The organism is Chryseobacterium defluvii (genome assembly GCF_014204415.1).
Lineage (GTDB): Bacteria > Bacteroidota > Bacteroidia > Flavobacteriales > Weeksellaceae > Chryseobacterium > Chryseobacterium defluvii_A.
Genome location: NZ_JACHLE010000005.1, coordinates 231,831 through 288,785, shown reverse-complemented (window position 1 = coordinate 288,785; position 56,955 = coordinate 231,831). Strand labels below are relative to the sequence as shown.

59 protein-coding genes and 19 tRNA genes (2 of these 78 running past the window's edge) are annotated in these 56,955 nt (G+C 37.6%); 62 read left to right on the top strand and 16 right to left on the bottom strand.

Annotation, left to right across the window (positions count from 1 at the left end; all coding sequences use genetic code 11):
• The 9 genes from HNP38_RS15995 to HNP38_RS15955 form a co-directional block, all read left to right on the top strand.
• On the top strand, positions 1-990 hold the 3' portion of the coding sequence (locus HNP38_RS15995) for an SDR family oxidoreductase (protein WP_184191325.1). 375 nt of this gene lie to the left of the window's left edge; only the last 990 of its 1,365 coding nucleotides appear in the window; its start codon lies beyond the left edge, outside the window; its stop codon occupies positions 988-990.
• 65 nt (positions 991-1,055) lie between these two features.
• A tRNA-OTHER gene (locus HNP38_RS15990) sits at positions 1,056-1,129 on the top strand.
• 5 nt (positions 1,130-1,134) lie between these two features.
• Positions 1,135-1,206, top strand: a tRNA-Ala gene (locus HNP38_RS15985).
• A gap of 44 nt (positions 1,207-1,250) precedes the next feature.
• Positions 1,251-1,323 (top strand) — tRNA-Val (locus HNP38_RS15980).
• 319 nt (positions 1,324-1,642) lie between these two features.
• The gene (locus HNP38_RS15975; RefSeq protein WP_184191323.1) at positions 1,643-2,047 is read left to right on the top strand and encodes a hypothetical protein; all 405 of its coding nucleotides are present in this window, start codon (positions 1,643-1,645) and stop codon (positions 2,045-2,047) included.
• Positions 2,048-2,051: 4 nt separating this feature from the next.
• The gene (locus tag HNP38_RS15970) at positions 2,052-3,953 is read left to right on the top strand and encodes a hypothetical protein (RefSeq protein WP_184191321.1); all 1,902 of its coding nucleotides are present in this window, start codon (positions 2,052-2,054) and stop codon (positions 3,951-3,953) included.
• Positions 3,954-3,963: 10 nt separating this feature from the next.
• A tRNA-Val gene (locus HNP38_RS15965) sits at positions 3,964-4,033 on the top strand.
• 23 nt (positions 4,034-4,056) lie between these two features.
• On the top strand, positions 4,057-4,371 hold the full coding sequence (locus tag HNP38_RS15960) for a hypothetical protein (RefSeq protein WP_184191319.1): 315 nt from the start codon (positions 4,057-4,059) through the stop codon (positions 4,369-4,371).
• 298 nt (positions 4,372-4,669) lie between these two features.
• Positions 4,670-5,455, top strand: a complete 786-nt coding sequence (locus HNP38_RS15955; protein WP_184191317.1) for a TatD family hydrolase — start codon at positions 4,670-4,672, stop codon at positions 5,453-5,455.
• Between the two features lie 91 nt (positions 5,456-5,546).
• Here HNP38_RS15955 and deoD read toward each other — a convergent pair whose 3' ends face one another.
• Positions 5,547-6,257, bottom strand: a complete 711-nt coding sequence (gene deoD / locus HNP38_RS15950; protein WP_184191314.1) for a purine-nucleoside phosphorylase — start codon at positions 6,255-6,257, stop codon at positions 5,547-5,549.
• Between the two features lie 798 nt (positions 6,258-7,055).
• On the opposite strand from deoD, the gene HNP38_RS15945 reads away from it, so the two are divergent.
• From HNP38_RS15945 to HNP38_RS15810, 28 genes are all read left to right on the top strand, one after another.
• Positions 7,056-7,129 (top strand) — tRNA-His (locus tag HNP38_RS15945).
• Positions 7,130-7,135: 6 nt separating this feature from the next.
• Positions 7,136-7,209 (top strand) — tRNA-Lys (locus HNP38_RS15940).
• Between the two features lie 9 nt (positions 7,210-7,218).
• Positions 7,219-7,292: transfer RNA gene (locus HNP38_RS15935), tRNA-Arg, on the top strand.
• Between the two features lie 8 nt (positions 7,293-7,300).
• Positions 7,301-7,372 (top strand) — tRNA-Asp (locus HNP38_RS15930).
• A 67-nt stretch (positions 7,373-7,439) separates the two neighbouring features.
• Positions 7,440-7,511 (top strand) — tRNA-Pro (locus HNP38_RS15925).
• A gap of 8 nt (positions 7,512-7,519) precedes the next feature.
• A tRNA-Glu gene (locus tag HNP38_RS15920) sits at positions 7,520-7,591 on the top strand.
• A 5-nt stretch (positions 7,592-7,596) separates the two neighbouring features.
• Positions 7,597-7,669: transfer RNA gene (locus HNP38_RS15915), tRNA-Asn, on the top strand.
• Between the two features lie 109 nt (positions 7,670-7,778).
• A tRNA-Cys gene (locus tag HNP38_RS15910) sits at positions 7,779-7,860 on the top strand.
• 178 nt (positions 7,861-8,038) lie between these two features.
• A tRNA-Tyr gene (locus tag HNP38_RS15905) sits at positions 8,039-8,122 on the top strand.
• 388 nt (positions 8,123-8,510) lie between these two features.
• Positions 8,511-8,584 (top strand) — tRNA-Leu (locus HNP38_RS15900).
• 113 nt (positions 8,585-8,697) lie between these two features.
• Positions 8,698-8,773 (top strand) — tRNA-Arg (locus tag HNP38_RS15895).
• 3 nt (positions 8,774-8,776) lie between these two features.
• Positions 8,777-8,855: transfer RNA gene (locus tag HNP38_RS15890), tRNA-Phe, on the top strand.
• 68 nt (positions 8,856-8,923) lie between these two features.
• Positions 8,924-8,996, top strand: a tRNA-Gln gene (locus HNP38_RS15885).
• A 6-nt stretch (positions 8,997-9,002) separates the two neighbouring features.
• A tRNA-Phe gene (locus tag HNP38_RS15880) sits at positions 9,003-9,075 on the top strand.
• Between the two features lie 93 nt (positions 9,076-9,168).
• Positions 9,169-9,459: a hypothetical protein gene (locus tag HNP38_RS15875; RefSeq protein WP_184191312.1), complete on the top strand. Its 291-nt coding sequence runs from the start codon at positions 9,169-9,171 to the stop codon at positions 9,457-9,459.
• Between the two features lie 27 nt (positions 9,460-9,486).
• Positions 9,487-9,972 (top strand): ribonuclease H-like YkuK family protein, encoded by a 486-nt coding sequence (locus tag HNP38_RS15870; RefSeq protein ID WP_184191310.1) that lies wholly within the window; start codon positions 9,487-9,489, stop codon positions 9,970-9,972.
• Between the two features lie 16 nt (positions 9,973-9,988).
• Entirely contained in the window at positions 9,989-10,813 is an 825-nt protein-coding gene (locus HNP38_RS15865) for a RimK family alpha-L-glutamate ligase (RefSeq protein ID WP_184191308.1), read from the top strand.
• 11 nt (positions 10,814-10,824) lie between these two features.
• On the top strand, positions 10,825-11,154 hold the full coding sequence (locus HNP38_RS15860) for a hypothetical protein (RefSeq protein ID WP_184191306.1): 330 nt from the start codon (positions 10,825-10,827) through the stop codon (positions 11,152-11,154).
• A 5-nt stretch (positions 11,155-11,159) separates the two neighbouring features.
• A complete protein-coding gene (locus tag HNP38_RS15855) occupies positions 11,160-11,936 on the top strand; it encodes an ATP-grasp domain-containing protein (protein ID WP_184191304.1) in 777 nt (258 codons plus the stop codon).
• Between the two features lie 11 nt (positions 11,937-11,947).
• Positions 11,948-12,334, top strand: coding sequence for a cyclic-phosphate processing receiver domain-containing protein (locus HNP38_RS15850; RefSeq protein WP_184191302.1), 387 nt, complete (start codon positions 11,948-11,950; stop codon positions 12,332-12,334).
• Entirely contained in the window at positions 12,318-12,884 is a 567-nt protein-coding gene (locus tag HNP38_RS15845; protein ID WP_184191300.1) for a DinB family protein, read from the top strand. Before HNP38_RS15850 ends, HNP38_RS15845 begins: the two co-directional genes overlap by 17 nt.
• Before the next feature lie 4 nt (positions 12,885-12,888).
• A complete protein-coding gene (locus tag HNP38_RS15840) occupies positions 12,889-13,902 on the top strand; it encodes an RNA ligase, Rnl2 family (protein WP_184191298.1) in 1,014 nt (337 codons plus the stop codon).
• 462 nt (positions 13,903-14,364) lie between these two features.
• Positions 14,365-14,928 (top strand): metallophosphoesterase family protein, encoded by a 564-nt coding sequence (locus HNP38_RS15835; protein WP_184191296.1) that lies wholly within the window; start codon positions 14,365-14,367, stop codon positions 14,926-14,928.
• A gap of 422 nt (positions 14,929-15,350) precedes the next feature.
• Positions 15,351-15,902, top strand: a complete 552-nt coding sequence (locus HNP38_RS15830) for a 3'-5' exonuclease (protein ID WP_184191294.1) — start codon at positions 15,351-15,353, stop codon at positions 15,900-15,902.
• Between the two features lie 106 nt (positions 15,903-16,008).
• Complete coding sequence (locus HNP38_RS15825; RefSeq protein ID WP_184191292.1) at positions 16,009-16,557, top strand: 3'-5' exonuclease; 549 nt, start codon at positions 16,009-16,011, stop codon at positions 16,555-16,557.
• Positions 16,558-16,783: 226 nt separating this feature from the next.
• On the top strand, positions 16,784-17,140 hold the full coding sequence (locus HNP38_RS15820; RefSeq protein WP_228461082.1) for a hypothetical protein: 357 nt from the start codon (positions 16,784-16,786) through the stop codon (positions 17,138-17,140).
• Positions 17,141-17,311: 171 nt separating this feature from the next.
• Positions 17,312-17,371: transfer RNA gene (locus HNP38_RS15815), tRNA-OTHER, on the top strand.
• Positions 17,372-17,849: 478 nt separating this feature from the next.
• Positions 17,850-18,950 (top strand): slipin family protein, encoded by a 1,101-nt coding sequence (locus tag HNP38_RS15810; RefSeq protein WP_228461081.1) that lies wholly within the window; start codon positions 17,850-17,852, stop codon positions 18,948-18,950.
• A 160-nt stretch (positions 18,951-19,110) separates the two neighbouring features.
• Here HNP38_RS15810 and HNP38_RS15805 read toward each other — a convergent pair whose 3' ends face one another.
• On the bottom strand, positions 19,111-19,557 hold the full coding sequence (locus tag HNP38_RS15805; protein WP_184191288.1) for a VOC family protein: 447 nt from the start codon (positions 19,555-19,557) through the stop codon (positions 19,111-19,113).
• 344 nt (positions 19,558-19,901) lie between these two features.
• Between HNP38_RS15805 and HNP38_RS15800 the strand changes: the two genes are divergently transcribed.
• The gene (locus tag HNP38_RS15800; protein WP_184191286.1) at positions 19,902-20,063 is read left to right on the top strand and encodes a DUF6714 family protein; all 162 of its coding nucleotides are present in this window, start codon (positions 19,902-19,904) and stop codon (positions 20,061-20,063) included.
• Between the two features lie 43 nt (positions 20,064-20,106).
• Here the strand turns inward: HNP38_RS15800 and HNP38_RS15795 are convergent, their stop codons facing one another.
• Together HNP38_RS15795 and HNP38_RS15790 are read right to left on the bottom strand one after the other, a co-directional pair.
• Positions 20,107-20,397: a helix-turn-helix domain-containing protein gene (locus tag HNP38_RS15795; protein WP_228461080.1), complete on the bottom strand. Its 291-nt coding sequence runs from the start codon at positions 20,395-20,397 to the stop codon at positions 20,107-20,109.
• 44 nt (positions 20,398-20,441) lie between these two features.
• Entirely contained in the window at positions 20,442-20,870 is a 429-nt protein-coding gene (locus tag HNP38_RS15790) for a transposase (RefSeq protein WP_184191284.1), read from the bottom strand.
• A 589-nt stretch (positions 20,871-21,459) separates the two neighbouring features.
• On the opposite strand from HNP38_RS15790, the gene HNP38_RS15785 reads away from it, so the two are divergent.
• Complete coding sequence (locus HNP38_RS15785; protein WP_184191282.1) at positions 21,460-22,980, top strand: SulP family inorganic anion transporter; 1,521 nt, start codon at positions 21,460-21,462, stop codon at positions 22,978-22,980.
• A 140-nt stretch (positions 22,981-23,120) separates the two neighbouring features.
• Here the strand turns inward: HNP38_RS15785 and fusA are convergent, their stop codons facing one another.
• On the bottom strand, positions 23,121-25,187 hold the full coding sequence (fusA, locus tag HNP38_RS15780) for an elongation factor G (protein WP_184191280.1): 2,067 nt from the start codon (positions 25,185-25,187) through the stop codon (positions 23,121-23,123).
• Positions 25,188-25,654: 467 nt separating this feature from the next.
• Between fusA and HNP38_RS15775 the strand changes: the two genes are divergently transcribed.
• The 13 genes from HNP38_RS15775 (at position 25,655) to HNP38_RS15715 (ending at position 35,984) form a co-directional block, all read left to right on the top strand.
• Complete coding sequence (locus HNP38_RS15775) at positions 25,655-26,326, top strand: HAD family hydrolase (protein WP_184191278.1); 672 nt, start codon at positions 25,655-25,657, stop codon at positions 26,324-26,326.
• 3 nt (positions 26,327-26,329) lie between these two features.
• The gene (locus tag HNP38_RS15770) at positions 26,330-27,154 is read left to right on the top strand and encodes a phosphoribosyltransferase family protein (RefSeq protein ID WP_184191276.1); all 825 of its coding nucleotides are present in this window, start codon (positions 26,330-26,332) and stop codon (positions 27,152-27,154) included.
• A complete protein-coding gene (locus HNP38_RS15765) occupies positions 27,144-27,698 on the top strand; it encodes a TerD family protein (RefSeq protein ID WP_184191274.1) in 555 nt (184 codons plus the stop codon). Before HNP38_RS15770 ends, HNP38_RS15765 begins: the two co-directional genes overlap by 11 nt.
• Positions 27,699-27,704: 6 nt before the next feature.
• On the top strand, positions 27,705-28,874 hold the full coding sequence (locus HNP38_RS15760; RefSeq protein WP_184191272.1) for a toxic anion resistance protein: 1,170 nt from the start codon (positions 27,705-27,707) through the stop codon (positions 28,872-28,874).
• Positions 28,875-28,913: 39 nt separating this feature from the next.
• A complete protein-coding gene (locus tag HNP38_RS15755) occupies positions 28,914-29,834 on the top strand; it encodes a hypothetical protein (RefSeq protein WP_184191270.1) in 921 nt (306 codons plus the stop codon).
• A gap of 91 nt (positions 29,835-29,925) precedes the next feature.
• Positions 29,926-30,534 carry a TerD family protein gene (locus HNP38_RS15750; RefSeq protein WP_184191268.1) on the top strand — a complete coding sequence of 203 codons (609 nt, stop codon included), beginning with the start codon at positions 29,926-29,928 and terminating at the stop codon, positions 30,532-30,534.
• A gap of 80 nt (positions 30,535-30,614) precedes the next feature.
• The gene (locus HNP38_RS15745) at positions 30,615-31,667 is read left to right on the top strand and encodes a TerC family protein (protein ID WP_184191266.1); all 1,053 of its coding nucleotides are present in this window, start codon (positions 30,615-30,617) and stop codon (positions 31,665-31,667) included.
• A gap of 171 nt (positions 31,668-31,838) precedes the next feature.
• Complete coding sequence (locus tag HNP38_RS15740) at positions 31,839-32,231, top strand: DoxX family protein (protein WP_184191264.1); 393 nt, start codon at positions 31,839-31,841, stop codon at positions 32,229-32,231.
• 97 nt (positions 32,232-32,328) lie between these two features.
• Positions 32,329-33,393, top strand: a complete 1,065-nt coding sequence (locus tag HNP38_RS15735; protein ID WP_184191262.1) for a sensor histidine kinase — start codon at positions 32,329-32,331, stop codon at positions 33,391-33,393.
• Positions 33,371-34,075: a LytR/AlgR family response regulator transcription factor gene (locus HNP38_RS15730; protein ID WP_184191260.1), complete on the top strand. Its 705-nt coding sequence runs from the start codon at positions 33,371-33,373 to the stop codon at positions 34,073-34,075. The genes HNP38_RS15735 and HNP38_RS15730 overlap by 23 nt, the downstream gene beginning before the upstream one ends.
• Positions 34,076-34,283: 208 nt before the next feature.
• Complete coding sequence (locus HNP38_RS15725) at positions 34,284-34,718, top strand: FKBP-type peptidyl-prolyl cis-trans isomerase (RefSeq protein WP_184191258.1); 435 nt, start codon at positions 34,284-34,286, stop codon at positions 34,716-34,718.
• Between the two features lie 143 nt (positions 34,719-34,861).
• A complete protein-coding gene (locus HNP38_RS15720; protein WP_184191256.1) occupies positions 34,862-35,272 on the top strand; it encodes an Rrf2 family transcriptional regulator in 411 nt (136 codons plus the stop codon).
• A gap of 58 nt (positions 35,273-35,330) precedes the next feature.
• Positions 35,331-35,984: an NAD(P)-dependent oxidoreductase gene (locus HNP38_RS15715; RefSeq protein WP_184191254.1), complete on the top strand. Its 654-nt coding sequence runs from the start codon at positions 35,331-35,333 to the stop codon at positions 35,982-35,984.
• Between the two features lie 141 nt (positions 35,985-36,125).
• Here HNP38_RS15715 and HNP38_RS15710 read toward each other — a convergent pair whose 3' ends face one another.
• Positions 36,126-37,151, bottom strand: coding sequence for a M23 family metallopeptidase (locus HNP38_RS15710; RefSeq protein ID WP_184191252.1), 1,026 nt, complete (start codon positions 37,149-37,151; stop codon positions 36,126-36,128).
• A gap of 223 nt (positions 37,152-37,374) precedes the next feature.
• On the opposite strand from HNP38_RS15710, the gene HNP38_RS15705 reads away from it, so the two are divergent.
• The 6 genes from HNP38_RS15705 (at position 37,375) to HNP38_RS15680 (ending at position 42,091) form a co-directional block, all read left to right on the top strand.
• Entirely contained in the window at positions 37,375-38,415 is a 1,041-nt protein-coding gene (locus tag HNP38_RS15705) for an NAD(P)H-dependent glycerol-3-phosphate dehydrogenase (RefSeq protein ID WP_184191250.1), read from the top strand.
• Positions 38,416-38,473: 58 nt separating this feature from the next.
• Positions 38,474-38,746 carry a hypothetical protein gene (locus HNP38_RS15700; protein WP_184191248.1) on the top strand — a complete coding sequence of 91 codons (273 nt, stop codon included), beginning with the start codon at positions 38,474-38,476 and terminating at the stop codon, positions 38,744-38,746.
• A 189-nt stretch (positions 38,747-38,935) separates the two neighbouring features.
• A complete protein-coding gene (mqo, locus tag HNP38_RS15695) occupies positions 38,936-40,441 on the top strand; it encodes a malate dehydrogenase (quinone) (protein WP_184191245.1) in 1,506 nt (501 codons plus the stop codon).
• 75 nt (positions 40,442-40,516) lie between these two features.
• Entirely contained in the window at positions 40,517-40,918 is a 402-nt protein-coding gene (locus tag HNP38_RS15690; RefSeq protein ID WP_184191243.1) for a hypothetical protein, read from the top strand.
• Positions 40,919-40,992: 74 nt separating this feature from the next.
• On the top strand, positions 40,993-41,610 hold the full coding sequence (locus tag HNP38_RS15685; protein WP_184191241.1) for a DUF1684 domain-containing protein: 618 nt from the start codon (positions 40,993-40,995) through the stop codon (positions 41,608-41,610).
• Entirely contained in the window at positions 41,588-42,091 is a 504-nt protein-coding gene (locus HNP38_RS15680; protein ID WP_184191238.1) for a GNAT family N-acetyltransferase, read from the top strand. The genes HNP38_RS15685 and HNP38_RS15680 overlap by 23 nt, the downstream gene beginning before the upstream one ends.
• Before the next feature lie 151 nt (positions 42,092-42,242).
• Here the strand turns inward: HNP38_RS15680 and recO are convergent, their stop codons facing one another.
• From recO to HNP38_RS15660, 4 genes are read right to left on the bottom strand one after another with little or no spacing between them, the layout of a single operon-like run.
• Entirely contained in the window at positions 42,243-42,929 is a 687-nt protein-coding gene (gene recO, locus HNP38_RS15675) for a DNA repair protein RecO (protein ID WP_184191236.1), read from the bottom strand.
• Positions 42,929-45,199 carry a hypothetical protein gene (locus HNP38_RS15670; protein WP_184191234.1) on the bottom strand — a complete coding sequence of 757 codons (2,271 nt, stop codon included), beginning with the start codon at positions 45,197-45,199 and terminating at the stop codon, positions 42,929-42,931. Before HNP38_RS15670 ends, recO begins: the two co-directional genes overlap by 1 nt.
• Before the next feature lies 1 nt (position 45,200).
• Complete coding sequence (locus HNP38_RS15665) at positions 45,201-46,151, bottom strand: bifunctional metallophosphatase/5'-nucleotidase (RefSeq protein ID WP_184191232.1); 951 nt, start codon at positions 46,149-46,151, stop codon at positions 45,201-45,203.
• A complete protein-coding gene (locus HNP38_RS15660; RefSeq protein WP_184191230.1) occupies positions 46,151-46,906 on the bottom strand; it encodes a 5'-nucleotidase C-terminal domain-containing protein in 756 nt (251 codons plus the stop codon). The genes HNP38_RS15665 and HNP38_RS15660 overlap by 1 nt, the downstream gene beginning before the upstream one ends.
• Before the next feature lie 108 nt (positions 46,907-47,014).
• Between HNP38_RS15660 and dapA the strand changes: the two genes are divergently transcribed.
• The 4 genes from dapA (at position 47,015) to HNP38_RS15640 (ending at position 49,831) form a co-directional block, all read left to right on the top strand.
• Entirely contained in the window at positions 47,015-47,887 is an 873-nt protein-coding gene (gene dapA / locus HNP38_RS15655) for a 4-hydroxy-tetrahydrodipicolinate synthase (protein WP_184191228.1), read from the top strand.
• Positions 47,888-48,010: 123 nt separating this feature from the next.
• Positions 48,011-48,514, top strand: coding sequence for a GNAT family N-acetyltransferase (locus HNP38_RS15650; RefSeq protein ID WP_184191225.1), 504 nt, complete (start codon positions 48,011-48,013; stop codon positions 48,512-48,514).
• 296 nt (positions 48,515-48,810) lie between these two features.
• A complete protein-coding gene (locus HNP38_RS15645) occupies positions 48,811-49,392 on the top strand; it encodes a helix-turn-helix domain-containing protein (RefSeq protein ID WP_184191223.1) in 582 nt (193 codons plus the stop codon).
• Entirely contained in the window at positions 49,385-49,831 is a 447-nt protein-coding gene (locus tag HNP38_RS15640; RefSeq protein ID WP_184191221.1) for a response regulator, read from the top strand. Before HNP38_RS15645 ends, HNP38_RS15640 begins: the two co-directional genes overlap by 8 nt.
• A 596-nt stretch (positions 49,832-50,427) precedes the next feature.
• On the opposite strand, the gene recG is transcribed toward HNP38_RS15640, so the two are convergent.
• From recG to HNP38_RS15610, 6 genes are all read right to left on the bottom strand, one after another.
• On the bottom strand, positions 50,428-52,512 hold the full coding sequence (gene recG, locus HNP38_RS15635) for an ATP-dependent DNA helicase RecG (RefSeq protein WP_184191218.1): 2,085 nt from the start codon (positions 52,510-52,512) through the stop codon (positions 50,428-50,430).
• Positions 52,509-53,057, bottom strand: a complete 549-nt coding sequence (locus HNP38_RS15630) for a hypothetical protein (protein ID WP_228461079.1) — start codon at positions 53,055-53,057, stop codon at positions 52,509-52,511. The genes recG and HNP38_RS15630 overlap by 4 nt, the downstream gene beginning before the upstream one ends.
• Positions 53,058-53,343: 286 nt before the next feature.
• Positions 53,344-53,877: a thioredoxin family protein gene (locus HNP38_RS15625; RefSeq protein WP_184191216.1), complete on the bottom strand. Its 534-nt coding sequence runs from the start codon at positions 53,875-53,877 to the stop codon at positions 53,344-53,346.
• Between the two features lie 43 nt (positions 53,878-53,920).
• Positions 53,921-55,432 (bottom strand): peptide MFS transporter, encoded by a 1,512-nt coding sequence (locus HNP38_RS15620; RefSeq protein WP_184191214.1) that lies wholly within the window; start codon positions 55,430-55,432, stop codon positions 53,921-53,923.
• A 16-nt stretch (positions 55,433-55,448) separates the two neighbouring features.
• Complete coding sequence (locus HNP38_RS15615; RefSeq protein WP_184191212.1) at positions 55,449-56,438, bottom strand: YhcG family protein; 990 nt, start codon at positions 56,436-56,438, stop codon at positions 55,449-55,451.
• A 59-nt stretch (positions 56,439-56,497) separates the two neighbouring features.
• On the bottom strand, positions 56,498-56,955 hold the final stretch of the coding sequence (locus tag HNP38_RS15610; protein WP_184191210.1) for a peptide MFS transporter. Its footprint extends 1,255 nt past the window's final position; only the last 458 of its 1,713 coding nucleotides appear in the window; the start codon falls outside the window, past its right edge; it ends in the stop codon at positions 56,498-56,500.

Below are 56,955 nucleotides of genomic sequence, written 5' to 3'. Positions count from 1 at the left end.
GAAAACTACGAAAAACGTTTTGAATCGGCAGACCTGAAAGGGCGGAATGTGATCCTGACAGGAGGAAGGGTGAAAGTAGGATTTGCCACCGCTTTGAAAATATTGAGGAACGGAGCCAATCTGGTGCTTACAACACGCTTTCCGGCATTGGCTTTAGAACTGCTACAGCAGGAACAGGATTATGAAGAATGGAAAAACCAACTTTGGATCTATGGCTTGGATTTAAGGAACTTAAAAGCCATTCAGGAATTTACAGATTTTTATAAAGCTAATTTTGATACCCTTAATATTCTGATCAATAATGCAGCACAGACTATCAAATACCCTGATGAATATTACCTTCCGATCATAAAACGGGAAAAAGAAAAGCTGGTGGAATTTAAAAATGTACAGAATTTAATTCCAAACCGGACAGAAATTTCCGGTGAGATCAGGAACCTGGAATATGCTCAAAATGAACAAACGCCGGTTTCCCTTACCCGTTTCGGGCAGCCTGTGGACCACAGAGATAAGACGAGCTGGAATTCCACGCTGGAAGAAATCTCAATGTATGAATTAGTGGAGGTTAATCTGATCAATCAGCTGGCACCCTACTTTCTGATCAAAGAACTGAAACCTCTAATGAAGAATTCAGTGTTTAAAGAGAAGTTTGTCATCAATGTCACTTCTTCCGAAGGAATTTTCAGTTATGAAAATAAAACGATGTTCCATCCTCACACGAATATGACGAAGGCCGCACTGAATATGATGACGCTTACTTCTGCCAGAGAATTCGAAAAAGAGCAGATCTACATGAGTGCTGTAGATGTCGGATGGATCTCAACGGGAGCAAAAGAAAGCCTGAGAAAGAAACAATTTGAGCAGGGATATATCCCGCCACTGGATTCCGTGGATGGAGCAGCCAGAATTCTGCATCCTGTGATTGAAGGCATCAAAGGAAATTATTACAGCGGAGTATTATTGAAGAATTATAAAATACATACCTGGTAAAAACGTTGGCTCAATTAATAGGAACTGACCTGCCAAAGCAGAATTGACGGCTCATCAGGAAAATGGAGACAATAGTATTAAAAATGGAAAAACACCTTCCTGCCAGAATGAGTTGCAGGTTCAAGTCCTGCTTGTCTTCCAAAGAAAGCGTTAGCTCAAAGGAAGAGCACCTGCATTGCACGCAGGAGGTTGCAGGTTCGATTCCTGTACGCTTTACAAAAAACGGGTTTAATTTAAGAAACTATTAAATTTGCCTGTTTGAACACATAATTTAATTTGGGAAAATATCACACTTACAAGGTGAAGTTGCAGGTTCGAATCCTGCTGTGTTCACAAATCTGGAGTACCATGATTTAATTGGAAAAATACACCGAAAACCCGTTATACAGGTTCGAATCCTGTTGGTACTCCTGTTTTATGAATTTGTCTAAGCTTTTATTTTTCACCACAAAGACACAAAAGTTTTTAAATGTGAAAAAATAAATTAGAAGTCCACATAAGAAGAAAATTAAAGATTTTCAAGAACTAATGTGTACTTAAATGCTTTTCTCAGGTGTCTTAGAATTAGCTTAAGTGTCAAAAAGGCTTTTTTGTCTTTTGTGGTTTGCTTTTTTGATGAGTTCAAACAGGTGTTATATAAAAAAATACAGATATGCTAAAGAAACTTTTTAACTTTTTCCGGAGCGAAAGAGACCATTTTACGGACAAAAAAACAACCTTGCCGGAAAAAACAAAAGTAAGGACGGAAAAGTTGTATTTTGATGTGGGTCCAAAACCAGAACAGGCTCCCAAAGAAAAAATAGAAAACCTTTTTGCTTTAGTAGAAAACTACAAAGAATATTGCCTTGAAAAAACCAGTAATCAGCATAATATGAAAGTTTCGCACTATAAAATCATTGACAAAGATGACATGACGGAAACCTTCAAAATTACCGGTGATGCTTTTATTTTTCATAATGAACATAAAACGTTGCGTATAGAAAGCGAATATTTCGTGAAGTATATACAGCAGGAATATAACCCTTTAACACAGCTTTTGGAAAATGCATACGATTAATGATATGAAGAGATATAAAGTATATGCTCCGGAAGATCTCCAAAACTTTGCAGATGCCGAAAACATATGTATAGAAATTTATGCAAAAAATAAAGTATTTGAGCAGAGTGAGATCAAAGGAAGCATTTATTTAAGAGGAGAAAGCTGTACTTTTCCCAATCTGGTATCAATAGCAGGTAATCTTTCTGTGGATGCTCCTTTCTGTTCACTGGAAAAACTGGAAAAAGTACAGGGTAATTGTATTATCCATAATGAAGTTAATATCGATAAGCTTAAAGAGATCAAAGGAAACCTGAAATGCATTGTCGATCTGAATTTCAAAAATTTAGAGAAAATAGGAGGAAGTATACAGTCCAAAAAAGCAAAGCTTACCACAAGAGGCCATCTTCTCCGTAAAAACAGGAAGCCTGTTGCGGTGAATCGTCAGTACGAAGTAGATAGGCTTCCCGCAGATGGAATATTCGATGTAGATATTTTTGGGGATAATCTTATTTTTCCCCATACCCATATCTCAGGAAATATTACGGTGAAATCCCAGAAAGCAGACTTTCCAAACCTTGTTTCGTTACATGGAAACCTCTATGGCGATCCAAGGGAAAAATCAAAAGAAAAATGTAAGCTTAATTACCCTTCTTTGGAGCAGATTATAGGAAATGTAGAACTGAAAAATACCACTTCGGTATTTGATAGCTTAACATTCGTAAAGGGAAGCATCAGCATGGAAAAAAGTGAGACGGACTTTCCGGTATTGGAAAGATCAGGCACCATCAGGCTCAACTCCTATTCATCCGCATCCTTTCCTGAACTCGTTGAAATACGTGGCGGTCTCACAAAACGTAGTTATTCCTCCAAAAAATACTATTTTCCCAAGCTGAAAAAAGTGAACGGCATATTTCATAAAAATGATGTAGAAGCTCCCTTCCTGGAAGAAGTAGGAGAATTGCTGTCCAATGAGAATTTTGAGATGAATTTTTTGCAGAAGATCAATGGTTCCTGCACTATCTCCAAATATTTTAAATCCAATTCTCTCAGGCACATCAATATCCTGGAGATCAAAAATAATGTCTTTTACTCTCCTGCGTTGGAATCTGTAAACCATTATTTGTATAAAAAAGAAGAGCACTATGAAACGCTTGCAAAAAATATATATTTCAGGATCACAGATCAGCTCTATATATCCAAAACCTCGTTTTTAATCTCGCGCTTTGGCTTTGAAACAGGATTAAAGGGGAATAAATATCCTCTGAAAGAACTGGTAAGGATTTTAAAGTTGAGACACAGCAGTTTTCAGAACTTTGAGACAAGAGAATTAAAGCGGGAATGGACTACAGAAGATCATCAGGAATTCCATAAGATCATTGAAAAGATCAGAGTTTTATGGGATAAAACGGAGGCCCTGTCTTTTCAGGAATTTTTCACGTCTGATAACAGAAACTTCAGATTATTCTGCTTCAACTATATCGGAGTGGGAACCCTGATGAAAGAGTTGGATGCCCGGAAAATAAATGCCCATAGCATCGATGTCGATCATGTTGAATATGATATCAACGGTAATAGGGAATCCATAAAAAAAACCAACATCTATGAAGTCTATGAAATAGAAAATCAAAAACTGGGAATCGGGAGCTGGAATTCGCGAAACGGTTTTTCTTATGCAGTAAAATGCTGGTGCCCTTCTACCGGAAAAGAACACTGGCTCTGGATAGAAGAGCAGTATAAAGATAATGCGCTTACTGCTATTGCCTCTACGTTCAGGGTGCATGAAAATATGATCCCTTATATCAGATGCCTGAAAAGACAGGGAGACCTGCTTTTTTGTGAACTGATAAGGGAAGTAACGCCCAAAGGATTTACAAGGCCGCTTACCGCCAAAGAATATTTCAGCCTTTTAGAAGTGGAAACATAAAATAAAAACGGAAACAATAGTTTAATCGGAAAAATCTCTCCCCCAACGAGAAGTTGCAGGTTCGGGCCCTGCTTGTTTCCATTTTTTGATAAAATTTGCGAATATGAAAAACACATATAATAAGGGTACTTTCAGATGCTATGAAAGGGGAAAGATCCCTCCTTATCTGAAAAAATACGGCAATAAAAAATACAGGAGAACAGAAAGATCAGAGATTGAAGACCAGCTTAATGAAATCATTAAGTTCCGAAAATCGAGAAAGAAAAAACGTAAAACCTTACTGGTAAGAATCACCAGAAAAGTAAGAGAAAGTGAAATCACCTGGAAGAGGAAATTCCCATCGGAAGATTCTCTGAAAAAATCAGTCAGTATACATAATGTCATAAGATATTTCAGAATAAAGAATAAGCCTGTTTGATTTCATCAAAACAAGCAAACCACAAAAGACACAAAAGCCTTTTTGACACTTAAGTTATTTAACTTATAACTTGTTTGTTATACCTTTATTTTTTACTATTTAAAATAAACATGCAGTTTGTCATGCTGTAAGCATCTCTACACAGTTTAGATTCCTTTGGAATGACATGCTGGATTCCACTGCAAAAAATAAGAATAATAAATTCAAACATGCTCTTAAATAGCTAAAGTGTTCAAAATCTTTTGTGGTTAAGAATAGAAATTCAATCAAACTCAATCAAACTCAATAATAAAAACAAATGAATACATACATAGATATTGGCATTAATCTGACCAATAAACAGTTCATTAATGAACACGACGAAATTATTAACCGCGCTCTGGATCACGGAGTAGAGCATATGATCCTCACAGGAACCAGTGTACGCGGGAGCAAAGAATCCTCCGAAATTGCGGAAGATTACCCTGAAATTTTACTTTCAACTGCAGGAATTCATCCCCATGATGCGAAATCGTATAATGATCAGAGTATCAATGAACTTAGAAAACTGTTGAAACTTAGCCATGTAGTTTCCGTAGGAGAATGTGGCCTGGATTTTGACCGTGATTTCTCCCCACGGCCGGCTCAGGAAAAGTGTTACCATGCACAACTGCAACTGGCAATAGAAGTCAATAAACCGCTTTTCCTTCATGAAAGAGCAGCTTTTAAGCGTTTCAATGAGATTACAGACGAATATCTTGCCCAACTTCCCGAAGCAGTAGTTCACTGCTTTACCGGAACTTTGGAAGAAGCAAAAATTTATCTTGATCAAGGATTTTATTTGGGGTTTACCGGTTCAATCAGTGATGAGAAAAGATTTAAGCATCTGGAAGAGGTCATACAATACACTCCGCTTGACCGGATGATGATCGAAACAGATGCTCCCTTTATGTTACCGAAAAATATGCCGAGGCAACAAAACAGGCGCAACGAGCCGTCATTTTTACCTTATGTTGCCCAAACTATAGCCCGGATCAAGAAAATAAGCATTTCCGAAGTGGCAGACGAAACTACAGAAACCACCAGAAACTTCTTCAGACTATAAAAAGAGCTCTACTGATCATAGTAAAGCTCTTTTTTGATAAATTATAAAATGGCTCTTTGGCCTTTCAGCCTTTTTACTTTTCAGCTGTATATTAAACCAGTTTCCACGCAGATTCCAGTGCCAGCTCAATCATCGGTTTCAATGCTTTTTCCCTTTGATCGGCTGAAATATTTTCATGAGTAGGGATAATATCTGAAACCGTAAGAATTGTAGCAGCATTTTTCCCTAAATGTTTAGCATTGGCAAACAACCCGAAAGCTTCCATTTCTACGGCCATACAATTATATTTTGTGGCAATGGCCGGAATATCAGGATCTTTTCTGTAGAAAATATCACTGCTGTGAATATTAGTGGCTTTAGCTTTTAGAGATAACTCTTCAGCCGTTTCATTGATGAGATTGAAGACATTCCCCTGAGGAGCAATGATATCATCTTCAATTCCCCAGGCATACTTTGCATAGGTACTTTCACTGGCAGCATTTTCAACATTCAGGAGGTCAAAAACCTTCAGGTCCGTCGTATAAGCACCGCAAGTCCCGATCCGGATGATCGTTTCCACATCATACTCCGTAAATAACTCATAAGAATAGATCCCTATGCTCGGAAAACCCATTCCACTGGCTCCTACAGAGATCGTTTTACCTTTATAAAGCCCGGTATAATAAAAAATACCTCTTGTTTTACTGACCAGTTTTGCATCCTGTAAAAAGTTTTCGGCTATATATTGTGCACGAAGCGGATCTCCCGGCTGCAATACAACCTTAGCAATTTCTCCTTTTTTTGCGCTAATGTGAATACTCATAATATTTTTTTGAACACAGCAAATATATCAACTTTTAGGGTAATAATACAGCTACGGTATCATCATCAGTAGGAAACAAATAAAGAATTTATTTATCTTTGTGCCGGAAAAACTATGAAACAACAAAGAGCACATATCAATGTAAGTCTATGCGAACGCCCTTCAATAAAGGGGTTATTCGGGTATGACTGGATGATATGGAATGAGGCGAAATGTGCTTGCTTTGAAATTTATTTACGATAAAACTGTAAAAAATCTATCAAAATACTACACAAACGCCTCGGTTTCCGGGGCGTTTTTTATGTTTTTAGGACAGAAATTATTTAGAATGAAAAAAAATAACCATAAAAGTGAAAAATTTTTAATGAACAATGAAACTTTAATACAATAAAATATAGTGATTAATAACCCGATGAGAGACAGTCATTTAGGTATTTAAAGCACCTGCAGGAATCTGCGGGCGGGAATTCTCTTCCTTAAAAACTGGTTTAAATGATTGATTATCAAATAGTTAATTGAAAAATTTATTTGCAGGTTAAAAAAAATCATATTTACTTTGCAACCGAAAATTGAAAGCAACAGGTTTTCAGGGATCATTAAAACAACAAAAAATAAAATGACACAATTACATAACATATTTAGTCAGTATTCAGGATTACAGAAGCGACAGCCGAAAGGGTGTGCAGTTCTTCTTGATAATGAATTTATGGATAAAAGGTGCTTATATACGTAGGTCTCTGGTAGACTGACACGTCAAAAGAATAGACAGCACCTCCCGAAAGAGGTGCTTTTTTTATGGTTTCTTTAGTTTATTTGGTAAAACACCGGTTTGTGGCACCGGAGAATAGGGTTCGATCCCCGAAGATACCCCAGGTTATAATCTCATAGCTCAACAGGTCAGAGCACCGGTCTTTTAAACCGGGGGTTGAAGGTTCGAGTCCTTCTGGGGTTACAAAATTAAGGTTCCGTAACTCAACCGGATAGAGTATCGGTTTTCTAAACCGAAGGTTAGAGGTTCAAGCCCTCTCGGGATCACAGTATAGGGCTTATTGGGGGAATGGCTAACCTCCCCGATTGTCTCTCGGGTGATGCGGGTTCGATTCCCACATAGGCCGCAAAAGGTTCGCTGGAAGTTCAGCTCCGACTGTCTCTCGGAAAAGAATGGAAAGCCGAACCTGAAAACTGGAAAGATAACGGTGGTTGTTTACCCGCCTTGGACGCGGGAGGTCGTAGGTTCGAATCCTACTTTCCAGACAGTATTTGCTCCATTCGTCTAACGGACAGGACGCCTGCCTTTCGAGCAGAAAACAAGGGTTCGATTCCCTTATGGAGTACAAATGATTTCGTAGCTCAGCAGGTAGAGCATCGGTCTGTTAAACCGAAAGTCGGAGGTTCGAGTCCTTCTGGAATCGCAGTAACTGAATGTTAATTATTTCAAAGGAGAAAAGTGAAAGTTTGTCAGGCGCAGAAGCTCTTTACATCAAACACAAAAATCAGACAAACTTTTTCTTGCTCCAAAATGATGGTTCGCCGAAGTGGAAGAGTCGGGGCGGTCTGCAAAACCGTTGCGTAAGCTGAGTGGGTTTGACTCCCATAGCCATCTCTATATAACTAAAATGAGATTAGTTCAGGAGAAAAAGTAAAAGTTTGTCGGGCGCAGAAGTTCTTGTAAAAACACAAAAAAACAAAGACAAACTTTTCTTGCTCCAATGATGAAAAATAGAGATCAGAAGTATCAGAAGTATCATTGATCATCTATCATTCATCAATTATTAAAAAGGGGAAGTACGCCGGAGTTGGAGAGCCGGGGCAGACTGTAAATCTGTTGCTTCATTGCTGAGTAGGTTCGAATCCTGCCACTTCCACAACATCAGCTGATAATGTAATGGCAGCATGCAGGAAATATACTCTTGTTGTTCAGGTTCGATTCCTGACAGCTGATAATTATTAATTAAGATAAAAGATAAAAGATAAAAGATAAAAGATAAAAGATAAAAGGAAATTGATAAGTTCGGATCATTCATGATTGATCAGTTATCATTTATAAAAATAGTTTAAATGAGGAAAGAGAAAGGTTTGTCAGGCGCAGAAGATCTTTACAAATACTAACAGGCATAGTTTATATAAAGACAGGCCTTCTCCAACCTTAATGATGAATAATAAGTAATAAATAATAAGCAATTAGTAATTATGGTCAACCGTTAAATAGCAGTCTTATATTACTAATTACCCATTACTTATTACTCATACTATGCAGGAATGGCGGAACTGGCAGACGCGCTTGATTTAGGCTCAAGATATTGGGGGTTCAAATCCCTCTTCCTGTACAAAATACCTTCCTATTCCAACAGGCAGAGAAAACGGTTTTAAACTCCGTACAGTCCCGGTTCGAATCCGGGGGGAGGTACAAAATTATCATTGATAAGTTGTCAACTTAAAATGATTCATGGTGTAATTGGAGAGCACCCAGGATTACGACTCTTGGAGTTCAGGTTCGAACCCTGATGAATCAGCCAGCCGGATCAGTGGTGTACAAGGTGTAGGTGTGCACGTTTGTCTGAAAAGCAGAAGGGAACCGTTCAATTCGGTTCTGATCCACAGAAAAATGAATAATGAGCAAAAGGTAATGGGAAATAAAAACTCTTCATTCAAAACTCATCACATACTGATTCGTAGTGTAACTGGTCAGCACACAAGACTTTGACTCTTGGAGTTCAGGTTCGATTCCTGATGAATCAACAATCCGGATCAGTGGTGTACAAGGTGTGCACGTTTGTCTGAAAAGCAAAAGGGAACCGTTCAATTCGGTTCTGATCCACAGAAAAATGAATAATGGGCAAAAAGTAATGGGTAATAAAAACTTATAACTCATAACTATTAGTCATAATGCTTAACCAAAAAATAATAACAGATGAGAGAGACTTTTAAACTTGCGGCATTGGCTATTGTTTCAATGGGAGCTATGGCTAGAAGCTGCGTAAAAACAGGAGCAAGAGTAACGGAATTTTCAGATCCGGTGATCACGGAAGCACGTTATATGAAAAATGTTCATACAATAGAAGCCAACAGATTCACCACTGCAAAAGCATTGAAAACAGGTAAAAATATGACTGAAATAGCAGATGTGATCAGAAAAAGTAATGAAAAAGATACCGTAAAAAATGTTAAACAAGTAAGGACTATGCGAAAAATGAAAAAATAGTTATTACACAAAACCAATTTTGAAAAAATGGAAACGCAACAAGAAACCTGGCAGAGCATGAATGGAAAACTATTCCATCACCCTATCACAAAGCTGGTAGAAGAAGCCATTATCCGTGAACAGGCCAATGGATATCGATTAAAAGTATGTGTGGGATCCGATTCCCATGTATATGGGGATGCTATTAATTATGCTACGGCAGTAGTGTTCATTCGTGAAGGAAAAGGAGCGTTTACCTTTATCAGAAAAGAAAGGCTGATCCAGAACATCAGTATCAAGGAACGAATGCTCAACGAAGTGAACAGATCCGTAGAGATCGCCTATGCTATATGCCCTGTTCTGGATGCCTATGGAGTGGAAATGGAGGTACACGCAGACATCAATACTGATCCCGAATTTAAATCCAACCTGGCATTAAAAGATGCAATGGGCTATATTCTGGGAATGGGGTATGTGTTCAAAGCTAAGCCTTACGCTTTCGCTAGTTCCAATTGTGCGGATATGATGGTTTAATCTTTAAATATAAAAAATGAAAACAATTTTAATCGTTAACGGAGAAAAATACTGGAAAAATTATTTTGCCGGATTTGATGTAATTCAAAAAAGATTACAAACATCGGAATTCATTGTGAAGAATTCTTCCCTCTATGTTATGGATGCAGAAGGAGTATGTAAGCCTGATGTTATTTTCTGGAGACTGGGAGCGGTAAACCCTGAAGCAAAACATAGGAATATTCTGGAAATGATTGAATATTCAGGAGTTCCCTGTGTGAATTCAGCCGCAACATTATTAATGGGATATGAAAGATTATCTATGCTCAACATGCTTAAAAAATTAGGATTACCCATTATCGATTTTAATGTGGCAACCAACACAGCTCAACTGAAAAATCTGGAAATGCCTTTTCCTTTTGTGGTTAAAGTGGGAAACCATCATGGAGGCTATGGTAAAAGCCTCATTTCGAATGAAGAGCAATGGGAAGAACTTAAAGATTTGCTGATCATCCATCAGGATTATATAACTATTGAGAAATTTATTAATTATCAATATGATATACGCTATCTGGCTGTAAATGATAAGATATGGGCTATGAAGAGAAGAGGAAAATATTGGAAAGCCAATTCCTTAACACAGGAATATCAAATCATTGAGCCTGAAAAAGATTGGGTAGAAAAAGTGAAATTTTTACAGGGAAGTATTAAAGCAAACATTGTTGCTCTTGATTTTCTGGAAACAGAAAATGGAGACAAGGTAATTTTAGAATATAATGATATTCCGGGCCTTTCAGGATTTCCTGAAGAGGCAAAACTAGAGATTTCAAATACTGTGAAAAGTAAAATATTAAACCTTTAAAAATAAGAATTATGAGACGCGAAGTATTACAAAGATTCCTTACAAATACCGATGAAACCGGAAGATTCATTGTAAAATCTTCCGTCACGGGGATCACCTATTTTGTTGAACCTCTTTACACGGGCAAAAGTGCGGGTTGGGGAGATCTCAATCCTGCCACGAAACAGCTCGAAGGAAATTACGGAAGTAAAAACACCGGAGCCGTTAAAGAAAGGGATTCCCTGGTAAAAGAAGAAAACGGATTCGTCAATGTCGGTTACTTCAAAGGAAGCCCTTTCGGGGAGATCGACAGAAGAGATAAAGAGCATGAATTAAGAATAAAACAGAAACACATAAACTAATAACCATGTATTTTTTAATTCAGGCCAATATTTATCTGGATCCGGATCATTATAAAATTTTTGATGCCCTGGAAGAATTGAATATCGCATATGATGTGATCAATATTCCTCCAAACGCTAAAGAAATAGATTTTGAAACAGATAGAAAAGACATTTTTGTCTACGGATCGGTCACCATTGCGAGACTGGCTAAGCAGAATTCAGAATGGTACCCGGGTTCCTTTTACGGAGGTAATCACCTGTATGAGGTGTATTCCAAATATTATGGTGAGAACCTCCTTAATCATAAGATCTCGGTTCATACGATTAAAGAAGAATTTACCTGGAAAGAAGATGAAGTAAAATTTATAAAACCATATAAAGAAGCTAAAATATTTACAGGAAAAGCTTTTGTGGAGGCAGAATGGAAAGATTTTGTATTTGAGGCATTGAATAATCCCGATAACCGGATTACAGGAAACTCCTTAATTCAGGTTTCAGAAGCGAAATATACGGTTAAGGAAGCAAGACTTTGGATCGTAGGCGGACAAATTATAGATGGAGGTTATTATAAATTTAATGATAATGCCCCTTTTGAAGAAAAAGTTTCGGAAGACGGATTAGCCTTTGCCAGAAAAATGATTGATCTTTTCAATCTTGAAACTGCTTTTGTGATGGATATCTGTTTAACGGATGAAGGGTGGAAAATTGTTGAAATCAATTGCATCAACAGCTCCGGTTTTTATCCCAATACCAACGTGAAAAGTATCATCAGAGCATTGAATATTTACTTTTCAAATTAAATATAGAAATAATGGAAATGACAAAAAGATGGTTGTTTTTAGATGATGTCAGATATCCTGTAGAAGCATACCATTATACAAAACAAGATATTTTTCTTAGAAATAACTGGCATATTGTACGTACTTACGAACAGTTTGTCAGCCGAATTATGGAAAAAGGGCTTCCTGAATTCATTTCTTTTGATCATGACCTGGCTGATGAACACTATCTGAAACCGGATTCTTTTGAATATAAGGAAAAAACAGGATACCATTGTGCCCGATGGCTCGCAGACTACTGCCTGGATAACAATATGGAATTGCCCGGATTTTATTGCCATTCTATGAATCCTGTAGGAAAAGAAAAAATTCTCGCCTTTTTGGAAAACTTTAAAAAAAATAATGATGGATATATTTAGGCTAATTCAGGATATAAGAACCCATTTGAAGCTGACTTTTGATGAGGCTGACAGTTGGTTTGATAAAGATCAGGAAATATTGGATTTTTCTCCTTCAAACGGAGGCTGGAACATTCAGCAGATCCTGGAACATATCTACCTGACCAATTTTTACCTGCTGATCCTCATTGATAAAGGAGCCAAAAAAGCCATGCGGAATTTTCAGGTCTCTGATCTGAGATCTGAAGTAGAAAATTACAGCTTCGATAAGGAAAAATTTGAAAAAGTAGGCGAATATGGAGCCTTTACATGGATAAGGCCGGAACATATGGAGCCAAAAGGAGAAATGGAATTACCTGAAGTAAGAGATTTGATCTCTCAGCAGTATCAGCAGTGCCTGGACCATCTGGATAGGATGAAAAATGGGGAAGGATTGTTCTATAAAACAATGATGACTGTGAATGGGCTGGGAAAGATCAATGTGTATGAGTACATTTATTTTCTTTCGCTTCATGCCCGAAGGCACCTGATGCAGATGAAAAATAATGAAACAGAAACTATTAAAGACTAAAAAAATGATTTTTAAAACATATAACTCAATTGAAAATGCTTACCAGACCCGGGTGATCGATCAGATCATAATGCAGGGTTTCGGGAAGGAGATTTTCATTGTGCAGGAAAAAGTTCACGGAGCTAATTTCTCTTTCTTTACCGATGGAAAGGAAATTAGGATCGGGAAGAGGACCGCCTTCATTCAGGAAGATGAAAAGTTCTTTAATGCTTGGCAAATCCTTGAACGGTACAGAAAAAATGTGATGGAAGTGTTCCAAAAAGTGAAAATTATTTTCCCGGAAATGGAAACCATGGTCATCTATGGAGAATTGTTCGGGGGTGGTTATAAGCATAAAGATGTGGAACCGGTGAAAGATGCCGTAAAAGTTCAGAAAGGGATCGAGTATGCTCCTCATAATGAATTCTATGCTTTCGATATCAAACTGAACGGGACTACTTATCTGGATACGGATAAAGTGAACGAAATTTTTGAGGAAACAGGATTTTTCTATGCTAAGATCCTTTTCCAGGGGAATTTAGAAGAGGCCTTAAAGTTCCCGAATGTTTTCGATTCCAAAATTCCGGGCCGGCTGGGCCTGCCTGAAATAGGAGACAATATCTGTGAAGGTACCGTTGTCAAAACTTTAAAAACCAGGTATTTTGGAAACGGTTCAAGAGTGATTCTTAAAAATAAGAACGAGAAATGGACCGAAAAATCTAAAATGGTTAAGAAAGACAAACCTGTTCACAAGGAAATTCACTTTTCCGAAAATGCTCAGAACATCTGGAATGAGATCCAAAAGTATATAACTGTCAACAGGTTGAATGCTGTGGTAAGCAAGATCGGGGAATTTGAGCCCAAAATGACAGGAAAAGTGATCGGTCTTTTTGCTCAGGATATTCTGGAAGATTTTGAGAAAGATTTTCCTCGGGCTTTCACTTCCATAGAAAAAGAAGAACACAAAAGGATCAACAAAAAGTTGAATTCTATGGTCATTGACTGTGTTAAAGAAGAGCTGATGACCGTTAAAGTATAGTTTCGGTAAGTTTTTTACCGAAACTTTTTATATTTAAATAACTGTCTAAAATTGCAGAAGCCTATGGCTCTGTTTAAATTTACTGTTCTTATTTTTTAGAGTGGAATTCAGTTTGTCATTCCGAAGGAATCTACACGGTGTAGAGATGTTTCCGGCATGACAAACCATATGTTTAATTTAACAGTAAAAAATAACACTAAAAAATTCAAGGCAGAAATAAAATTTAAATAAGGTCTTAACTTTAAACACAGATTTTTTTCAGCACTTTGTCCCGTCCTGGAAAAAGAGAACATATTAGTTTTTTGAAAATTAAATATTGGGCTAAGTGGAAATATTCATCTTATGTGAACTTTAATCAGTCCAAAAAATTAAACTTAAACACACTTACGTATTCCAAAGTGTTAAAAAAGCTTTTGTGACTTTTGTGGTTACAAAAGATCAAACAAATTAAATATTTAAAAAATGAAACCCAATATATTTTTTACGGCAGACCATCATTTTGGCCATGCCAACATTATAAAATTTTCCGAACGGCCCTTTGAGTCTTTGGAACACATGAATGAAGAACTCATCAAGAGATGGAATGAAAAGATAGATAAAGAAGATATCGTCTACCATCTGGGTGATATCAGTTTAGGCAAACCGGATTTCACGAAAGAAGTCCTGGATAGGTTAAATGGAAAGATCCATCTGATAAAAGGCAATCATGAAGGGGCGGCATTAGCCTATCCCAAACGCTTTGAATCCATAAGGGATTATCACGAATTACGAATAGATGAGCCGGAAAACAGCAATGGCAGACAGAAGATCATTCTTCTGCATTATGCAATGCGCACCTGGAACGGCTCCCACCGAGGAGTGTGGCAACTCTACGGGCATTCGCACGGAACCCTGCCGGATGATGAAATGAGCCTAAGCATCGATGTCGGAGTAGACTGCCATAACTTTTATCCGGTTTCTTACGAAGAAGTCAAAGAACTGATGAAAAAAAAGAAATGGATACCTCCTTTTGGCCCCAGAAATTAATAAAGCTCCCTTAAGGGGAGTTTTTTTATGAAATTTTTTCTAATGCGTAAAAAGATTGCGTATCAGTCATCTTACCTTTGCAAAGCTTTAGCAGCAGTTTCTTCTTCAGGATATTTCTCCTCCTGTTTTCCCCTTCCTTATTAAAATGCGGATGAATATGAAAAAAATAATTGCAAAAACTGTTTGAACGGATCAGAAAAACTGAACCACAAAAGAAACAAAAGTTTTTTAAACACTTTAGAACACATAAGTGTGTTTAAGTTTAATTCTTTTTGGTTAATTAAAGTTTACATAAGATGAGTATTTCGCCAAAAACTTAAGTGTTCTTGATTTTACTTTTAAATGTTTCTTAAGTGTTTAAAAAACTTTTGTGGTAAAAATAAAAATTTAAACAAGCCTATGCAGAATGAAAAATAATAAATATGAAAACAAAAACAACGAACGAAATACTGATTATCGACCTTGAAGCCACCTGCTGGGAAAACGACAGGATTCCTATAGGACAAAAGGTAGATATCATAGAAATAGGAATATGCGAACTAAATCTGAAATCAGAAATTATTTCTAAAAAACAAAGTATCTATATAATTCCCGAAAGATCTGAGATCAACGGGTTTTGCACAAAACTCACCGGGATAACACCGAAGCTTATTGAAGAAAAAGGCATCTACTTTGAAGAAGCCTGTGAAAAGATCAGGAATGAATACCATTCTGTGCCGCTTACATGGGCAGGTTTCGGAAACTTTGACAGGGAACAGGTCATTGAACAATGCGATTGGCTGAGCATTGAAAATCCTTTTTCCGGACACTATCTGAATGTGATGTATGAATTCAAAAAATATTTCAGACTTCCAAAACAAATGGGACTGAAAAGGGCATTGGACCATTTGAAAATGGATTTTGAAGGAAACCATCACAGCGGAGCAGACGATGCTTACAACACCGCTAAAATTTTGAGAAAGATTTTAAGCTAGAAACAGGAAGTTAAAAACAGGAAGCGTAGAGTGAAAAGTATACATCAATAACTTCCATCTTCCTGCTCTTATCTTCCATCCCAATTAACATTAAAAATTCAAACCAATGAAAACAACAGAAAATATATTAATTATAGACCTTGAAGCCACCTGTTGGCAAGACAGGCCGCCGATAGGCCAGGAAAGCGAGATCATTGAGATCGGAATCTGCATCATGGATGCAAAGACCGGCAGGATCTCCAAAAATGAAGGTATTCTGATAAAGCCTCAATATTCGACAGTAAGCCCTTTTTGTACTGAGCTTACTTCCATTACCCGGGAAATGCTGGATGATGAAGGAATATTGCTTGAAGATGCCTTTGATATCCTCAGGGAAGAATATCATTCCGAGGATCTTATCTGGGCAAGCTATGGAAACTATGACCTGAACATGCTTCAGAGACAGTCTCAAAAATTCAGAGTGGATTATCCGCTAGGTGATGACCATATCAATGTAAAAACACTGTTCGCCGAATTGCATCCTATCCGGAAAAGCGTGGGAATGGACAGGGCTCTTAAAGAGCTGAAGATTCCTTTGGAAGGAACCCACCACAGAGGTGTGGATGATGTGAAGAATATTGCAAAGATCTTACACTGGTGCCTTCAGAACAGTTGACCATAAATTGTATGTTGCTCTCTTTATTTAAGGGAGTTTTTTTATTCAGTAATCTCAGAGTTTTGTCATCCTATAGGAATCCCGACTTGTAAATTACGAATAAAAATCATTTTATTATTGTAAATCAATGAATTGAAATATTTTTTTTTAAAATATTCAATATAATTTTACTGCGCAAAAAGACTGCGTAATACTGTTTTTACTTTGCATCAGAAAAATACAAATGATGGAAAAAATACAGTTACTATGTAAAAAGTGTGCGGCAGAATTGAGTGAAGTACTTAGCATTGTACCGGAAACCAGAATTGTCTGGATAGATGAGCGTGATATTTTAAAAGACGGACAATGTGCTTTTTCCATTAATAATAACAAAAAGGTTGTCTTAACCAACCTGAGAGATGAGAGACTTATCAATCATTCTGAGTTGGTAAGATTTTCAGGATGCTGCGGAAGTTCGGGATCGGATGGAATGAATAAGCTCTGTAAAAACGGTCATGAAGTAGCGACAGAATTTTCAGACTGCTGGATATCCCGGTATCTGGAGTTCAGTCTTGATCATGTAACAATTAAAGAAGTATTGTAAAAATACCTCTAAAAATATCAGGCAGGCCATGTTGGGTGTTTCCGTATAACACTATTGCAGGAGATTTTGTTGAAAAACATTATTTCTTTCTGTTCAGCCTGGCCTGAAGGTTAGGATTTACCATAAAATCCACACTCTATGTATGAAGGTTCGAATCCTTCTATCTCTACAGGGGATATAGCTAAATGGTATAGCAATAGAATGACAGCGTGGGTTCGAATCCCACTCTCAATTCGCTTGAGATAGCTCAGTTGGTCAGAGCACTACACTTTGGACGTAGGTTGTTTTTAAAATAGACTCAAAATCTATTTTTTTCAGGAGTTTGGAATGTTCTCCTTAAAAAACGTTCCACCATGGGAAATCCGGGATCTTTTCAGTTGTTGAACAACATTCTGAAAAGGCCTGAAAGAGAAGTTTTTTTTAGAAAGAAAATTCAGTTAGAGCCTCATAATTGTTGGTTATATTTGCTTGAAAAGAAGGGCTTTGAAGCAGTGAGTGAATGTTCATTTAGTCACATTGAATAGAGTTGAATGTGAACTAAAAAGATATCATAAATCTGCAACATGTCTGGAAATCCAAAAAAATAAATTCAGCAAATTGATTCTCAAAATGAACAGAGCTTTCTGAAAAGCTTTCCTTCCGTTGTTTTTGGAAGAAAAGATTACGGCTTTCCCTTTTTAATTACAATTAATAACCCTTTAAAATAAATATGATGTTAAAAAATGTACAAATTAAAGCGTATCAGGTAGGTCTGGTTTTTAAGAACCGTAACCTGACAGAGATTTTGAGAGAGGGCAATCACTGGATCGTAGGAAATAAATCCGTGGAGATCCACGAAATGAAAAATCCTTACAAGGCTACAGAAGATCTTAATCTCTTATTGAAAAATGAAGAACTGGGCAACATGTTGGAAATCGTTGATGTAAAAGACGGCGAAATAGTCCTGATCTATGAGAACGGGATCTTTAAAGAAGTGCTGAACGTTGGCCAATATGCTTTCTGGAAGGGGATCCTGAACAGGGAATATCATAAAGCCGACCTGACGAAAGTGGAGATCACGGAGAAAATCTCCAAGACCATCCTTGAAAATATAAAACTGAAAAATTTCGTAAGAAAATTTGTAGTGCCCAATCAGTATAAAGGTTTACTGCTGATCGACGGGAAGCTGACCGGAGTTTTGGAGGCCGGAACCTATTATTTCTGGAACAACGAGATCTCTGTTGAAATGAAATGTGTGGATACCCGCATGCAGCAAATGGAAATTGCAGGTCAGGAACTTTTAACCAAAGATAAAGCAATGCTTAGGATCAATTTCTATGTCCGTTATCAGGTGGAAAATGTAGAAAAAGCCCTGATGCAGAATAAAGAGCATGATAAACAGCTATATATCCTGATGCAGCTTGCTTTAAGAGAATTCGTAGGCGCTCTGACCCTGGATGAACTGCTGCTGAAAAAAGATACGGTAAGCAAAGAGATCCTTGAAAACCTGGGAACCAAAGCCGAAGACCTCGGTTTAAAAGCTATGGATGCGGGAATAAGAGATGTGATTCTGACGGGTGAAATGAAAGAGATCATGAACCAGGTTCTGATCGCTGAGAAAAAAGCTCAGGCCAACACGATCATGAGGCGTGAAGAAACCGCTTCCACAAGAAGCCTGCTGAACACAGCAAAACTAATGGAAGAAAACGAAGTACTGTGGAAGCTGAAAGAAATGGAATATATGGAGAAGATTGCCGATAAGATCGGAGATATTACCGTTTCCGGAAACAGCAATATTGTTTCCCAGCTGAAAGAGATCTTTGCCAGATAACTAATAACTATAACCATAGAAACAGGTTCCTGTGAAAACAGGGCCTGTTTTGCTTATAAAAGAATCCCGAAGTGATGATTTAACAGAAAATTGGATGAAGTAAGGCTGAAAACTGAAAAAATCCAGATAAGGGAAGCGATTCTAAATTTTGCTTTAAAACTTAATTTACTTTTAGCCATTCCTCGTAGGAAATTACACCCAGCTCAGGTTTTCCTTCACCTTCCAGTATAGAAATCAATTCCAGCTGGTTGCCATCAGGATCATTAAAATAAATTGCCAGGGCAGGCATCCATGCGAAGACCATAGGTTTTTCAATTCCGTCTTTCAGGAAATTATAAGGCTTTAGATCCCTCTTTTTCAGGAAATCAACGGAATAATTCAGAATATCCTCCTTAGTAGATGAAAAAGCAAAATGCCTGGGCTGTAAATTTTCTTTTTGCTCCCATAATCCCAGCATAAATTCTTTTTCTTTTCCTATCCACAGAAAGGCAATAGGGCGGGTTTTATCCAGATGAGCAAGTTTGAGACCTAAAACCTCAGTATAAAAGAGGATGGAAGCCTCTAAATTGCTTACCTGTATATGGGTTTCATATAATCCTTTGATCATAAAGTAAATTTGATGTAAAACTATAAAACAAATGCCCGGAAATTCATAATGGCCAATTTCTTTATGCAAAATGAATGATAGATACTTTTTATGATTTGCCTGTTTAGTTCCGTATCTGTTTCAATACCGTTTATTGTCATTCCGTAGGAATCTAGGCTTAATGATAAACAGTGGCAATTTTTAATTATCTGACTTTAATCCGGGATAAGTAATAAATTAAATATTTGATTTTCTTCTGATATGAATTTTTTATGTTTCAGCAGATAGATTTATAAGCTCAAGCGGGCTAAACTGTTTCATAAATAAGAAACTTTTGGGATTAAATAAATTTTAAACAACAAGAAATGACGAAAAAAGAAATAATACAGGAAATAACTCTGGCTTTTAAAAATGTAAAATTAGAAGATGGAGTTGGTCTTTGGGAAGCACAGGGAATAGACGCTTATGCAGATGCCCAAACCATAAAAAAACTTCGGATAAGGAATATTGTGACTTTGGAGAAATAAGCTTTAAGCCGGATTAAAAACAAATATATGGCCCGGCCGGTATTTAGATTTCTTCCTTAAATAATTTTCGCCAATTTAAGAAGGTAGTTCTGCTTATTTTATATTTTTTAGACATATAGCTTGTGGAAAAGCCATGTTTATCCTGATATTGTAAAAGCTTAAGGATGGTTTTTTTATCATAAGTTTTAAGCTTTTGATTATTTTCCTGGTTTTCTTTGGATTGCTGAAAAAGTTTCTCATTAAACTTTAGTACATCCTCTGTGGTATTGAGCTTTTTAAGCTGCCTCTGAATTTTGGGATCTTTTAGTTTTTCAGGATGTTCCGATTGCAGCATATCCCGGTAAATCTTACTGTAATTGGGGCGCATCATATGTATTCTTACTCATTATTATTTCTTATTTTTTGCATCCAGCGGTGCAGGGTGCTTTTAGGTATGGAATATTCCTCAATGACATCACTTAGAGACATTTCATCAGATAATATCTTTTTGATAATAAAATCTTTAATTTCCTGGGTATATATATTTTTTCTGAAATAAGGTATTTTTTCAGACTTCTTAGTACCCTTATTTACGGCGGAAGGCGGTGCATATAGGATAAGATGGGAGCTGTAGATCCTGAAAAAATCGTATTCAAGTAATTTACACCATCGTAAAAGGAGATCTGTATCTATTGATTTGTTGTTGTACACTTCTTCAATAAATTTTTCATCCTTATTCAGGAAATTACATATTCTGTCCATTGTAATCTCCTTTTCCTCAACCCTTTCTTTGATGAATTGGCCTATATGTATGTTTTTATATAACATTTATTTAAATAAATATTTTTAATATGCAATATTAAAAGGAACAAAGATAATATGAATGATATAATGAAGTAAGAAAGGCGGAGATTATTGTCAGCTTCCTCCTCTTGGCAATTACAGTTTTACTGAGTTTAGTTGATATAAATTTAAACAAAAAGAATTATTACACTTAATGGCTCACCACACTTCGGGCAGCTATTCTTTCCACGTATCCGTTACAAAAAACCTAGTATCTCTAACCTCTTATCAGTATGAATAATATCTTTTGTTAAACCTCTTTCATACAATTTTTTTAATTAAATAGCTGATTTTCTGTTTATTTAAAATGTAGTTAAATTAAATAACTTCAGAAAGTAATCAACCGGATTAATTTCAAATGTAAAAAAAAATGGAAACTCAACCAAAAACAAATTGATAAAAAATGTTAAAAATTTAAAATGAACGAAAATAATAAATCAATTCAAAGTGATATATTAAAGATTTTCTTAATAGTCATAGGATAAAGCAAAACATACCCTGTCGGGACATATGAAATAAACCGGAAACCATTGTAAAAATTATTTATACTGCCTAACTTTGTCATTCGATGGAAATGAGATCTGTATTATCTGAAAAAATAAACTATAAAAACGAAATACTGGCCGGATTAACTGTAGCAATGACGATGATCCCTGAATCTCTTTCATTTGCTATTCTGGCCGGCCTTTCGCCACTAACCGGGTTGTATGCGGCTTTCCTCATGGGGCTGGTCACTGCCGTTTTGGGTGGCCGCCCCGGAATGGTCTCGGGAGGAGCGGGGGCAACTATTGTAGTGCTCATAGCTCTGATCCAGTCACACGGGGTAGAATATCTTTTTGCGACAGTAGTTCTCGCCGGGATCTTTCAGATGCTGGTCGGGGTTTTTAAGTTGGGAAAATTTGTCCGTCTTATTCCGCAGCCCGTAATGTACGGATTTTTAAATGGCCTGGCAGTCATTATCTTTATGGCGCAGATCGAGCAGTTCAAAATTACGGATAATGGTATCGTACACTGGCTTCAGGGGGTGCCTTTATATAGTATGGCAGGTCTCACTTCCCTTACCCTAGCAATAGTATATTTTTTCCCGAAGATCACAAAAATTGTCCCGGCTTCGTTGGTTGCCATTGTTATAGTCTTCGCATTGGTTGTGGGATTTGATATCAATACCAAAACAGTTGCAGATATTGCCCATATCAGCGGAAACCTTCCGGATTTTCATCTTCCGCAGGTTCCTTTTTCCTTTGACACATTAAAAATTATTTTTCCCTATGCCTTAATAATGGCGGGAGTAGGTTTGATTGAATCTTTGCTTACCCTGTCCATGGTGGACGAGATCACCAATTCCAAGGGAAATGCCAATAAAGAATCCGTAGCCCAGGGCATTGCCAATATTACGAACGGGTTTTTCGGAGGGATGGGAGGCTGTGCAATGGTAGCGCAGACTTTGGTCAATATTAATGCAGGTTCAAGAGCCCGGCTATCAGGTATTATAGCCTCAGTTACCATTTTGGTCATTATCCTTGTAGGGGCACCATTTATTGAAAAAATACCTATGGCAGCTTTGGTCGGTGTGATGATGATGGTCGCCATCAGCACCTTTCAGTGGGTTTCCATCAGGATCATAAATAAAATGCCCAAATCCGATATATTGGTCGGCATTACCGTAGCGCTTATCACCATCATTCTGCATAATCTTGCGCTGGCGGTTTTGGTGGGAGTTATTATTTCGGCATTGGTTTTTGCTTGGGATAATGCAAAAAGGATCAGGGCTAGGAAGCATACGGATGAAAACGGAGTGAGGCATTATGAAATTTACGGGCCTTTATTTTTCGGTTCTGTGACAGCATTTGCAGATAAGTTTGATCCGATGAATGATCCGGATGAAGTAATTGTAGACTTTAAAGAAAGCAGGATCGTGGATATGAGTGCGATAGATGCATTGGATAAACTGTCAAAACGTTATCATCAGCAGAATAAAAAACTGTACCTGCGCCATTTAAGCGAAGACTGCCGGAGAATGCTGAAAAATGCCGAAGCAGTGATCGAAGTGAATATTCAGGAAGACCCTACCTATAAAGTAATGCCGGAAAAATAAAATAGCAGAAAGTTGGAAGATGTAAGCTGGAAGTTTAAAGAATGACAAAAAATCTGCATAATCCGCAAAATCAGTGAGAAAAAATATTCATCCTATAACCCAAACAAGGACTGCAAAATAAAATTTACAGCCCTTGCTTTTTAGGTCACTAATGTATTTATGATGAAATCAGGCACTAATGCATAGTGTGATAATTTCATGCTGATGGAAGCCCTTCCGCTGGTCAGGGTCCTCAGATCGGAAATATATCCGAATGTGGAAGCTAAAGGAACTTCAGCCGTGAACACCTTCCTTCCGGATTTCTCATCAATGGAAATAATGATTCCCCTTCTTTTATTGATGTCTGCGGTTACCACTCCTGTGTATTCTTCAATACTCTGGATTTCTACCTTCATGATGGGTTCCAGAAGCTTGGGTTTACAATTCTTTGCAACCGCTCTGAAACCATTCCGTGCCGCAATCTCAAAATCAGAAGCTCCTGAATCTTCAGAATGAGTAGAGCCGTCCAGAAGAGTGATTTTCATACTTTCCAACGGATATCCGCTCAATGGCCCGTTTTCCATAGCTTCTCTGAAACCTTTTTCCACCGAAGGAATATATTCACCCGGAATGACCCCGCCTTTGATCTGATTAACGAACTCCAAACCAATTTCATGATCATCTCTAGGGCCTATTTCGAAAGTAATGTCAGCGAACTGTCCGCTTCCTCCGGTTTGCTTAACCAGTTTTTCCCGGTGAATTCTGGTTTCGGTAAGGATTTCCTTATAAGAAACCTTAGGCTTACCCTGGTTGATCTCTATTCCGTGATTCAACCGGATCTTTTCTAAAGTCACCTCGAGGTGCAGCTCTCCTAAACCGCTTAGCAGGGTTTCTCCGGTCTGCGGGTCCCTTTCAACCAAAAGAGACGGATCTTCTTCCTGGATCTTCGCTAATACCAGTCCGAATGATTTTTCATCATGATTGGTCTTAGGCTCAATGGCAACCCGGATCACCGGTGTAGGGATCGTGATGGCTTCCAAAAGTACAGGCTTTTCAATGGATGATAAAGAATCTCCTGTTTTTGCATCTTTAATTCCGGTTAAAGCAACAATGTCTCCTGCTTTTCCTTCATCAAGATCTGATGTTTTGTCAGACTGCATCTGCAGGATTCTGGAAATTCTGAAATTTTCACCTGTCCTTACATTCCGGATCATATCCCCGGATTGGATATTCCCTGAATAAATCCGAACCATCGCCAGCTTACCCACATGCTTATCAATAACCACCTTAAAAACTAATCCCGAAAAGGATTCTTCTTTATCCCTTCTCAATTCGACCACATCCTCGCTTTCAGGATTTTTTCCCTGTATGGAAGGCAGCTGATCGGGTGCAGGAAGATAATCTGCGATCGCATCAAGCAATGGCTGAACACCTTTGTTTTTAAAGGCAGAACCACATAGAACGGGAACTGCAGCTCCTGAAAGACAAAGCCTTCTGACAGCTCCGGTCATCATATCAACAGAAATCCTGTTTTCAGGATCCAGGAAGGCTTCAAAGAATACTTCATCATATTCAGCTAAAGTTTCCTGCAGTTTTATTGTGTACTCATTGGCTTCCGCTTTATAATGATCGGGAATATCTTTTTCAAGAATTATTTCGCCACTTTCATCTGTCCAGTATAGAGCTTTTTGTTTTAAAAGATCAATGCTTCCTTCGAAACGGTCTTCAGCACCCATAGGGATCTGGAGAACTAAAGGAATGGCACTAAGCTTTGTTTCGATCTCTTTTACGACGGCAAAAAAATCAGCACCTATCCTGTCCATTTTATTGATGAAGCAGATCTTTGAAACACCATGTTTCTCCGCCTGGAACCAGACATTTTCCGTCTGAGGCTGAACTCCTGATGAGGCGCAGAAAACTGCAACCACTCCGTCTAAAACCCTTAGTGAACGTTCTACTTCTACTGCAAAATCTATGTGCCCCGGTGTATCAATAATATTAATGTTATAGACATTCTGATCTTTTTTCCACTGAGTCGAAATAGCTGCGGATGATATGGTTATTCCCCGGGTTTTCTCCTGAATATCCTTATCCATGGTCGTATTTCCATCGTCTACATTTCCTATTTTATGAATGAGTCCCGTGTAATACAGTAACCTTTCCGTTAATGTTGTTTTCCCGGCATCTACGTGTGCTATTATCCCTATATTTCGTGTGTTATATTTCATTTTTTTTAATTTTAAAAGTTGATGATAAGGCTCCTGGTCAGGAACCTTTTACAATTTGGGTCTGGAAATAAAGGCAGCAAAAAAGACCTGTCTGAACAGACAGGTCTTCCTATATTTTGTAAATAAAGATTGACGGGCTATTCAGATAAATATTTAGTGCTGCCAAAGTACACAGCTCTGACAGGATTGCTTAAAGTAATAATATGTATCATTCTTGTTGACATTATGATCGTTAACCGGCTGCGAATTTAGAAAAAAAATTGAATTGTCAAAAGTTTTTGGAATATTTTTATGATGAACGGTATGGCAAAATCTTAAAAAGTTATAAAAAAACATACATTACCATTAAAAATTTTATCTTTGGAAAGAATTGTAAAATTCAGTATTAAAACTAATGATGATAAGCATGAAATCCATTGGAATCTTTTTTAAGAAAAAGCTCAATAAAACTTTTAACTTATAAGGTTTTGAAAACAGATATCGACATCCACAATCACTCACATTTTTCCTTTGATCTGTGGCTTACCTTAATAAAATCTCATCCTGAATTTAAAGCAAAAAGAGTTGAGCTGTTCGCGTCATTTTTCAACATCAACAAACCGGTGGAAGAAGTTGCGAAAACAGTAAAATATTATGATGATTTGTGCAATACAGTCAACGAGGTTTTAGGAGGTAATATTGATACTTTTGAGATCTATCTGCTGATACTTGGAGCCTTAAATGTTGACGTAAAGCAACTTGATAAAGGGAATTTAAATGAATTTTATCTGCAGAGTGAAAAATTGTTTCTGGAATATAAGCCCGTTATCATTTTTGAAAATCTGCATCAGTTTTTTGATGAGATCAAAAATCAGGGGAAGACCATTAATATCCTGAGTAATACAGGATTAATCAAAGGGAAAACGATGAGGAAATTCCTTATAGAAGAAGATCTGGATCAGTATATTGATTTTCACATCTATTCGGATGAGATCAATTGCTCAAAACCCAATCCTCTTGTTTTTCAGGAGGTGAAAAATAAAATTACGAAGAGGGATCTGCCTTTTGATCAGATTTTACATATCGGGGATAATCCGGTCGCTGATTATAAAGGGGCAAAAGATTTCGGCTTCAGCGCCCATTTATTAAAACACGTATAAACGATGAACAAAAGATATAGTTTACACCATATACATTCTGCGGAAGAATTTACATTCTCGCCAGCAGAATACAGCTATTTTAAATATGGGGACACCTCTTACGCCGAGAAATTTGCAAAAGAGCTGTTTGACGGATTTATTGCAAAGCATGAAGACCTTCTGGATACCCACAAGGATATTATAGTGCTGCCAAGCCCATATATGGCTATTCCTACGGCTTCCAATTTTTTATGTTTCTATTTTAAAAAGTACTTGGATTTTTATTTATTCCAGAAAGGAAGAAAGTCCAGTATTATATCCAAGATCAATCGTAACCATACCTATATTACAGATTACGGGAATCTGAATTTCGAAGACCGTAAAAATCTGATTGCCAATGATACTTATTATATAGATAAAGATTTTTTAAAAGGAAAACTTTGTATTTTTATAGATGATATAAAAATTACGGGAAGCCATGAATATACGGTACACAAAATATTAGATCAGTACCAGGTAGAGGCGGATTTTGTATTCCTTTACTATGCGGAGCTGATGAATTTTGACATCGATCCGAAAATTGAAAATTATTTTAACTATTACGCAGTAAAAAATGTAAAACACATTGCTGAGGTAATGGCAAAGCCGGATTTTCAGTTCAATACAAGGATCGTAAAATATATTTTAGGGCTGGATTCAGGTAATTTTGAATATCTTACGTCTACTATAAAAAAGGAACTTATGGACAGCCTGCTTGAGCTGGCGATCAGTAACAATTATCATTTAATAAAAGAATACGAAAATAATATTAACACATTAACACAAACAGAAATATATTATGGCTATTAACTTACAAAAAGGACAGAGAGAAAACATAAATGCCCCTAAATTCACGGTAGGTTTAGGGTGGGATCTCAATAATACCTCTACAGGAACCGGGTTTGATCTGGATGCTTCCCTGTTTTTACTGGGGGAGGACAAAAAATTAGTGTCAGACAATCATTTCATTTTTTATAATAACCTGGAGTCTCCGGACAAAGCGGTGATCCATTCAGGAGATAACTTAACGGGAGAAGGAGCAGGAGATGATGAGCAGATCAAAATAGATTTAACTAAAATTGATGCAGCAGTAAAGGAAATTTCAGTGGTGGTAACCATTCACGAGGCTGATGCAAGAAAGCAGAACTTCGGACAGGTAAGAAATTCTTTCATCAGGATTTTTAATACGGATACCAATGAGGAGATCCTGAAATATGAGCTGGATGAAGATTTCTCAATTGAAACAGCAGTAGAATTCGGAAGAATCTATAACAGAGGCGGAGAATGGAAATTTGAAGCGGTAGGAAGCGGCCAGAGAGAAGGGCTAGACAAATTTGTATCAATGTATCAATAATTTATTATGGATAATCAACCCAATCAGCCTATTGACCCGCTTCAGTCAATTGAGCCCCTTAAAACATTTGAACCAACACCGTTAAGCCCGCCAAGCCCATCTAATCAGGGAACGGCGCCGGTGCTTGTGGACAGAGACGGAAATGTAAATCTTAACCAGATGCAGGAAGCGGAGCGCCAGAAATATGAAGTGATGGCCAACTCCATTGATGAAACCAATCCCGGTTCTATTGTGAACTTTGGTTCTGAGCTTCAGAAAACGCTGGCCAATCAGAGTGACAGCTTTTTGAGCAATGTAAGGAAATCCAATTCCGGGGAAGTAGGAGAAATGATCAATAATTTACTTGTTGAGCTCAATTACGTAGACGTAGATGAACTGAACAGCAGCAATAAGGTGAAAGGCTTTTTGAGCAAGCTGCCGTTCATGAAGAAAGTGATAACACAGGTGGAAAACCTGTTTGCAAAATATGATAAGATTATCGGTAATATAGATCAGATCTCTTATAAAGTGAATGCAGGGATCATTACTTCTACAAAAGACAATGCGGTATTGCAAACCATTTTCGACAGCAATGTGAACTCTATCAAGCATATTGAAGACCTTGTGATTGCGGGAAATCTGAGAATGCAGAAAGCAGGGGAAGAGCTTGCTGAAATGGAAGCGAACGTTCAGAACTATGCTGATTATCAGATCGCGGATAAAAGAGACTTCATTGCGAGATTAGACAGGAGATTGGCCGATCTTAAAGTCGTTCGCCTTATCATGATGCAGTCGCTTCCGCAGATCAGGCTGGTACAGAACAACAATGTTTCTATTGCGGAAAAAGCACAGACCATCCTTACCACTACATTGCCGGTTTGGAAAAACCAGCTTTCACTGGCGGTGGCTATGTACAGACAGCAGCAGAATATTGAAATTCAGCAGAAAGTATCTTCCACAACGGAAGAGATCTTAAGAAAGAATGCAGAACGCCTTGGCCAGAACTCAAGAAATGTTGCCAGGGCAAATGAACAGACCATTGTTTCTGCTGAAACATTAAGAGAGACCACCAATATGCTGATCAGCACATTGAATGAAGTAAAACAGATCCAAAAGCAGGGTGCAGATAACAGAAGAAAGCTGGATCAGGACCTTCAGACATTGGAACACGAGTTAAAAGCAAATATAAGAGGATAGTAATACGGTACAACGGTGGATGATGAAGCTGCAATCATAATGTCCCAAAGTAAAAGAAGATTAACCAAGCTTAAACTTCTTTCTAATTTCTTTGAAAATGTTGATATAATATCGATCTATATTAAAAAAGATATTATCCATAAACTATTTGAGGATAATAAGACATTGGACTACAATAAGCTTGAGCTTTTCCACTTGCAGTATACCGACAGCCTTATTGAGCTTTTAACGAAGCTTAAAAAGAAAAAAGAAAATGATATACTGGCCATTATTAACGAAATTAATATTAACGGCCAGTATATTTCTTCTTTTGAAGAGAGAAAGATCGACAGTTTTGAAACAGACCGGAAAATATACAGCGGTGTATTTTCCCAGCATCTGAAAAACCTGTATAAAGACCTTACGGAAGAAACTTTTACAGTAAACTGGAATGATGTCCTGTATTTTCAGAAAAAATATGGGGTAGAATATTACAGAACGGAGGCCGATGAGTCCAAACTTAAAGCTCAGCCGGTTCCTTCTTACCGGTATCAGGATTATTCCATAGAAAGGAAACTATTGGGAAAGCTCAATATACAGAATTTTAAGGTCCGCTTTATGTGCGGTTACCGTATAGACAGGAATGAGTATGAGCTGTTCAGGATCTTTCAGTCCAATGAACATTTCATTTTTAATGTAGAAGAAAAAAGCATGTACCTGATCGATGATGAATTATCGGCTTTGGATACATCAGAGAATGAATCCAATCAGGTTACGGTGATCAACCAGCTGAAAAGGAAAAATGAAGAGCTGGAAGAAGTAATGCACGACAGAAAACGAACTTTGCCGGAAGATGTGGGATCTGTTTTAAAAGACTATCTTCGGAATCTGGAAAATGTAGACATTATGAGCAAAATATTCGATGTGAACGAAGAAACCAATATTCTGCGGGCAATGTTGAATTTAAATTTAAATAATTAGTAAAAAGGCTGAAAAGCAAAAAGGCAAATCCGCGATTTTACAATATAACGATTTAGCTTTTTAATAAATAATAACAACTAAACATAAAAAAATGGCTATTAATTTACAAAAGGGTCAAAGAATTAATCTGAAAAAAGAAAATGGCTCTGCTCTTACACAGGCTTGTGTAGGAATCAACTGGGGTGCCATAGAAAAGAAAGGCATTTTCGGAACAAAGAAAGAAGCGGTGGATCTGGATGGAAGCTGTATTCTGTATGATTCAAACAAAAATGCTACCGAAGTGATCTATTTCGGGAACTTAAGATCCAGGAACGGAGCGGTAAAACACAGCGGAGATGATCTGACAGGAGACGTTAACGGAGATGACGGTCTTGATAATGAAGTGATCACAGTGGATTTCAGCCAGCTGGAACCGAATGTAGAACATGTGGCATTGGTGCTGAACAGCTACAAAGGACAGGATTTCGGAACCATTCCGTTTGCGTCTATCCGTATCTATGAGGGGACTCCGACTAATGTAAGAGAGGTTTTCGCTAAATATGATGTGGCCAACGATGCCTCTTTCAGTGGACATGTGGCTATGGTAATGGGTGTTTTCTATAAGAGAAACGGGGAATGGAAGTTCAACGCGATCGGAGATCCTACCTCGGACAGGAAGCTGGAGCAGACCATTCAGACCGTTCAGCAGAATTATTTATAAAGAATCATAATCAAAAATCATGATCAGCAATAATTGCCTTTGTACAGCTATTGCTTTTATCATATAATAAACAATCAACCGTGGAACATCAAAACATTTTAGACCTTCATCCCGGACTGGTATGGGGTTTTGCGATAACGGTAGTTATCATGCTACTCCTGGATTTAGGAGTTTTCAATAAAAAAAGCCATGAAGTTTCTTCAAAAGAAGCGACCATATGGTCTATTGTATGGATCTCATTATCCATGATCTTTTCGGGAGTGGTATATTGGGTTTTCAATACGGACAGCAGCCCGCAGAGCCATTTGACCGCCATTGAAAAATTTACCCAGTATCAGGCAGCCTACTGGATAGAAAAGGCCCTCTCGGTAGACAACTTATTTGTATTCATACTTGTTTTCGGATTCTTTAAGGTTCCGAAACACCTCCATCACAAAGTACTTTTCTGGGGGATCATTGGAGCGCTGATATTCAGGGCTATATTCATCTTTGCAGGGGTAGGGCTTATTAATCTTACTTACTTACCTGAAATGAATATCTTCGGACATGCCGTAAAGATCAATGTCGTGATGACCCTTTTCGGATTATTCCTCGTGTACGCAGGGATCAAATCCTGGGGAGAAGGTGAAGATGATGATAATGAAGATTTCAGCGATACGGCGGGTGCCAAACTGGTAAAAAGTTTCTGGAAAGTTTCGGATAACTATGACGGAGATAAATTCTTCACTGTTCAGAACGGTATAAAAATGGCAACTCCTCTTTTGGTAGTGGTAGGTGTAATTGAATTTACAGACGTTCTTTTTGCCGTAGATTCCATTCCGGCGATCTTTGCGATCTCTAATGACCCTTTTATCCTGTACACCTCGAATATCTTTGCGATCTTAGGGCTTAGGTCATTATACTTCCTGCTGGCGAACTTCATTCATATGTTCAGCAAGCTACCGTATGGCCTGGCGATTATCTTAACATTCATCGGAGTTAAGATGTTAATTGCTCCGTGGATCCATATTCCGTCACCGATTTCCTTAGGAATTGTTGGAGGCGTATTACTGATCTCAGTACTTTTATCGGTCATGTTCCCGGAGAAGGTAACAGGCGATGAGGAAAAAGAAGAAATAGAAGACAATAAATAATAAGAAAGGCTTTACAAACGTAAAGCCTTTTTATTTGCACTTCAAAAGCTTAACGATCTTTTGTTTGTTTATAAACTTTTAAATATTAATAGACGGTTAATGGCAGTACATCGAAATTTTTATGATGAAAAATACTTTTTTATAATACATTTGAGCAGTATAATATGACCTATGAAAAATACAGTATTACTCAGATACTCACTGGCACTTATATTGATCATGCATAGTGTTCCTCCTATTATTACAGGAAGTGTTAATAGCTTTGGAAAAGATTATCTCGATAGTATGGGATTTGCTCCCGTGGGAATTTACCTGGCATGGGCAGTAAAGCTTACTCACCTTATTTCTGTGGTTTTTCTGGTAATGAACAGGTACTTAAAACCTCTGGCTTTTGCCAATATTGTGATCTTTATTACAGGAATTATCATGATACACGGAGCGGAAGGATGGTATGTGGTAGGTGGCGGAAAAAATGGAGTGGAATTTAATTTTCTTCTCATAGCCTGTTTTCTGAGTCTGGCATTTCCTGATGGCTTATTCAGGAAAAAAGAAAACATTTCGTAGGCGGTAGCCGGCTGTTTGTAGATATCCGGGATATGTTTTCCGATGAATGAAGAATTTTGCTCCATAATAATTGGAGCATTTTTTTTAGCTTTATACAATGGACGGGAACAAACTGAAATACCACATCTATTTCTGGATATTTTACTTTCTTTTTGAGATCAATGCTGAGTTGGCATACCTTACGGAGGCTCTTAAGCCATTATCTCTGTCAAAGCCGGTACTTCTGTATTATTCGGCATTATCTGAATTTTGTTTTTTATTTTCTGAGATCCCGTGCTTTTACATCATATTGGCGATCGTAGATGGAAAGTTCGGAATCTTTAATACTGTATGGAAAAAAGTGATGGCATCTGTTGTGATGATCATCTTGGGAACCATCTTATTCAGGATCATTTGCCATGACTTTGTTTATCCGGTTATTTATGGTATACCGGAAGATATCCCCAGATTTTCTCAGTTCGGGATTTTCAATGCGGTAATGAACATTATTTTTGCCGTTGCCCTGGGATTTGGCTTTGAAAAATTCAGGCAGCAGCTAGAGCTGCAGAAGCATCTGAACGATATAAAAACAGAGAAATACAATAATGAGATCAAATTCCTGAAAGCCCAGATCAATCCGCATTTCTTGTTCAATACCCTTAATAATATCTATGGGCTTTCCCTGAAAAAAGCGGATGAAACCCCGGATATCATCATGAAGCTGTCGAAGATCATGAGATTCAATATTTATGAGTCCTATCACAATATCGCCTTATCCAGGGATATCGAAAACCTGAAGGATTTTATAGACATTCAGAAACTAAGGCACAAAAACCTGGAATTGAAATTTATCGAAGAAATAGATAATCCGTCGCAGGAAATATCACCTCTTATCTTATTGCAATTTGTGGAAAATGCTTTTAAGCACGGAGCTTCGGAAAGTATAAAAAGCTCTTACATTCACATTGACCTGAAGCTTAAAGATGAAATCTTAACTTATAAGGTGGAGAATTCCAAAGAAGTTAACCCCTTAAAAGATACCACCGGGATCGGAATGAATAACATAAAAAGACAGCTCGAAATTCTATACCCCGGTCACATACTGGAAATTGACAGCCAGAAGGAAAAATATTCAGTCGTATTGAAAATATACTTTACCCATGGAAATTCAGAAAAAATATAATTGTGTGATCATTGAGGATGAGCCTATTGCGGCAGAAATTATTGAAGACTACCTTTCAAGGAATCAGGACCTTAAACTCATAGGAAAATGTACGGATGCCGTGCATGCTGCCAACCTTCTTTCCTTTCATAAAGTTGACCTCATTTTCCTGGATATGAATCTCCCCATTGTAAAAGGATTTGAGTTCCTGAAAAGGCTGAATGATCCTCCTTTCACTATTGTTACCACGGCCTATCAGGAATTTGCCATAGAAGGCTACGATCTCGATATCGTAGATTATCTGATGAAGCCTATTGCTTACGAACGTTTCCAGGCTGCATTGAATAAATTCAGGCATCTGGCTGAGGCGGAAGAAGCCTTGATGGAAATAGCTAACAGTGATTATATATTCCTGAATATAAGAAAAAAGCAGCTTAAGATTTATCTTGAAGACATTTATTATATCGAAAGTTTCCGGGAGTACATCACGATCCATACCAGAAAAGAAGCAATTACGGTAAAAATGCCGATCAGCAGGATGGAAACCATGCTAAGTGATTCAAAATTTGTCCGCATACACAAATCTTACATTGTTTCCCTGAAAAAAATTGATGGTTTATCCGCTGCAGAAGTCATCATCAATAATAAAAAACTGCCTATAGGAAGAACCTACAAAAATATGTTGAGGGAAGGCATGAATTGAAACAATCTTGGATATGGCAATAAACTGATAAAGCTTTAAAAGTAATTGATAGATATAATGTCCGTAGACCGATGTGTATCATGTACCTTTGATCTATTATAAAACTGCATTTTTCATATCAAATTTAGCTTTACAATAGTGGCTTTAACCTGCCTCAAAAGGCGGGTTTTTTGCTGCAATTCATTTATCTTTGCAAAAAATATTTATTATGGGTGTAGCAGACTTATTATTCAGACGTAAAAAAGAGCAGGCAGAGAAAAACCTGAACGAAGGAAAGGCCTTCATGGAAGAAAATGCCAAAAAAGAAGGTGTTATCACCTTACCAAGCGGTTTGCAGTATGAGATCCTGACCGAAGGAGACGGTAAAAAGCCAGGTGCAAGAGACACGGTAAAATGTCATTATCACGGGACCACTATTAAAGGGCAGGTTTTCGACAGTTCAGTAAAAAGAGGAACTCCGGCTTCCTTTCCTCTGAACAGAGTGATTGCCGGGTGGACAGAGGCTCTTCAGCTAATGCCGGTAGGAAGCAAATGGAAGTTAATTATCCCACCAAATCTAGCCTATGGAGAAGAGCAGATCAGCAAAGAGATAGGGCCTAACAGTACCCTTATATTCGAAGTGGAATTGTTGGATATAAAATAATCTCACCTTATATTACAGCTTAAAGTTTACCTGATTTCAGGTAAATTTTTTGTTTATACCCGGGATCAAAAAAAATAAATAAAAAATAATTGTAATAATTTTTATTACAATTAAAAAATTTTTATCTTTGCCCTGTAATTATAATGAACAATACAAGATTTGCCACGGCAGTACATATTATGACCTTATTGGCCAAGAGCCCTCAGGAATGGTTAACTTCTGAGTGGTTGGCAGGCAGTATTAATATAAATCCCGTAATTGTTCGAAAAGAGATCGGCATCCTGAAAGAGGCCGGGCTTATTGTAAGCCGGCAGGGAAAGGAAGGAGGAAGTCAGCTCTCAAAAAGAGCAGATTCTATCAGTATTTCCGAAATTTATTCGGCTGTAAAGAATATTGAAGTTTTAGGAAAGAAAAATCAAAATCCAAACCCGGCATGTAGTGTCGGAAAAGAGATCAATGATCATTTAAATAGTTTATTTGTGGAGACAGATAAGCTGGTTATCAATTTTTTAGGGAATAAATCACTACAGGAATTCAGTGATCAGTTCATCTAAATTTTTTTACTTATAAATGTAACAAATTTTATTACAATTTAAATTAAAATAGAATATTATGAAAAAAGTAGCAGTAATCGGAGCAACAGGATTTGTAGGATCGCACGTTGTGAAAGAATTGGAAAACAGAGGTTATAAGGTAGAGGCTATCGCAAGGGATGCTTCACAGGTTCAACAGAATGAGAAAATAACCGCAAGGAGCATTGATATCAATAATGTAGCTGAGCTGGCAGAAAGCTTACAAGGGAATGATGCTGTGATCAGTACTTATAATGCAGGCTGGACAAATCCAAATCTTTATAACGATTTTCTTACGGGATCCCAAAATATTGAAAAAGCAGTTGAAAAATCAGGAGTGAAGAGATTATTGGTTGTAGGTGGGGCCGGAAGCCTTTATACGCCGGACAATATTCAGATTGTTGATACTCCGGATTTTCCGGAGGCTTATAAAGCAGGTGCCACAGCAGCAAGAGACTACTTAAACAAAATTAAAGAAAACCAGACCCTGGATTGGACATTTTTCAGTCCCGCTATCGAAATGAACCAAATCACAGCCGGAACAAGAACCGGAAAATACAGAACCTCTCTTGAAACACCGGTATTTGATGAAAACGGCAGGAGCATACTTTCCGTAGAAGATGTAGCCGTTGTTCTGGTAGATGAATTGGAACAGAATAATCATATCCGTGAACGTTTCACAGCTGCTTATTAATAAAATTAAGAGCATACTATAAGAGTTCAAAAGCAATATTGAAGAGTCCTTTCAAAGAAATAGAAATGCTGGGAAATGTATAGGGATATTCATATGGGCTTAAAAAAGACTCCGGCGGCCAAAGGCCGCCGGAGTCTTTTTCTATAAATTCATAAACAATTTTGGGTTTACCGGAGTATTGTTTTTGTGTACTTCATAGTGAAGATGCGGTCCGGTAGAACGTCCCGAATTTCCGGACTTGGCAATAACCTGGCCAACCTTCACCTTATCGTTAGCCTTCACAGCAAGCTCAGACAAATGTCCGTAAAGCGTTGCCAGCCCGTTCCCGTGGGAAATGATCACACAATTCCCGTAACCACCTTTCTGCCCTGAAAAAATGACTGTTCCGGCGGCTGCGGCTTTCACATCAGAACCAAAGGCCACCGCAATATCCAATCCTTTATGGAATTGCATCTGATCTGCTTCTGCCGGAGGATTATTCCCTTCTGCAGCTGTTTTGGATGCCGGAGTATTGGCTGCAGTTTTAGCAGAAGAAACAGTCGGGCTTGGGGCAGCAGCAGTATTGGCTGCTTTAGGAGTTACCATTACTTTTACTTCTCTTTTATTTCCGTAGCTGTCTGTTACTTCAATGATCTTTTCAACCGGCTCTGCTTTTACTTCAGGTTTTACAGCAACAGGAGCAGGTTTTGATTCCCCTGAAGGTGCTTTTACAGAAGCGAGAACCCTTTTAAAGGGAATAGGATTTTTACGGATGCCGAAATTGGAGGAAATATAGCCGTCAGTAGGCATTCCCAAAGGAACCTGCATCAGTTTCTTCTGCAGATCCATCAGATACTGGCTGTATCGGTTAGCCTGCCTGGATAAGTAAACAGAACTGGAAATACTGTCCTGGCTCAGTACCGTCAGCTTTTCATTGGCAATACTCTTGGATTTTAAGAATGAATTAAGCTGTGCTACGGTCTGATCTACCAAAGTAAGATCCGTTTTCATCTTTAAATAGTCCACACTGTCTTTTTCAGTGTTTATCTTTACAAGGTTCACTTCATACTTTTTATCATTCCTTTCGGAAAATAATTTGGCAATGAAAATGCCTTGGGCAAAAACTACCAGTAAAAGTCCTCCTAAAAGAAAGTTTACGTTCTTTTTGCTGTTTAAAAATTTCTTCATATTCTTCACTTAGTATTAAAAAACAGTTTTAAGCCTGCAAATTTAAATAAAAATAAGTTTTGTAGATTATTTTTAACAAAGCTTTATCTATTTCTGTTTTTAACGTTCATTTAAACATTTAATTGTATGGAAGTGTTAATTTTTTCAAAAACCGGATTTAATCATCCGTTCAGAAGCCTTTCTAAGTCATTGTTTTAATATATTTGCAGTTCACATTTCAATTATGGCAAAAAAGAAAACCATTTCAGAACCTTCAAATCCTAAAAAAGGTAAAAAGGAAATTTCCGTGGGTGTGGTAGGAAGCGGAAGTTTTGCGACTGCTATCGTAAAAATGCTTGTTGAGAACTGTAAAACGGTACACTGGTGTGTAAGAAGTGAGTTTGTAAAAGGAGCTATTGAGCTTCGGGGACATAACCCGACTTACCTTACAGCCGTGAATTTTAATCTTAAAACCCTGAAACTAACAACAGATGTGAATGAGCTTGTTTCAGTCTGTGATATTGTGGTTTTGGCAACTCCGTCTATCTATCTGTCCGACACTCTGGACAAAATGAAATGTGATTATAAAGAAAAGATCTTTGTTTCAGCCATTAAAGGGATCATTCCGAAAGTGAATGATGTGGTAGCCCATTATCTGAGAGATGAATTCCAGATCGGATTCAGAAGCCAGGCTGTAATTGCGGGGCCATGTCATGCTGAAGAGGTAGCGATGGAAAGACTTTCCTACCTTACCATTGCAACCGTGGAAGATGAAATTTCCGAAAAACTGGAGAGTATTTTCAGTTCGGATTTTATTAAGGTCCATTCCAGCAAAGATATTTTAGGGAATGAATACAGTGCGATCCTTAAGAATATCTTTGCGATAGGAGCAGGGATTGCAAGCGGACTGGGCTATGGAGATAACTTTACCGCAGTATTTGTCTCCAATGCGATCCGTGAAATGGAAACTTTCCTGGAAGCCATTTATGAAGCCCCCAGAGATGTGAACGAAAGTGCCTATCTGGGTGACTTATTAGTAACAGCATACTCACTATTCTCAAGAAACAGAAGCTTAGGAAACCTTATCGGGAAAGGATATACTGTAAAATCGGCTATTCAGTCCATGAATATGGTGGCTGAAGGATACTATGCTGCGGACTCCATCTATCAAACCGCGAAACAAAAAAAACTTAAGCTTCCGATTATTGATACCATCTATAGTATTCTTTATGAAGGAAAAAATGCAGAGAAACAGTTTAAAAAGCTTACGGCAAAACTGAATTAGAGATCTATACAAAGATGCCCTCAGTTTTAATTTTAAAAATCACTTAAAAAATATAAAGATGAATAGAATAATGGTTTTGATAACTCTTTCGGACAACGGAATAGAAACAATAAAAACTAATCCTGACTTGCCAAAGAAAGAAATGGAGTTTGTCAGTCAATGGAAACAGGACAATATTTTGGAGAGCTTTTTCATTTCTGTGACCAAAAAAGACGCGGTATTAATATTTCAGGATATTGACGAAGCCAAGGCAAAAGAACTCATAGAGATATTGCCCTATTTCCCTTATATGGCAAAAATTGAATACCACAATTTGAATAAACAGTTTTAAACCTGCTGACTTAAAGCAGACACCACTTTTTTGCATTTCGCAGCAAATGATAAATGAAAAAAGAACAGGGATTAATATGCTCAGCAATGATTAAAAACTAAAAATTTCATTACTGAATCGTACGTTAAAATCGTTAAACACATTCCCAGTCTTAAAACTTTTCCCGAAATTCGTGGTAAATTTTAAACTATGTCACATTCACTTACGAGCAGAACGCCAAAACCGAAATATGACGTTGTACTGATAGGTGGCGGAATTATGAGTGCCACTTTAGCAACCTTACTTCATGAGTTTGATCCCAACCTCGAGATCGCTATTTTCGAAAGATTGGGCAGGTTTGCTAAAGAAAGTACGGCAGCATGGAATAATGCGGGAACCGGGCATTCAGCTTTTTGTGAACTTAATTATACCCCTGAAAAACCGGACGGAACTATAGATATCTCCAAAGCGGAAAGCATTGCCGAACAGTTTGAGATCTCAAAACAGTTCTGGGCTTATCTCATCTCCAAAGGATACATACAGGAACCAAAAGATTTCATTAATTCCTGCCCCCATATGAGCCTGGTGTTTGGCGAAAAAGATGCTGAATACCTGAAAAGGCGTTATGAGAAAATGACACAATCTGTTCTATTCTCAGGAATGGAGTTCTCTGCAGATCATGAGAAGCTGAGAGAATGGATTCCTCTGGTAATGAGCAAAAGGAACAAATCAGAGATAATGGCTGCCACAAAGATGGATATGGGAACAGATGTGAACTTCGGGACCCTGACCAGAAAAATGGGAAGGCATTTGCTTGAAGACTCTAATGTGGAGGTTTTCCTGTACCATGAGGTAAAAGATGTAGATCCCCGTGAAGACGGAAAGTGGGAAATGAAAGTAAAAGACAGGATACACAGCCATAAGCAGGAAGTGGTGGCAGATTTTGTTTTCATTGGGGCCGGAGGATATGCGTTGCCGTTACTCGACAGCTCCGATATTAAAGAAAGTGAAGGCTATGGAGGTTTCCCGGTATCCGGACAATGGCTGGTGACCCATAATCAGGAGCTTGTGGAAAAACATCAGGCAAAAGTATACACACAGGCGACTGTAGATGCTCCGCCTATGTCAGTTCCCCATCTGGATCTGAGGATCATTGATGGTGAGAAAGCACTCCTTTTTGGTCCGTTTGCGGGATTTTCAACCAAATTCCTGAAAGAAGGAAGCTATCTGGATCTGCCTGAAAGTGTGAATACTAAAAATCTAAGATCCTTATTCGGGGCATGGTGGCATAATATTCCTTTAACGAAATACCTGATCCAGCAGGTGGCTATGAGCAAAGCGCAAAGGATGCAGCACCTGAGAGAGTTCATCAAAGATGCCAAAGAAGAAGACTGGGAGCTGAAAGTGGCAGGACAGAGAGTACAGATCATTAAAAAAGATGAAAAAGAAGGCGGTAAACTGGAATTCGGGACCGAGGTCGTAGTCAATAAAAGAGGAACGATCGCCTCCTTATTGGGAGCTTCTCCCGGAGCTTCCACTGCAGTATATGCCATGCTGAATGTTCTTGAAAAATGTTTTTCGGAAAAGCTTCACGGAGAATGGAAAGACAAATTGCTGGAAATGGTTCCTTCCTATGGACAAAAATTAGCAGGCAATTCCGAACTCACCGAAAAAGTAAGAAATTACACGAAAGAAAAACTGGAACTGGAATATTAACATGAATCATATCAATGGTAATTGCAAAAATGATTTAAAATTGCTCATTGCCTATCTCATTATCTGTAAAAAACTGTGGCAGAAACAATAACAAAGCCTAAGATTGCTAAGGAAATCCTGGAATCTCTTCAGACAAAAACAGAAGAGGAAAAGCAGGTCATTGTGCATTGTTGTTTCCCTGCATCCCCTTTTTTGGGGAACCTGATTAGGATCTGGCATTCAACTTATCTTTTTGATAATCAGTCAGAGCATAAAAGTGAACTCATACATGCGGAAAATATTTCCATATTCCCTTACTGGACACCGGTTCCCTTCATGAAGGATTTTTGGTTTACCCTGATATTTTCCGGTCTTCCCAAAGACTGCAAAAGTTTCGATCTGAGAGAAGTTATTCCAGAAGAAGGAGGGTTTTTTGTGGAATCGATCAAAAGAAATTCATCAGACGTTTACAGGGTGAAAATCTCAGAATCATACTGATGGAAACAGGTTTGAGAAAAATCCGGATATTTAACGAAGTGAAAAAACTGTAATAATTTGTAAAAAATAAGTTTATGAAAAAATATATCATCATATTCCTGCTCCTTCCATTGTTTGCTTTTTCCCAAAGATATGTGTCCATAGAAGTCATGGAAGTCAAGGAATTTCAGGAAAAACTTAATGCCGAATACCTCAATCCTGAAGAAACCCCGTTACGCGGAGATGATTTTACCAATTTTAAGAAGCATCCGTTTTTTCCTTTTGGGATGAAATACAGGGTTACGGCAAAGCTTACCAAAACAAAAAGAGCCAAGCCCTTTGAGATCCCGACTTCCTCCGGCAGGACAAAATCATATAAAGAATATGGCAAGGCTACCTTTACACTGGACGGAAAATCTTATACGCTTACTCTCTATCAAAGCCTGGATCTGATAAAGCAGGAAAAATATAAAGACTACCTTTTCCTGCCTTTTCGCGACTTAACCAACGGAAAAGAAACCTATGGCGGAGGAAAATATATAGATCTCACTATTCCTAAAGGAAATACGATCATTCTGGACTTTAATAAATCCTACCAGCCTTATTGTGCTTACAATGCGTATGATTACAGCTGCCCGATTGTTCCTGAGGAAAACAAACTGCCCGTGGAGATCCGTGCAGGAGTAATGTATGAAGATATTTACCACCATTAATATGACCAGCCTTCGTTTGTACCGCCCGGAAGATTTACCCTCTTTGAGCTATACTTTGGATGAGGTTCAAAGCTCTTTTACAGCTCTGTCGCAATTTGCTCTGGAAAAAATCTATGAAAGAAGTGACGGTCTTGCATTTCCCATAACCATATTGTATGAGAATGTCCCCGCAGGATTTTTTGTGCTGGACTTCGGGGATGATAAGCTGGAACTTACAGATAATTCTAAAAGTGCTTTGGTACGGTCGCTGTCTGTAAACCCTCATTTTCAGGGAAAAGGAATAGGAACGGAAGCTATGAGGCAGATCCCCGGTTTTCTGAAAGCTTACTTCCCGGACAGGCAGACGGAAGAGGTGGTTTTGGCTGTAAATTTTAAAAATACATCTGCTTACCGTCTGTATCTGAAAGCAGGGTATCAGGATCATGGAAAAACAAGGGTATGGAAAGATAGTTTCCAGCATTTATTATCGATGAAACTTTAAGAAAGTTTTAATTTTACATCTTCTGATTTAGCTTTATCACAAAAATCCTGCTGCCCATATTTTTCAAAAAAGAAATAGTTAAGTCCGAAACCCGGATGCCGGATGAAGTAAAATAACTCAAAGAAAATCTGCAGTTTTGCTCTTTCACTTTTTATTCAAAGATCTGCTGGATCACCTCTAGAGATGCAGGGACCCTGAAATCTGTGATATGATAATGATAATACACCAAAAGGCTGTCAAGGAAATCTCTTCTTAATGCCTGATGAATTTTGATCCGGTAAGGAACTTCGGATGAAATAATATCCTTCCAGACCCTTGAAATATCTTCACCGAATAACTGGTGGGTCAGGCTCTGGGAAAAAACGCCTGTTTCAGGATCTAAATATTTCCCGCCATTGATCAAAGGAGCAACGCCTTGTATTTTTAATATTTTAATTAAAAAAATTAAATGGGATTGATAGTTCTGCCGGCCCAACTCATTAATGAACTCTTCAATTCCCAGAAAGATTCCGGGATTTTTATTTTCATGCCTTAAGATCTGATTCAGAAAATCCGAAATAAAAAAAATTACGGTATTGGCTTTAATATCCGTATAAATATCGTTGTTTTTTATAAGTTCAAATCCGGAAACAGACTGTATGCCGCTCCCTTTAGCCGGACTGATGGAAAAGCCAAGTTGGTTCAGAGGTAAAAGCAATGCCTTTTTCTTATTCCTTTTAGAATATACCCCTTTTAGGAAATAAGTCTGAAAGCCGTCTTCTTCCGTAAAACAATGCAGAACCGCATCATTCTCCCCGTATTTGATGAATGAAAGTAAAAAGCCTTTTTGAGAGTTCATTAATTGACCACAGCTATTTTAGCAGTAGCTTTGTCAGATCCGTCTTCATTGGTCATTAAAAGAAAATAGATACCTGAAGCCACTCTTTTCCCTCTCTGGTTATTAAGGTCCCATTCATAATATCCGCCTCTGGCCACTGCAGAATGCACCACATTACCCGCAGCATCCGCAATTCTGATATTTGTTTTTTCCGCCAAACCTCTGATTGTGACCTTTCCTTTGAAATTGGAATAAACCACAGGATTCGGGTATACCAGGACATTCCCGAAGTTAGACGTTACATCGGCAACATCCCCCTGATAGGTTACAATCCCGTCATAGGAAACGAAATATACCTTTCCTGTTTTCCTGTCTACTTTGATGTCTGTAATACTATTGGTAGGCAGGGGAGAGTTTTCTTTTGTAAAATGCTTTATGGTCTGCTGGCCATCCGACGATAAGTAATAAACACCGCCTCCGTCTACGGAAACCCATTTATGGTCTCCGGCATCCACTTCAATCTGCAGGATCTGGGAGTCTCTGAATAATTCTTCCCCAAGGCCGTTTTGCTCAATAACGATAGGGGTTACTTCAGCATCAGGGCCCTTTATAGCAGATACTGCATTGGTTAGTATTCTCAATCCGCTGTCGGTCCCGATCCAGGCATCACCTGCCTTATCCAGAGCTACGGATAATGTTCCGTTGGAATTTCCTGCAAAGCCATTGGACATACTTAAAGTGTACACCGTATCATCAGAAATATTGTTAGGAGTATTTTTAAAATCGTAAGCTAAAAAGCTGCTTGTTCTTGGCAGAGGAACCCAGAACATGTTTTCATGAAAGATAAGTTTTTGTACTGCGGTACTGAAATTGGTATTTTTAACCAAAAAATTATCGGTGGCTCTGTCATATACTGCTATTCCTGCCGTACCACTTTGTACAAAAGAAATAGACGCAAACAGATTGTTCTTATCATCATATGTAAGACCTACCGGGCGGGAATAGTAAACGCTGGGGGTTCCCAAGTCATAATAATTGACAAAATCAAAATCTTTGGTACTGGCATTGTATTTCATTTTATGGATACCATGCTCGGGTGAAAATGTATAATTGGTAAAAAATACCTCACTGTTATCACTTGGATTGGCCACTACATCCAGTACATTGAATACTTTGCCGGGATTGTTAATAAAATAGGAAGGGTAGATCCACTGCATACCGTCAAAGTAATAGAAGCCCGGTCTTTTTGCATTAGCCAGAGGCTGATTAAATCTTCCTTCCCTTCCTCCGCTGGAAACATATAACTGGTTATTATCGTATAGATTGATTTTATAAGAATAATTAAAATAAGGGCCATCCGGCTTAAAGGTATTATTGCTCTCATCCTTTATACCCGACAAAATAGTCCCGCCATATACTTTTCCGTTAATGGTAGTCGCCGTATTGCACTCTTCTCCGAGACTTACAGTACTGTTGCCGACTCCGTTGGTATTATAAGTATAAATTCTGTTTTGATCCGTAACAATTATATTATTGGTATTAACTACTACATCACGAACACCGATATAGGTTTGGGGCAGTGGAGTAGCTGTACCATTGTTATAAAAATAGGCTGCTGTAGCCGATGAAAACGTGAGGACAGATTCAGAGTCTATATGCTTGAAAGTTCCTGGCATTTCGGTGGTCCATGTAGAATAGACGGGAAAAGTGGTATTCATTTCATGGCTTTTAAAGCCTGTATCGGTCACCGAATAAACTTTGTTCCCCATGATGGTGGCCTCATTACTGGCCGCATATACACCTCCCGTCATAAAAAATGCCGAATCTCCGAATTCTTTCTTTTTCAGATCAAAAATGGAAACGCCATAGCCTACGGATACAACGGCTTTATCGCCGGTAATAGAGATATGATTGATCTTTTTGCTTGCATTATAACCTGTAGCAATAGGAATATCCACGATATAAGTAACACCTTCCGGAGTAATTACATCCATTGATCCGTTGTAGTAACCTACAAGCCCTATTTTGGTCTGCGGATTATAATCAAAAGCAGATATTTTTACATCATGTAAGCCATTGGCTTTAGACAGCTTGGTGATTTCACCTGTTGAAATGGTATAATAAAATATCCCGTTTTCCGTAGCGGCAACAATTCTGCCGTTGTCTTCCTTCATGGCAAGGACATTATTATAGGAAAACAGGTCCGTCCATTTCCTTGAAGAAATAACCTGTGCATTTACCCATTGCAGGGATGTTAAAATACCTAGAGAAATTATAGAGAATTTTTTCATATTATGCTATTATACTGCTGTCTATTGCCTGGTTATTCCAGGAAATATGTTGTACATTTTTGTTGGAGTCAAAATAAAAATCTAATCTGCCGAGAAGAAGCCCGGCCCATCCTACCTGGTTCACAAGAACATTCCTGCCCTGCCTGTTCTTAAAAGTCTGAGGCTCCGACAGGAAAGTATGGGTATGGCCGCCCAAAATAAGATCGATGTTTTCTGTCTTTGCAGCTAATATCTTGTCACTCATTCTATTGGGCTCATCCTTGTAATCGTATCCTATATGTGACAGGCAGATCACAAGGTCACATTTTTGTTCATTCTTCAAAAAATTGGAATAGTGCTGGGCTACATCCACAGGATCCGAGTAAACGGTTTCCTGGTACTGCCTTTTTCCCACCAGCCCGTCCAGTTGTATACCCACTCCGAAAATTCCTACTTTGATCCCGTTTTTATTGAAAATCTTATACGGAGAGGTTTGCCCGTCTAAAATAGTATTCTTAAAATCGTAATTGGAGCAGATAAAAGGAAATTTTGCATTGGGTAAAGCTTTTAAAAATCCTTCCAGTCCATTATCAAAATCATGATTACCCATAGTTGAGGCATCATATTTCATCATGGACATTAATTTAAACTCAAGCTCACCACCAAAAAAATTAAAATAAGGAGTTCCCTGGAAGATATCCCCGGAATCTAAAAGCAGAACATTATTTTCCTGGTTTCTGATCTGCTGGATCAGGGTAGCTCTTCTTGCAAAACCTCCCTGATTTGGGTTTTTGGTATAGCTTTCATCAAAAGGCTCTATCCTGCTGTGCTGGTCATTGGTATGAAGAATGGTAAGCTTATGGACAGATGAAAGATTATTGAATTTTAAATCTTCTGCCATCAGCATATTCGGAGCTAAAGCCATCGCTAAAGTTCCGCCACTCATTACTTTTAAAAAACTTTTTCTATCCATTACTTCTTACCGATAAAATTTAAACGAATGTTCGTATTGGGAACCACTTCCGGATTTTTCTTAAAATAGTTGATGAAAAGGTCCCGTAACTTGATCCCGGTAGGGATTAATTCACCTTTGGAGAAGAATTTCATATTATCACCTCCCAAAGCCAGATAATCAGATGTGGCAATATAATAGTCCTTATCGGGAACTACAGCTTTTCCGTTGATTAAAGATTTGGAAACCTGTCCGTTGTTTGTTTCAATATATAAGCGGGAAACAGGGTTGTTCACCTGATTTTTTGCATAATAATCAAACAGGCCCTGAAGATCAGTTCCTTTCATCTTTACAATGATCACTTCATTTTCGAAAGGCATTACTTCATACACATTTCTCAAAGAGATATCTCCTTTTCCAATAATCGTACGGATCCCTCCGATATTGATTAATGCGGCGTCAACATCTCGTTTAAGATTGCTTTTTGCCCATTCGCCGGCTCCCTCAAAAGTATAATCTGCTAAAAGATTTCCCAGATTGCTGTTATCCCCCTGTTTTGTAAGATCCGTACTGGTATGGGATATTTTCTGGTTCATCTCCTGATCCAGTTTCTGTTTGTAAGGTTCAATGATTTTTACAAATTCCTCATCATTTTTCAGCTCTTTATTAATAGAAATATTTTTCTGCGTCTGCACATTGGCAACCTGTAAAGAAGTCGTTTTACAAGCCGTAAGTGAAACCAGGGCAATTCCTAATAACAAGAATTTATTTTTCATAATTTCTTTTAGTATATGCAAATATAATTATATGTATAATAAAACATTATTATTTATTACAAATTTCTTGGTCTAAATGATTAAATTTGGCAAAAATATTTCAGAAATATGAGCATTTTAAAAGGAGTAGGTGTAGCTTTGGTAACACCCTTTAATGAAGATCTATCCGTTGATTTTGACAGCCTTACAAAGCTTGTTGAATATAATATTGAGAACGGAACCAGTTATTTGGTGGTATTGGGAACTACAGCCGAAGCAGCAACGCTTTCTTCAGAAGAGAAACAGCAGGTAACAGATCATATCATTAAGGTGAATAATAAACGCCTTCCTTTGGTGCTGGGTATTGGAGGAAATAATACCCTTGAAGTAAAAAAACAGATTGAAGAAACTGATCTGTCTGCCTTTGAAGCAATACTCTCCGTATCCCCTTATTATAATAAGCCAAACCAGGAAGGGCTTTACCAGCATTATAAAGTATTGGCATCTACAGGTAAGAATATCATTATTTATAATGTACCGTCCAGAACGGGCCAGAATATCGAAGCGGAAACTACTCTGCGTCTCGCAAAAGAATTCCCGAATTTATTCTTGATCAAAGAAGCTGCTCCGAACATTCTTCAGTATTTTGATATTTTAAGAAAGAAACCGGCCGGATTTTCTTTGGTTTCCGGAGATGATGAATTTACATTGCCGGTAACACTTGCAGGAGGTGATGGGGTGATCTCTGTGATCGGGCAGGCTTATCCTAAAGAATTTTCTGCAATGGTTCAGCTGGCATTTGAGGGAAAAGTGAAAGAGGCATATGAAATTCACAATAAGCTTGTAGAAATTACAAGGCTTATCTTTGCTGAAGGTAACCCATGCGGAATTAAAGCAGTTTTGGCAGAAAAAGGAATTGTTAAGAATTATCTGAGACTTCCCCTTACTCCTGCATCAGAAGGATTGTATGCTAAAATAAAAGCTGAGATGGGCAATATTTAAATGAATATTCAATAAGAAAAAAGTTTAATTTTATTATTTTGTCATTCTCAATGGAGAATTTATATTCATATGTAATACATAGTGAAGAGCTTTCCGCTTTTCACTTTTTTAATTCGGAAAATTATGGAGCTAATTAAGGCAGCAGAAAAAGATATCGCCCTGATTCAGGATCTGGCGAGAAAATCATGGGAAAACACCTATGCGGAGATACTTTCCAATGAGCAATTAGAATATATGCTGGGTACAATGTATTCTGAGGAGGAGATTTCTGCCCATTTGCAAAACCCGGAATTTCATTATTATCTGATTCTTGATGAAAATAATAATTCATTCGAAGGTTTTATCGGATATGAGCATGGGTATGAGGAAGGAACCACAAAGCTCCATCGTATTTATTTAGTTCCCGAAAGTAAAGGAAAAGGATTCGGTAAAGGCGCTTTGGAGTTTTTGAAGCAAAAAGTAAAGGAAAGGGGAGAAGGAAGGATCATTCTGAATGTCAATAAGCATAACTCTGCAAAAAAATTCTACGAATCCCAAGGCTATAAGATATATGATGAAGGCATTTTCCACATAGGGAATAATTTTTTTATGGACGATTATTTAATGGAATTTATATTTCACAAATAAATGACTTAAAATTCTGTAACATTTCATTATAATTCTATAACAAGTGATGTTTGTTTTTGTTGCAACTTTGTATCAGAACCAAATCACATTCAATAAAATACATTCATATGCTTGGTTTTAAGCTATTTTAGCTTTTTATCAGTATATTTTTTTTCATCCTTAGTGTTTAAATTCCTGTATTCAATAATGCAGGAGTTTTTTGCGTTTATAAGATTTTATTAAAAAAGTTTTTCTATTTCACTTTATTTTGAAATAAAGTACTATATTTACTAAAAATTTAACACACTTATACTAGGATGAAAATGTACGTAAAATTTGATTTCAATGCTCTCTGTAAGAAAGTATTGGATGAGAAACTAAAAGAACAGGGCTTGAAATACCGGCTGCTGAACTTTGGGGAAGTGGAGTTTTATGAGTCATTTACCCAGGAGCAGCATAATGTTTTCAAGAAAAACCTTGAAGATTATGGCATTGAAATCATAGAAAACCAGAAAACAACTTTGGTGCAGAAGATCAAAGATGCAATCGTAGAATTGGTTTTCTCTGATGATATTATTCCTGTGAAGGCCTCTATTTATATTGCTGAAAAACTCAATCACAGCTATGGATACCTGTCTAACCTGTTTTCGGAAATTACCCATACTTCCATAGAAAATTTCATTATCCTGCAAAAAATAGAGTATGCCAAGGAATTAATAATCAGCAATAAGCAAAGCCTGACGGAAATTGCAGATAAACTTAATTATTCCAGTGTTGCCCATCTGAGTACGCAATTTAAAAATACAACAGGTATTACCCCTTCCCAGTACCAGAAGATCGTAACCAAAAGAAGAAAGGCACAAAGCCTGGTACTTAATTCTCAAATGCTTTATGAATAAAGAATATCTTAATGTTATAGTGACGGATTATGATGAAGGCAATCTGATATTTTTTAAAAACATATGTAAAGATCTGAAGATAGGGGTTAAGATTCAGACTTTTCATAATGGGGAACATCTGATGGAATACTTGAACAGTGAGGAAGCTCTGATTCCGGATATTTTATTTATGAATTATCATATTCCCGGAAGAGACAGTCTGAAATGTCTGGAGGATATAAAAGCGGACTTCAGGCTCAACAGTATGGTGAATGTTATTTATTCGGAACATCTGTCCGAAGACGAAGTGGAGGAGGTTTTTGTAAAAGGGGCCAATATCTGTATGAAAAAGCCTGATGAATATGCTGCCCTGAAAAGAATCCTGACAGAAATTATTACCGTGAACTGGCAATATTACACATCCGGACTGAATAAGGATAATTTCATCATGAAGGTGTGAGAGATAAGAAAAAAATACATGATTTTCAAAGAAAAAGAATAGTATTTATCGCATAATATTCACATAAAGGTGAAAATTTTATAAAGATTGAATGTAATCATATAAAAGGTTTTAATCCCTATATTATCAATTTTGTAGACGTAAAACAGCAATACAGACCTATCTGTAAAATAATAAATAAGCAGAGCAGATCATTTTAATTAAGAAAGCTAAAAATAAATATAAATCACAATGTTAGTTTAAACAAAATGAATTATATCATTTTCCAATTAAAAAGCGTAGAAGATCTTTAAACAAAACGGTACAATCATGAAAACTCATAAGGTTAAAGGACGATTCGTTTCATTTTTATTTCCTTTAACCACATCAGTTAGTTTTTATAATAAGCAAGTTGGGAACATAATTCATTTTGTTTTTTTTATCCATAATACTGCAGCTTATAACGCCTTTTCAAATAATAATATAAATATTTTCAAAACCATTTCACAAAATATTAGCTGCAGGATTTTTTAATAAGTAAAACAGGTCAAAAGTAATTTCTTCTTAAATAACAGTTTTATAAGGGGCCGCGGAAAGATTTATCTTTTTGCGGTTTTTTATGAGATTTTACCCCATTTGTTTTTCCCTTTATAGTATTTTATATAATAATTTTTGATGATCAGATTTTCTGCTCTGCTTAACATGGGATCTGTTTCCAGAATTTTTTCTATAGCATTTTTTGTGGTCTTTATGATGGCGGAGTCCTGTACCAGATCCAGTCTTTTAAAATCTACCACGCCGCTTTGCTGGGTTCCCAGGATATCGCCCGGCCCGCGCAGCTGCATATCAACCTCCGAAATTTTAAATCCGTCATTGGTTTCAGTCATGGTTTTAATACGGGTTCGGCTCTCCGTTGAGAGTTTATCTGAGGTCATTAGGATGCAGTAGCTTTGTTCAGCGCCTCTTCCTACACGTCCGCGCAGCTGGTGAAGCTGTGACAATCCGAATCTTTCAGCACTTTCGATCACCATTACCGAAGCATTGGGAACATTTACTCCTACCTCTATTACTGTGGTGGCTACCATGATCTCCGCTTTTCCGGAAGCAAAATAATTCATTGCGGTATCCTTTTCATCGGGTTTCATTCTTCCGTGGAGCATCGTTACATTGTAATCGGAGAAGGATTGCATCACATGGTCAAGCCCTTCCATTAGATTTTTATAGTCCAGCGTTTCGGATTCTTCAATTAACGGATAGACAAAATAGACCTGCCGTCCTTTTTTGATCTCATCGCGGCAGAAATTGTAAACAAAAACCCTGTCTTTTTCCCGTCTGTGAGCTGTAATGATCGGCTTTCTTCCAATGGGCATTTCATCGATAACGGAAACATCCAGATCCGAATAGAAGCTCATCGCCAGAGTTCTGGGAATAGGAGTAGCTGTCATGACCAGAATATGGGGCGGAATTTTGTTCTTAGCCCAAAGTTTGGCCCTCTGTGCCACCCCAAACCTGTGCTGCTCATCTATAATGGCTAATCCAAGCTTTTTAAAACGGACCTTATCCTCCAGTATGGCATGTGTTCCTACCAAAATAGAAAGTTCCCCGCTCTCAAGCTCTTCATGGATGATTTTTCTTTCCGAAGCCTTTGATGATCCGGTTAAAAGCCGGACTTTAATATCAGTATCTTTTAACAGGTCTTTTATCCCGTTATAATGCTGTTGGGCAAGGATTTCGGTAGGCGCCATCATACAGCTTTGAAAGCCGTTATCCATTGCGATCAGCATGGTGAGTAAAGCGACCATTGTTTTTCCGGAGCCCACATCGCCCTGCAAAAGTCTGTTCATCTGAATAGGCTTCTTCATATCCTGGCGTATTTCCTTTAGCACTCTCTTCTGCGCATTCGTCAGTTCAAAAGGAAGGTGGTGCTCATAAAAATGAGTGAAATAATCCCCGACAATCGGAAAAGGGTTCCCGAATGACTGGGTTTTATGATGAAGTTTTTTTAAACCATATCCCAACTGGAAAAAGAAAGATTCTTCAAATTTTAATCTTTGATCTGCCTTTTCATAATATTCCGTATTTTTTGGAAAATGGATATTTAAATAGGTATTTTTCCGGGAAAGGAATTTGAATGCTTTTATCAGGTAATCCGGCAGGTTTTCCTGAATAAGGTTGGGAATTTCTTTACAGATATTCCTTAAAATAGTCTGAAAGAATTTCTGATTCAGACCTCGTTTTGTCAGTTTTTCCGAGCTTGGATAAATAGGCCTCAAACGATTGTCATTTTCCTTTTTTTCTTCAATTTCTATCTCCGGATGAGGCATAGAGAACTGCTTGTTAAAAAGATTGATCTTCCCGAAAATATAAATTTCCCGGTTAAGGGGAAGTTGCTCCTTCATCCATTTGGAATACTGGAACCATACCAGATCCATTGTCCCGGTATCATCACTGAATTTAGCCGTAAGCCTTTTTGTTCTCCCGGTCTGGATTTCCTGAACCTGGGTTATTTTTCCTTTTAACTGAACATCCAGATTGCTTTCCTGAAGCTGTGCTACTTTATATACCTTATTTTTATCCAGATAACGGATAGGGTAGAAATTAAGAAGATCTTCAACCGTAGAGATTCCCAACACATTCTTAATGAGCTTGGCTTTTTCAGGGCCGATTCCCTTGACGTATTCTATAGAGGTTTCTAAAGTCATCGGATTAAAGCAACAGAAGATTTTTTATAAGAATAGATAATACCAAATATTAATCCGATAACACCGCCAAGGTAGCTGAAATTATGCATGGACCCAACGGATATAAAACTTTTAAAATCAACAATATGATCCGGAATATACCAATGGGAAAATTCAGACTTTGGCTGACCCGATAGTATGAACCAGCCGTATAATAATCCAATGATCCCAACGACAAAGGCAATCAGGATGGCAATAAGAATTGATTGTAGGGAAGTCTTAAACATAGCCCGCCAATTTTGATGACGTAATCCGAAAATACCTAAAATAACCCCGAGAAACATGCCGAACCACCAGGTCGCCAGAAATCCTACAATAGCAACTTTCACCCTAGTACTGAAATATTCTTCATCAATACCGAACTGAATGAATTTAAATTTTGTATAATATTCAGGTGAAATAGTATAGGTGATCTGATCATGAAAAATTCCGTATGCGCCGGCGAACAGGCAGGAACAAAAGGCAACCAGAAAAATGGTTAGATATTTTTTTAAAACGTCCTTCATAAGAAAGCTCTAATTTCGGAAAAATAGAATAGAATTTAAAATTTATCAGGACATTTTACCATGGAGACTGTTTAAACTTATCAAAAAGTATCTTGTATTTTTAAAGCATTAAGGAGGATTTAAGAAATAAAGGATCATTAAAAGATTAATCATTCTGATTTTTAAGCTTAAAGCGAAGCTTATTTTAGTACTCTTAACAACTTATTATATCTTAATATTTCAAGAATAAAAATTTAAATAGCTTCAATAAAAAAGACCTTCAATTGAGTTGAAAGTCTTTTTGTTTTTATTCTTTGATCTTAGATTTAAATTTCTTCTGGTAAACTTCCCATTCTTCCCGGGTTTTAATCTTTTTGTACAGATCTTTCGATATCAGTTCCAGATAGGGTTCCAGCTCCTTTGCAGATAATTCTCCCTGAAGAATTGTGATAGGCCCTCCGTTTTCATCCAGGAAAACGGTACTTGGAACTGCCCCTACATTCATATATTGGGTAAATTCATGTAAAGAATTTCTTCCTCTTTTTTGTTCAGTATTGGTATTAGAAAATGTTCTTCCAAAAATTTCAATGCTGCTTTTTTCTTCTGCGTTAAACTTTACCGGATAATAATTCCCGTTCAGGATTTCAGCAATTATAGGATGCCCGTAAGTATTTTTATCCATTGTTTTGCATGGGCCACACCAATCTGCATAAAAATCAATAAGGATCTTTTTGGGATTGTTTTTTTGCGCTTTTAATGCCTCTTCAATGGTCATCCATTGAACCTGTGCAAAACTTAAACTTATTAATAACAGGCCAATTATGCTTAGGAATTTTTTCATAGAATTTTAGTTACTAATAAAAATAAGCATAATTTGCTTATGATTATTTTACATCTTGCATTAATTTTTTTACATACGGTGATATCAAAATTAATACCACACCTGCAATCACGGCATATAATCCCAGTTGTTTATACCCTTCGGTATAAGTCATCAATGCATCATAATTGGTTGAGCCTTCTTTGGCAGTAGCCATATTTGCCCCGATGATCCCGGCTACATACTGTCCGTAAGCAGATGCCAGAAACCACATTCCCATCATCATTCCCTGAAGGTTTTTTGTGGAAAGTTTGGTCATGATCGATAATCCGATAGGAGAAAGACACAGCTCGCCTAAGGTAATAACCAGTAAAGCCAAAGTAAAGAAATTCAATGAAGTGATCCCTGCAGCATTGGCAAACAATCTTGTGGCAAATAAAACATAATACCCTGCACCGAGGAATATAAAACCAAGCCCGAACTTAATAAGGGTATTGGGTTCTATTTTTTTACTATTCATCCAGATCCAGAGAAGTCCTATAAGCGGAGCTAAGAAGATGATGAAAAATGCTCCTCCTGAATTATTAACGCCATTGGGATCAAGCCCAAGAAGATCATTATTCAGGTTCTTGGCAGCGAAAATACTTAAAGAACCTCCACTTTGCTCATAAATTCCCCAGAACAGGATAGAAAATAAAATGAATACCAAAGCTGCCCAAAGCTTTTTACGCTCTGAAGGAGTTACTTTGCCCATTTCATAAAATAAATAGATCAAAGTCAGTGGTCCGATGGTCCACATAAAATAATCAGTATATTCCGTTTTGGCAACCATGGTCATAATGATCGGAACAAAAATGAGTGATAGTACATATACTCCGTATTCCTTCCATTTTGGCATGGGAGCCGATTTTATTTCAGCTAAAGGATGTCCCGGTTGCAAACCTATGGTTCCAAGGCTTTTCTGAGTGAAAACAAAATTGATCAGACTGATGACCATTACTATGGCCGCAAGCCCGAAGGCAATGTTCCATCTCATATTCTCCGGAATGGAATTTTCCAGAAGCTCACCTTTTCCGATGGCAATGCATAAATATCCTCCCAGTAATGCACCAAGGTTGATCCCGGCATAGAAAAGTGAAAAACCGGCATCTGCTCTTGAATCGTTCGGCTTATACAATTGCCCGACCATTGATGAGATATTGGGTTTGAAGAAGCCTGTTCCCACGACCGTGAAGGCAATTCCCAAAAAGAAGAATTTGTGGGGATCGGCAGCCAGGATCAAACTTCCGACGATCATTAAAAGTCCACCCCAAAAAAGAGATTTTCTGAATCCCAGTATCTTATCGGCAAAAAGACCCCCTATAAAAGTGAATGCATATACGAAAGCCTGCGTAGCCCCATACTGGAGGTTGGCTTCCTTTTCATGGAAATTCAATTGGGAGATCATAAAGAATACCAGCATTCCACGCATTCCGTAGAAACAGAAACGTTCCCACATTTCAGAGAAAAAAAGGCTCCATATCTGCTTGGGATATTTTCCTTTGAAGTTTTGTATCTCTTCCAGAGTTAAGCTCATAATTATTTAATTTGGTTTAAGTTAAATTGTTGTCGCGATCTAATTCAAAACGAATTCTGTCCTGATCAATAATTTGTTTTAATTCTTCTTCTTTAGGAAGATATAATAAATATTTACTTGCAAAAAGATTATTTTTGTCATTGAGTACAGAGTACTTTACAACGGTTTCATCTTTTTCAGTACACAATAAAATTCCTATTGTTGGGTTATCTCCGTCATTTCGCTTCAAATCGTCATACATTCTTACATACATATCAATCTGTCCGATATCCTGATGAGAAAGTTCTCCGGTTTTCAGGTCGATGATTACAAAACATTTTAAGATATAATTATAAAAGACCAGGTCTATATAAAAATCTGAAGTATCTGTAGAAATATGCTGCTGTCTAGCAACAAAGGCAAACCCTTTTCCAAATTCAAGCAGAAATTTTTGGATATGGTCAATAATGGCAGATTCAATATCTTTCTCAGAAATTTTCTCACTTTGTTTTAATCCCAAAAATTCAAAAATATAAGGGTCTTTCAGAACACTGTGGATATTTTCCGATGGAGATTTTTTATGTTCCAAAACTCTCTCATAAGCAAGAGAGCTGATTTGTCTTTTTAGGTCTCTGGAATTCCAGTTATTCTGGATAGATTCATTGATATAATATTCAATTTTTTTCTTATCATCTACTTTTAACAATAATCTGTAATGAGTCCATGTCAATTGTTGACGCAATGCGTCAACAATTGGAAAAGCGAGATAAAACCTGCGCATATTGGAGAGATTGGTATAATCAAAACCTTTTCCAAATTCTAAAGTCAATTTTTCTGAAAGATTCCTTAAAGTATATTTCCCATAAGCAGCCCGTTCTTTTCCATTTTGCTCATCTTCTACAATGAGTTGTCCGATCTGCCAATAGGTAAGCAATAAAGTGGAGTTCGCTATGCGAAAAACTTTCTCGCGCGACTGTTTAATGATTTCCTTTACGGACTGAAATAAAGAATCTTCAGAAACTTCCATCACACGAAAATAAAAAAAACCTCTGACTTTGCAGAGGTTTTTACCATATTTTGATAGAATTACTTTACGCCATGCATCATTCTCTTCAGGACCGGAGAAATTAATGCTAAAATTACTGCTGCAATACCACACAAAACAACGAATACCATAAAGAATTCGAATAAATTGTGAATTTCAAATCCGGCAAAGGTAGGGTTTTGTAATGGTAACTGAGCTTTTTCAAATGCTGCAACCTGATCAGGATTTAAGGTTACTTTTTTATCTAAGACATCTTGTAAGTTTACTCCAATTTCCTGGGCTTTTTTGAACTTATCACCCGTTGCCGGTAGGATTGAACCTAAAGTACCAGCTAAGGCATAGCCTGCTGCATTGGAAATAAAGAATACACCATACAATAATGAAGCAAACCTTTTTGGAGCCAGTTTACCCACCAAGGATAAACCGATCGGAGATAAGCAAAGCTCACCACAGGTCTGGATAAAATAAAGAAGAATGAGCCATTTGATAGCAAGTAAGC

Excerpts from the sequence above, each read along its gene's own strand:
- HNP38_RS15860 (WP_184191306.1), top strand. The coding sequence starts at position 10,825 with ATGAGACGCGAAGTATTACAAAGATTCCTTACAAATACCGATGAAACC.
- HNP38_RS15620 (WP_184191214.1), bottom strand. The coding sequence starts at position 55,432 with ATGAGCTTAACTCTGGAAGAGATACAAAACTTCAAAGGAAAATATCCC.
- HNP38_RS15810 (WP_228461081.1), top strand. The coding sequence starts at position 17,850 with ATGATGTTAAAAAATGTACAAATTAAAGCGTATCAGGTAGGTCTGGTT.
- recO (WP_184191236.1), bottom strand. The coding sequence starts at position 42,929 with ATGAACTCTCAAAAAGGCTTTTTACTTTCATTCATCAAATACGGGGAG.
- HNP38_RS15665 (WP_184191232.1), bottom strand. The coding sequence starts at position 46,151 with ATGGATAGAAAAAGTTTTTTAAAAGTAATGAGTGGCGGAACTTTAGCG.
- HNP38_RS15740 (WP_184191264.1), top strand. The coding sequence starts at position 31,839 with ATGAAAAATACAGTATTACTCAGATACTCACTGGCACTTATATTGATC.
- HNP38_RS15755 (WP_184191270.1), top strand. The coding sequence starts at position 28,914 with ATGTCCCAAAGTAAAAGAAGATTAACCAAGCTTAAACTTCTTTCTAAT.
- HNP38_RS15680 (WP_184191238.1), top strand. The coding sequence starts at position 41,588 with ATGAAGATATTTACCACCATTAATATGACCAGCCTTCGTTTGTACCGC.
- HNP38_RS15660 (WP_184191230.1), bottom strand. The coding sequence starts at position 46,906 with ATGAAAAATAAATTCTTGTTATTAGGAATTGCCCTGGTTTCACTTACG.
- fusA (WP_184191280.1), bottom strand. The coding sequence starts at position 25,187 with ATGAAATATAACACACGAAATATAGGGATAATAGCACACGTAGATGCC.
- HNP38_RS15670 (WP_184191234.1), bottom strand. The coding sequence starts at position 45,199 with ATGAAAAAATTCTCTATAATTTCTCTAGGTATTTTAACATCCCTGCAA.
- HNP38_RS15765 (WP_184191274.1), top strand. The coding sequence starts at position 27,144 with ATGGCTATTAACTTACAAAAAGGACAGAGAGAAAACATAAATGCCCCT.
- HNP38_RS15805 (WP_184191288.1), bottom strand. The coding sequence starts at position 19,557 with ATGATCAAAGGATTATATGAAACCCATATACAGGTAAGCAATTTAGAG.
- HNP38_RS15845 (WP_184191300.1), top strand. The coding sequence starts at position 12,318 with ATGATGGATATATTTAGGCTAATTCAGGATATAAGAACCCATTTGAAG.
- HNP38_RS15835 (WP_184191296.1), top strand. The coding sequence starts at position 14,365 with ATGAAACCCAATATATTTTTTACGGCAGACCATCATTTTGGCCATGCC.
- HNP38_RS15760 (WP_184191272.1), top strand. The coding sequence starts at position 27,705 with ATGGATAATCAACCCAATCAGCCTATTGACCCGCTTCAGTCAATTGAG.
- HNP38_RS15960 (WP_184191319.1), top strand. The coding sequence starts at position 4,057 with ATGAAAAACACATATAATAAGGGTACTTTCAGATGCTATGAAAGGGGA.
- deoD (WP_184191314.1), bottom strand. The coding sequence starts at position 6,257 with ATGAGTATTCACATTAGCGCAAAAAAAGGAGAAATTGCTAAGGTTGTA.
- HNP38_RS15970 (WP_184191321.1), top strand. The coding sequence starts at position 2,052 with ATGAAGAGATATAAAGTATATGCTCCGGAAGATCTCCAAAACTTTGCA.
- HNP38_RS15790 (WP_184191284.1), bottom strand. The coding sequence starts at position 20,870 with ATGTTATATAAAAACATACATATAGGCCAATTCATCAAAGAAAGGGTT.
- HNP38_RS15710 (WP_184191252.1), bottom strand. The coding sequence starts at position 37,151 with ATGAAGAAATTTTTAAACAGCAAAAAGAACGTAAACTTTCTTTTAGGA.
- dapA (WP_184191228.1), top strand. The coding sequence starts at position 47,015 with ATGAGCATTTTAAAAGGAGTAGGTGTAGCTTTGGTAACACCCTTTAAT.
- HNP38_RS15645 (WP_184191223.1), top strand. The coding sequence starts at position 48,811 with ATGAAAATGTACGTAAAATTTGATTTCAATGCTCTCTGTAAGAAAGTA.
- HNP38_RS15955 (WP_184191317.1), top strand. The coding sequence starts at position 4,670 with ATGAATACATACATAGATATTGGCATTAATCTGACCAATAAACAGTTC.
- HNP38_RS15700 (WP_184191248.1), top strand. The coding sequence starts at position 38,474 with ATGAATAGAATAATGGTTTTGATAACTCTTTCGGACAACGGAATAGAA.
- HNP38_RS15630 (WP_228461079.1), bottom strand. The coding sequence starts at position 53,057 with ATGAAGGACGTTTTAAAAAAATATCTAACCATTTTTCTGGTTGCCTTT.
- HNP38_RS15720 (WP_184191256.1), top strand. The coding sequence starts at position 34,862 with ATGAACAATACAAGATTTGCCACGGCAGTACATATTATGACCTTATTG.
- HNP38_RS15615 (WP_184191212.1), bottom strand. The coding sequence starts at position 56,438 with ATGGAAGTTTCTGAAGATTCTTTATTTCAGTCCGTAAAGGAAATCATT.
- HNP38_RS15750 (WP_184191268.1), top strand. The coding sequence starts at position 29,926 with ATGGCTATTAATTTACAAAAGGGTCAAAGAATTAATCTGAAAAAAGAA.
- HNP38_RS15850 (WP_184191302.1), top strand. The coding sequence starts at position 11,948 with ATGGAAATGACAAAAAGATGGTTGTTTTTAGATGATGTCAGATATCCT.
- HNP38_RS15855 (WP_184191304.1), top strand. The coding sequence starts at position 11,160 with ATGTATTTTTTAATTCAGGCCAATATTTATCTGGATCCGGATCATTAT.
- HNP38_RS15770 (WP_184191276.1), top strand. The coding sequence starts at position 26,330 with ATGAACAAAAGATATAGTTTACACCATATACATTCTGCGGAAGAATTT.
- HNP38_RS15875 (WP_184191312.1), top strand. The coding sequence starts at position 9,169 with ATGAGAGAGACTTTTAAACTTGCGGCATTGGCTATTGTTTCAATGGGA.
- HNP38_RS15865 (WP_184191308.1), top strand. The coding sequence starts at position 9,989 with ATGAAAACAATTTTAATCGTTAACGGAGAAAAATACTGGAAAAATTAT.
- HNP38_RS15640 (WP_184191221.1), top strand. The coding sequence starts at position 49,385 with ATGAATAAAGAATATCTTAATGTTATAGTGACGGATTATGATGAAGGC.
- HNP38_RS15800 (WP_184191286.1), top strand. The coding sequence starts at position 19,902 with ATGACGAAAAAAGAAATAATACAGGAAATAACTCTGGCTTTTAAAAAT.
- HNP38_RS15735 (WP_184191262.1), top strand. The coding sequence starts at position 32,329 with ATGGACGGGAACAAACTGAAATACCACATCTATTTCTGGATATTTTAC.
- HNP38_RS15830 (WP_184191294.1), top strand. The coding sequence starts at position 15,351 with ATGAAAACAAAAACAACGAACGAAATACTGATTATCGACCTTGAAGCC.
- HNP38_RS15685 (WP_184191241.1), top strand. The coding sequence starts at position 40,993 with ATGAAAAAATATATCATCATATTCCTGCTCCTTCCATTGTTTGCTTTT.
- HNP38_RS15840 (WP_184191298.1), top strand. The coding sequence starts at position 12,889 with ATGATTTTTAAAACATATAACTCAATTGAAAATGCTTACCAGACCCGG.
- recG (WP_184191218.1), bottom strand. The coding sequence starts at position 52,512 with ATGACTTTAGAAACCTCTATAGAATACGTCAAGGGAATCGGCCCTGAA.
- HNP38_RS15820 (WP_228461082.1), top strand. The coding sequence starts at position 16,784 with ATGGAAAAAATACAGTTACTATGTAAAAAGTGTGCGGCAGAATTGAGT.
- HNP38_RS15715 (WP_184191254.1), top strand. The coding sequence starts at position 35,331 with ATGAAAAAAGTAGCAGTAATCGGAGCAACAGGATTTGTAGGATCGCAC.
- HNP38_RS15975 (WP_184191323.1), top strand. The coding sequence starts at position 1,643 with ATGCTAAAGAAACTTTTTAACTTTTTCCGGAGCGAAAGAGACCATTTT.
- HNP38_RS15650 (WP_184191225.1), top strand. The coding sequence starts at position 48,011 with ATGGAGCTAATTAAGGCAGCAGAAAAAGATATCGCCCTGATTCAGGAT.
- HNP38_RS15825 (WP_184191292.1), top strand. The coding sequence starts at position 16,009 with ATGAAAACAACAGAAAATATATTAATTATAGACCTTGAAGCCACCTGT.
- HNP38_RS15725 (WP_184191258.1), top strand. The coding sequence starts at position 34,284 with ATGGGTGTAGCAGACTTATTATTCAGACGTAAAAAAGAGCAGGCAGAG.
- mqo (WP_184191245.1), top strand. The coding sequence starts at position 38,936 with ATGTCACATTCACTTACGAGCAGAACGCCAAAACCGAAATATGACGTT.
- HNP38_RS15705 (WP_184191250.1), top strand. The coding sequence starts at position 37,375 with ATGGCAAAAAAGAAAACCATTTCAGAACCTTCAAATCCTAAAAAAGGT.
- HNP38_RS15795 (WP_228461080.1), bottom strand. The coding sequence starts at position 20,397 with ATGCTGCAATCGGAACATCCTGAAAAACTAAAAGATCCCAAAATTCAG.
- HNP38_RS15625 (WP_184191216.1), bottom strand. The coding sequence starts at position 53,877 with ATGAAAAAATTCCTAAGCATAATTGGCCTGTTATTAATAAGTTTAAGT.
- HNP38_RS15870 (WP_184191310.1), top strand. The coding sequence starts at position 9,487 with ATGGAAACGCAACAAGAAACCTGGCAGAGCATGAATGGAAAACTATTC.
- HNP38_RS15730 (WP_184191260.1), top strand. The coding sequence starts at position 33,371 with ATGGAAATTCAGAAAAAATATAATTGTGTGATCATTGAGGATGAGCCT.
- HNP38_RS15785 (WP_184191282.1), top strand. The coding sequence starts at position 21,460 with ATGAGATCTGTATTATCTGAAAAAATAAACTATAAAAACGAAATACTG.